General features: G+C 62.3%; 47 protein-coding genes and 1 pseudogene (2 of these 48 only partly in view). 35 read left to right on the top strand and 13 right to left on the bottom strand.

Annotated elements, in window-relative coordinates:
* The 4 genes from AB8B20_RS18225 to AB8B20_RS18210 all read left to right on the top strand — a co-directional run.
* Nucleotides 1–1300, top strand: partial view of a GMC family oxidoreductase gene (locus AB8B20_RS18225; RefSeq protein WP_439074414.1) — the 3' portion only. The gene continues 284 nt to the left of window position 1, outside the view; only the last 1300 of its 1584 coding nucleotides appear in the window; its start codon lies beyond the left edge, outside the window; it ends in the stop codon at nt 1298–1300.
* A 43-nt stretch (nt 1301–1343) separates the two neighbouring features.
* Nucleotides 1344–2507, top strand: coding sequence for a M20 family metallopeptidase (locus tag AB8B20_RS18220; RefSeq protein ID WP_439074415.1), 1164 nt, complete (start codon nt 1344–1346; stop codon nt 2505–2507).
* An 83-nt stretch (nt 2508–2590) separates the two neighbouring features.
* Nucleotides 2591–4312, top strand: coding sequence for an FAD-binding protein (locus AB8B20_RS18215; RefSeq protein WP_439074416.1), 1722 nt, complete (start codon nt 2591–2593; stop codon nt 4310–4312).
* On the top strand, nt 4309–4644 hold the full coding sequence (locus AB8B20_RS18210; protein ID WP_439074417.1) for a 2Fe-2S iron-sulfur cluster-binding protein: 336 nt from the start codon (nt 4309–4311) through the stop codon (nt 4642–4644). Before AB8B20_RS18215 ends, AB8B20_RS18210 begins: the two co-directional genes overlap by 4 nt.
* A gap of 78 nt (nt 4645–4722) precedes the next feature.
* On the opposite strand, the gene AB8B20_RS18205 is transcribed toward AB8B20_RS18210, so the two are convergent.
* The gene (locus tag AB8B20_RS18205) at nt 4723–5217 is read right to left on the bottom strand and encodes a MarR family winged helix-turn-helix transcriptional regulator (RefSeq protein WP_439074418.1); all 495 of its coding nucleotides are present in this window, start codon (nt 5215–5217) and stop codon (nt 4723–4725) included.
* Nucleotides 5218–5378: 161 nt separating this feature from the next.
* On the opposite strand from AB8B20_RS18205, the gene AB8B20_RS18200 reads away from it, so the two are divergent.
* The 11 genes from AB8B20_RS18200 to AB8B20_RS18150 all read left to right on the top strand — a co-directional run bounded on the left by AB8B20_RS18200 (nt 5379) and on the right by AB8B20_RS18150 (nt 17684).
* Nucleotides 5379–6656 carry an amidohydrolase/deacetylase family metallohydrolase gene (locus AB8B20_RS18200; RefSeq protein WP_120287426.1) on the top strand — a complete coding sequence of 426 codons (1278 nt, stop codon included), beginning with the start codon at nt 5379–5381 and terminating at the stop codon, nt 6654–6656.
* Nucleotides 6657–6707: 51 nt separating this feature from the next.
* The gene (locus tag AB8B20_RS18195; RefSeq protein ID WP_439074419.1) at nt 6708–9089 is read left to right on the top strand and encodes a xanthine dehydrogenase family protein molybdopterin-binding subunit; all 2382 of its coding nucleotides are present in this window, start codon (nt 6708–6710) and stop codon (nt 9087–9089) included.
* On the top strand, nt 9086–9919 hold the full coding sequence (locus AB8B20_RS18190; protein WP_439074420.1) for an FAD binding domain-containing protein: 834 nt from the start codon (nt 9086–9088) through the stop codon (nt 9917–9919). The genes AB8B20_RS18195 and AB8B20_RS18190 overlap by 4 nt, the downstream gene beginning before the upstream one ends.
* Complete coding sequence (locus AB8B20_RS18185; protein ID WP_439074421.1) at nt 9916–11118, top strand: xanthine dehydrogenase family Fe-S subunit; 1203 nt, start codon at nt 9916–9918, stop codon at nt 11116–11118. The genes AB8B20_RS18190 and AB8B20_RS18185 overlap by 4 nt, the downstream gene beginning before the upstream one ends.
* Before the next feature lie 79 nt (nt 11119–11197).
* Nucleotides 11198–12352 (top strand): ABC transporter substrate-binding protein, encoded by a 1155-nt coding sequence (locus AB8B20_RS18180; protein WP_439074422.1) that lies wholly within the window; start codon nt 11198–11200, stop codon nt 12350–12352.
* Nucleotides 12353–12554: 202 nt separating this feature from the next.
* The gene (locus AB8B20_RS18175; RefSeq protein ID WP_170849610.1) at nt 12555–13427 is read left to right on the top strand and encodes a branched-chain amino acid ABC transporter permease; all 873 of its coding nucleotides are present in this window, start codon (nt 12555–12557) and stop codon (nt 13425–13427) included.
* A complete protein-coding gene (locus tag AB8B20_RS18170; protein ID WP_439074423.1) occupies nt 13424–14470 on the top strand; it encodes a branched-chain amino acid ABC transporter permease in 1047 nt (348 codons plus the stop codon). The genes AB8B20_RS18175 and AB8B20_RS18170 overlap by 4 nt, the downstream gene beginning before the upstream one ends.
* The gene (locus AB8B20_RS18165; RefSeq protein WP_093757539.1) at nt 14470–15282 is read left to right on the top strand and encodes an ABC transporter ATP-binding protein; all 813 of its coding nucleotides are present in this window, start codon (nt 14470–14472) and stop codon (nt 15280–15282) included. The genes AB8B20_RS18170 and AB8B20_RS18165 overlap by 1 nt, the downstream gene beginning before the upstream one ends.
* Nucleotides 15275–15979: an ABC transporter ATP-binding protein gene (locus tag AB8B20_RS18160; RefSeq protein ID WP_068729545.1), complete on the top strand. Its 705-nt coding sequence runs from the start codon at nt 15275–15277 to the stop codon at nt 15977–15979. The genes AB8B20_RS18165 and AB8B20_RS18160 overlap by 8 nt, the downstream gene beginning before the upstream one ends.
* On the top strand, nt 15969–16313 hold the full coding sequence (locus AB8B20_RS18155; RefSeq protein WP_439074424.1) for a Rieske (2Fe-2S) protein: 345 nt from the start codon (nt 15969–15971) through the stop codon (nt 16311–16313). Before AB8B20_RS18160 ends, AB8B20_RS18155 begins: the two co-directional genes overlap by 11 nt.
* A 228-nt stretch (nt 16314–16541) precedes the next feature.
* Nucleotides 16542–17684 carry an alpha/beta hydrolase family protein gene (locus tag AB8B20_RS18150; protein ID WP_439074425.1) on the top strand — a complete coding sequence of 381 codons (1143 nt, stop codon included), beginning with the start codon at nt 16542–16544 and terminating at the stop codon, nt 17682–17684.
* 45 nt (nt 17685–17729) lie between these two features.
* Here the strand turns inward: AB8B20_RS18150 and AB8B20_RS18145 are convergent, their stop codons facing one another.
* On the bottom strand, nt 17730–18203 hold the full coding sequence (locus AB8B20_RS18145) for a MarR family winged helix-turn-helix transcriptional regulator (RefSeq protein WP_244558562.1): 474 nt from the start codon (nt 18201–18203) through the stop codon (nt 17730–17732).
* A gap of 419 nt (nt 18204–18622) precedes the next feature.
* Between AB8B20_RS18145 and AB8B20_RS18140 the strand changes: the two genes are divergently transcribed.
* Both AB8B20_RS18140 and AB8B20_RS18135 read left to right on the top strand, forming a co-directional pair.
* Nucleotides 18623–20152, top strand: coding sequence for a porin (locus AB8B20_RS18140; RefSeq protein WP_089267788.1), 1530 nt, complete (start codon nt 18623–18625; stop codon nt 20150–20152).
* A gap of 347 nt (nt 20153–20499) precedes the next feature.
* Nucleotides 20500–20811, top strand: a pseudogene (locus tag AB8B20_RS18135) (tetratricopeptide repeat protein); the annotation flags it as partial.
* Nucleotides 20812–20834: 23 nt separating this feature from the next.
* Here AB8B20_RS18135 and AB8B20_RS18130 read toward each other — a convergent pair.
* Entirely contained in the window at nt 20835–21152 is a 318-nt protein-coding gene (locus AB8B20_RS18130; protein ID WP_439075072.1) for a hypothetical protein, read from the bottom strand.
* Here AB8B20_RS18130 and AB8B20_RS18125 point away from each other — a divergent pair.
* The 9 genes from AB8B20_RS18125 to AB8B20_RS18085 all read left to right on the top strand — a co-directional run bounded on the left by AB8B20_RS18125 (nt 21033) and on the right by AB8B20_RS18085 (nt 33324).
* Nucleotides 21033–23102: an O-linked N-acetylglucosamine transferase family protein gene (locus AB8B20_RS18125; protein ID WP_439075025.1), complete on the top strand. Its 2070-nt coding sequence runs from the start codon at nt 21033–21035 to the stop codon at nt 23100–23102. The genes AB8B20_RS18130 and AB8B20_RS18125 overlap by 120 nt on opposite strands.
* A gap of 138 nt (nt 23103–23240) precedes the next feature.
* Nucleotides 23241–25238 carry an O-linked N-acetylglucosamine transferase family protein gene (locus AB8B20_RS18120; RefSeq protein WP_439074426.1) on the top strand — a complete coding sequence of 666 codons (1998 nt, stop codon included), beginning with the start codon at nt 23241–23243 and terminating at the stop codon, nt 25236–25238.
* 471 nt (nt 25239–25709) lie between these two features.
* The gene (locus AB8B20_RS18115) at nt 25710–25916 is read left to right on the top strand and encodes a hypothetical protein (protein WP_068729538.1); all 207 of its coding nucleotides are present in this window, start codon (nt 25710–25712) and stop codon (nt 25914–25916) included.
* Between the two features lie 277 nt (nt 25917–26193).
* Entirely contained in the window at nt 26194–27093 is a 900-nt protein-coding gene (locus tag AB8B20_RS18110; protein WP_068729536.1) for a LysR family transcriptional regulator, read from the top strand.
* A 178-nt stretch (nt 27094–27271) separates the two neighbouring features.
* Entirely contained in the window at nt 27272–27763 is a 492-nt protein-coding gene (locus AB8B20_RS18105) for a formate dehydrogenase subunit gamma (protein ID WP_439074427.1), read from the top strand.
* On the top strand, nt 27760–29331 hold the full coding sequence (locus tag AB8B20_RS18100; RefSeq protein WP_439074428.1) for a formate dehydrogenase beta subunit: 1572 nt from the start codon (nt 27760–27762) through the stop codon (nt 29329–29331). Before AB8B20_RS18105 ends, AB8B20_RS18100 begins: the two co-directional genes overlap by 4 nt.
* Before the next feature lie 11 nt (nt 29332–29342).
* Complete coding sequence (gene fdhF, locus AB8B20_RS18095; protein WP_439074429.1) at nt 29343–32252, top strand: formate dehydrogenase subunit alpha; 2910 nt, start codon at nt 29343–29345, stop codon at nt 32250–32252.
* Between the two features lie 15 nt (nt 32253–32267).
* Nucleotides 32268–33125 (top strand): formate dehydrogenase accessory sulfurtransferase FdhD, encoded by an 858-nt coding sequence (fdhD, locus tag AB8B20_RS18090; RefSeq protein ID WP_439074430.1) that lies wholly within the window; start codon nt 32268–32270, stop codon nt 33123–33125.
* Nucleotides 33097–33324 (top strand): formate dehydrogenase subunit delta, encoded by a 228-nt coding sequence (locus AB8B20_RS18085; protein ID WP_068729526.1) that lies wholly within the window; start codon nt 33097–33099, stop codon nt 33322–33324. Before fdhD ends, AB8B20_RS18085 begins: the two co-directional genes overlap by 29 nt.
* Before the next feature lie 168 nt (nt 33325–33492).
* Here the strand turns inward: AB8B20_RS18085 and AB8B20_RS18080 are convergent, their stop codons facing one another.
* On the bottom strand, nt 33493–33765 hold the full coding sequence (locus tag AB8B20_RS18080) for a BolA family protein (protein WP_439074431.1): 273 nt from the start codon (nt 33763–33765) through the stop codon (nt 33493–33495).
* Between the two features lie 137 nt (nt 33766–33902).
* On the opposite strand from AB8B20_RS18080, the gene AB8B20_RS18075 reads away from it, so the two are divergent.
* Together AB8B20_RS18075 and AB8B20_RS18070 are read left to right on the top strand one after the other, a co-directional pair.
* Nucleotides 33903–34559 carry a J domain-containing protein gene (locus tag AB8B20_RS18075; protein ID WP_089267780.1) on the top strand — a complete coding sequence of 219 codons (657 nt, stop codon included), beginning with the start codon at nt 33903–33905 and terminating at the stop codon, nt 34557–34559.
* Between the two features lie 375 nt (nt 34560–34934).
* Nucleotides 34935–36443, top strand: coding sequence for a L,D-transpeptidase family protein (locus tag AB8B20_RS18070; protein ID WP_439074432.1), 1509 nt, complete (start codon nt 34935–34937; stop codon nt 36441–36443).
* Between the two features lie 29 nt (nt 36444–36472).
* On the opposite strand, the gene AB8B20_RS18065 is transcribed toward AB8B20_RS18070, so the two are convergent.
* Nucleotides 36473–37180: an MgtC/SapB family protein gene (locus AB8B20_RS18065; protein WP_309942303.1), complete on the bottom strand. Its 708-nt coding sequence runs from the start codon at nt 37178–37180 to the stop codon at nt 36473–36475.
* Nucleotides 37181–37381: 201 nt separating this feature from the next.
* The gene (gene secA / locus AB8B20_RS18060; protein WP_439074433.1) at nt 37382–40228 is read right to left on the bottom strand and encodes a preprotein translocase subunit SecA; all 2847 of its coding nucleotides are present in this window, start codon (nt 40226–40228) and stop codon (nt 37382–37384) included.
* Nucleotides 40229–40596: 368 nt separating this feature from the next.
* On the opposite strand from secA, the gene AB8B20_RS18055 reads away from it, so the two are divergent.
* On the top strand, nt 40597–41535 hold the full coding sequence (locus tag AB8B20_RS18055) for a peptidylprolyl isomerase (RefSeq protein WP_439074434.1): 939 nt from the start codon (nt 40597–40599) through the stop codon (nt 41533–41535).
* Between the two features lie 63 nt (nt 41536–41598).
* On the opposite strand, the gene AB8B20_RS18050 is transcribed toward AB8B20_RS18055, so the two are convergent.
* Nucleotides 41599–42426, bottom strand: coding sequence for an SDR family NAD(P)-dependent oxidoreductase (locus tag AB8B20_RS18050; RefSeq protein ID WP_439074435.1), 828 nt, complete (start codon nt 42424–42426; stop codon nt 41599–41601).
* Between the two features lie 122 nt (nt 42427–42548).
* On the opposite strand from AB8B20_RS18050, the gene AB8B20_RS18045 reads away from it, so the two are divergent.
* Nucleotides 42549–43496, top strand: a complete 948-nt coding sequence (locus AB8B20_RS18045) for a GlxA family transcriptional regulator (RefSeq protein ID WP_439074436.1) — start codon at nt 42549–42551, stop codon at nt 43494–43496.
* A gap of 12 nt (nt 43497–43508) precedes the next feature.
* Here AB8B20_RS18045 and AB8B20_RS18040 read toward each other — a convergent pair whose 3' ends face one another.
* Complete coding sequence (locus tag AB8B20_RS18040) at nt 43509–44471, bottom strand: acetyl-CoA carboxylase carboxyltransferase subunit alpha (protein ID WP_093757526.1); 963 nt, start codon at nt 44469–44471, stop codon at nt 43509–43511.
* Nucleotides 44472–44610: 139 nt separating this feature from the next.
* Nucleotides 44611–45261, bottom strand: a complete 651-nt coding sequence (locus AB8B20_RS18035) for a DedA family protein (RefSeq protein ID WP_439074437.1) — start codon at nt 45259–45261, stop codon at nt 44611–44613.
* A 297-nt stretch (nt 45262–45558) separates the two neighbouring features.
* On the opposite strand from AB8B20_RS18035, the gene cobS reads away from it, so the two are divergent.
* From cobS to AB8B20_RS18020, 3 genes are all read left to right on the top strand, one after another.
* On the top strand, nt 45559–46566 hold the full coding sequence (cobS, locus tag AB8B20_RS18030) for a cobaltochelatase subunit CobS (protein WP_068729504.1): 1008 nt from the start codon (nt 45559–45561) through the stop codon (nt 46564–46566).
* A 97-nt stretch (nt 46567–46663) separates the two neighbouring features.
* A complete protein-coding gene (cobT, locus tag AB8B20_RS18025) occupies nt 46664–48565 on the top strand; it encodes a cobaltochelatase subunit CobT (protein ID WP_093758161.1) in 1902 nt (633 codons plus the stop codon).
* A gap of 50 nt (nt 48566–48615) precedes the next feature.
* Nucleotides 48616–49668 (top strand): esterase-like activity of phytase family protein, encoded by a 1053-nt coding sequence (locus tag AB8B20_RS18020; RefSeq protein ID WP_439074438.1) that lies wholly within the window; start codon nt 48616–48618, stop codon nt 49666–49668.
* 68 nt (nt 49669–49736) lie between these two features.
* On the opposite strand, the gene AB8B20_RS18015 is transcribed toward AB8B20_RS18020, so the two are convergent.
* From AB8B20_RS18015 to AB8B20_RS18005, 3 genes are all read right to left on the bottom strand, one after another.
* Nucleotides 49737–52466 carry a bifunctional diguanylate cyclase/phosphodiesterase gene (locus AB8B20_RS18015; protein WP_439074439.1) on the bottom strand — a complete coding sequence of 910 codons (2730 nt, stop codon included), beginning with the start codon at nt 52464–52466 and terminating at the stop codon, nt 49737–49739.
* A 125-nt stretch (nt 52467–52591) separates the two neighbouring features.
* Nucleotides 52592–54082 carry a sensor domain-containing diguanylate cyclase gene (locus AB8B20_RS18010; protein ID WP_231078895.1) on the bottom strand — a complete coding sequence of 497 codons (1491 nt, stop codon included), beginning with the start codon at nt 54080–54082 and terminating at the stop codon, nt 52592–52594.
* A gap of 240 nt (nt 54083–54322) precedes the next feature.
* Nucleotides 54323–55042 (bottom strand): SDR family NAD(P)-dependent oxidoreductase, encoded by a 720-nt coding sequence (locus tag AB8B20_RS18005; protein ID WP_439074440.1) that lies wholly within the window; start codon nt 55040–55042, stop codon nt 54323–54325.
* A 379-nt stretch (nt 55043–55421) separates the two neighbouring features.
* Between AB8B20_RS18005 and AB8B20_RS18000 the strand changes: the two genes are divergently transcribed.
* Nucleotides 55422–56348, top strand: coding sequence for an AraC family transcriptional regulator (locus AB8B20_RS18000; protein ID WP_231078897.1), 927 nt, complete (start codon nt 55422–55424; stop codon nt 56346–56348).
* 280 nt (nt 56349–56628) lie between these two features.
* Nucleotides 56629–57261, top strand: a complete 633-nt coding sequence (locus AB8B20_RS17995; protein ID WP_439074441.1) for an HAD-IA family hydrolase — start codon at nt 56629–56631, stop codon at nt 57259–57261.
* Nucleotides 57262–57506: 245 nt separating this feature from the next.
* On the opposite strand, the gene AB8B20_RS17990 is transcribed toward AB8B20_RS17995, so the two are convergent.
* A protein-coding gene (locus tag AB8B20_RS17990) for a PepSY domain-containing protein (protein ID WP_068729486.1) crosses the window boundary here: on the bottom strand, nt 57507–57671 show its 3' end. 168 nt of this gene lie beyond the right edge of the window; the window shows 165 of its 333 coding nt (coding positions 169–333); its start codon lies beyond the right edge, outside the window; the stop codon is at nt 57507–57509.

The raw sequence follows: 57671 nt of genomic DNA, 5'->3' as shown, positions 1-57671 counted from the left end.
CGGCCAGATCGCGATCCGTGGCGTCGCCGACGCGTTCGACGAATGGGCATCGCTGGGGTGCACCGGCTGGTCGGCCAAGGAGATCATGCCGCTATTCTCGGTGATCGAGGACGATCTGGACTTCGGCGACAGGCCCGGCCACGGCCGCGGCGGTCCGCTGCCGGTCTATCGCGCGCCGCCCGAGACATGGGGGCCGATCGACAAGGGTCTGCGCGATGCAGCGCTGGCCTCGGGCTACGCGTGGTGCGACGACGTCAACGGGCCGGATGGCGAAGGCGTCGCGTGCTATCCGATCAACAGCCGCGATCTGCGCCGCATCTCCACCAATGAGGGCTATCTCGAGCCGGCGCGTGGCCGCGCTAATCTCGACATCCGCGGCCATGCGTTGGTCGATCGCGTCGTGATCAAGGACGGTCAGGCGACCGGTGTGATCGTGCACTTCGAGGGGCAGGGCACGCAGGAAGTCAGCGCGCGCGAGATCGTGCTATGTGGCGGCTCGATCCACAGCCCGGCGATCCTGCTGCGCTCGGGCGTCGGACCGGCAGACGAGCTGAAGGACATGGGCATCGCTGTCGAGTGCGATCTGCCCGTCGGTCAGAATTTCTTCGATCATCCGCTGTTTCGCACCACCATCAAGCTGCAGGATGCCGTCGCGCCAAAGGATCGGGACACCCGCCACACCAATTGCTGTGTAACTTACTCGTCGGGACTTGCTGACGGCGGCAAGCGCGACATGATTCTGATCGCGTTCAATCACCGTGGCATCGGCAATCCCGGCGCCATCGGTGCCGGTCTGTTCAACGCCTTCTCGCGCGGTACGCTGAAGCTTGCCTCCACCGATGCGTCGATCGACCCGATCGTCGAGGAGAACATGCTGGCCGACCCCCGCGACATGCTGCGGATGGTCGATGCCGTGAAGCGGCTTGCCGTGATCACCACGCAGCCGGCGCTGGCCGGCATCGCGGACTGGATCCGCCTCACCGATACCGACATGACGCTGTCGCAGGCGGCGGCGTTGCCGACGCGCGAGCTTGAAGCCGTGCTGCGCCGTGACACCGGCGATATCCAGCACGCCGCCGGCACCTGCCGCATGACCGGCTTCAAGGATACGGGTGGCGTGGTCAATCCGGATGGCACCGTGAAGGGCCTCAAGGGTCTGCGCATTGCCGATGCGTCGATCATGCCGTCGGATTGCCGCGCCAACACTCATTTCACCACGGTGGTGATCGGCGAAGCCATTGCGCGCATGATGATGCGCAGGTCGAATGTAGCGTCGCCCGTCGTGGCGATGGCGAAGTAAGAACGCGCAACGCAAGCGCTCAAGAGTGACCGAAGGACAATTCATGTTGAACACTACCGAAACCCAGATCATCGACTGGCTCGCGTCCCAGAAGCAGCCGATGATCGACCTGCTGCGCGACGTCGTGAACATCGATTCCGGCTCCTTCGACAAGGAAGGTGTCGATGCCGTCGGCGCTCGTTTCGAACAGCACTTCGCCGAATACGGCATCGAAACCTGGCGCGAGCCTCATGATGTCTATGGCGATGCCGTGCATGGGCTGATCACCAAACCCGGCAGCAACGAAAAGCCGATCCTGCTGATGGGCCATCGCGATACCGTGTTTCCCAAGGGCGAAGTCGCCAAGCGCCCCTTCACTATTAAAGGCAATCTGGCCCATGGGCCTGGTGTTGCCGACATGAAGGCCGGCGTCGTCATCAACGTATTTGTGGCCGCCGCGCTAAAGAAGTTCGATGCTGCGCCGTGCCCCATCAAGCTGCTGATCACCGGCGATGAGGAGATCGCGTCGCGCTCGTCGCGGCCGATCATCGAGCGCGAGGGCCGTGCGGCGCGCGCCGTCTATAATTCGGAACCGGGACGTCCGACCGGCAATATCACCACGGGCCGCAAGGGCGGCGTGTTCATGCGCTTCGAGGTATTCGGCAAGGCCGCGCATTCCGGCAACAATTTCTCGGTGGGCATCAGTGCCATCGGCGAACTCGCGCACAAGATCGTGCAGATTCATGCGCTGACCGATATGGACAAGGGCATCACGCTGAATGTCGGCCTGGTGTCCGGCGGACAGTCGGTCAACACCACGGCGCCGCATGCCGAAGGCGAGATCGATTTCCGTTACATCGATCCGGCCGATCGCGCGACCATCATGGCGGCGATCGAGAAGATCATCGCGACGTCGACCGTGCCGGGCACGACGGCGAAGCTGCACATTAACGGCGAATTTTTGCCGCTGGTGCAGGACGCTGCAGCCAAGGCGATGTTCGAAGCCTATCAGGCGGCCGCTGTCGACTCGGGCCTCACTACGTTGACGGGCGAATTTGCCGGCGGCTGCGCAGATTCCGGTTTCACCGCCAGCGTCGGCACGCCGACGCTCTGCGGTCTTGGCCCGGTCGGCGGCAATGTCCATACCGATCTGGAGTGGCTGGACATCGAGAGCATCGTTCCGCGTGCACAGACACTGGCGCGGGCGATCCTGCGCACGGAGATCTGACGACGGGAGATGCCGCATGGCATGGTTCTGGCACGGCGATGGTTGCTGACAACGCCTTTGTTTGAAGAGACGCTCGCCTGATCATGACATCATCTTCTCCCAATACTTCGGTTCCCACCCATCTCGAAGCCGATGTTCTCGTGATCGGCGCCGGTGGTGCCGGCATGTATGCGGCGCTGGAAGCGGCGAAGGGTGGCGCGTCCGTCATTCTTGCCGATCGCAGTTTGATCGGGCGCGGCGGCGCCACTGTCATGGCGCAGATGACGGTCGCAGCCGCTTTGGGCGAGCAGACACCAGATCACTGGGAACATCACTTTGCCGATACGCTCGCGGCCGGCCGCGGGCTGTGCGACGAACGTCTTGCGGCGCTGCTTTGTGAAGATGGCCCGCAGCGGCTGCGCGAAATGGATGCGTGGAAGGTCGGCTGGGCGCGCGAGGACGGCCATATCAAGCAGGCACAGGCGCCGGGCCATGATCGGCCGCGTTGTGCCTATGTGGACTTTCTCTCCACCGGTCCCGCAGTGTCGAAGACGCTGCGCACGCAGCTGAATAATGCGAGCGGCATTCGCCGCATAGGCGATCTCACCATTGTCGATATCGCATTGCGTGATGGCGAAGCCTGCGGCGCGACGGCCCTGCATCTGCCGACCGGGCAGGCGGTGACGCTGGCCGCGAAGGCGGTGGTGATCGCGACAGGCGGGCTTACCGGTCTCTATCGTCGCAACAGCGCGTCGTCGAATATGGGCGGTGACGGCTATGCGCTTGCCTTGCGCGCGGGCGCTGAACTGATCGACATGGAGTTCGTGCAGTTCTTCCCGATCGGCCATCTCGCGCCGCGCCTCGTCGGCATGGATCCGATCATGTGGGACCCGTTTCGTTACAAGCTCGGCGGCAAGCTGCTCAATTCCGAAATGCGCGAATTCGAAGAGGACTATGCAACGCGCGACAAGCGCAGCGACGGCACCTATGTGCTGACGCGCGATCTGGCCACCTATGCGATCACCAAGGAGGTCGAAGCCGGCCGCGGCAGCCCCGCTGGCGGCGCCTATCTGAGCTTCCAGCATGTGCCTGAAGCCGAGATACGCAAGGCATTTGGGCCGGTGGTGGATCGCCTCGCCGAGAACGGCATCGATCTCGCGCAGCGTCCTGTCGAGGTCGCCCCGATCGCGCATTATCATATGGGCGGCATTCGCGTGGACGAGATGATGGCGACCGGCGTACCCGGGCTCTATGCCTGCGGGGAGGCGGTCGGCGGTGCCAATGGCGCCAACCGGTTGTCGGGCAATGCGATCACCGAAGCCTTCGTGTTCGGCGCGCGGGCAGGCCGTAGCGCCGCGGAGCGCGCAAAGCAGAATGCGTCGATGTGGTCAGCCGATGCCGCGAAGCCGGTAATCGATCTGCTGCGCAGTGCCAGCAAACGTGGTGCGCCAAATCCCGCAGCGGTGATCGTGAAGCTGCAGGCCGTGATGGCCGACGACGTCGGTCCGTTCCGCACTGATGCGAAATTGCGGTCGGCGATTTCTCAGATCGCGCAATTGAAGGCCGATATCGGCGATACGCCGTTCGCGTCAGCGGAAAGCTTCGATCCCGTGCTGGCCGACTGGCTCGACCTGCGCAACATGCTCGCTGTCGCGCAATCGGTTGCCATACCGGCGCTGGCGCGTACCGAAAGCCGCGGCGCCCATCAGCGCGACGATCATCTCGGTCTGGATGATGGGTGGAGCGTCAACCAGATTGTTGCGATGTCGGATGGCGACATGACCCTGCGCAAAGTGATGCCCATCACCGGAAAGGCTGCCGCATGAAGGCGACGCTCAGCATTCAGCGCGGCGCACTCGGCGAAGCGCTGCATCAGGACATGTTCGACATTCCCTTCGAACACGGCCAGTCCATTCTCGACGGCTTGCGTGCCATCAGGCGCAGCATGGATCCCTCACTGGCGTTTCGCTTCTCCTGCATCAATGCGAATGCGTGCAAGGAATGCATGATGCTGATCGATGGCAAGGTCGATTACGCCTGCACGGTTCGGCTCAAAGAGGGAATGACGACGCTGGCGCCGCTGCCGAAAAAGGCGCTGATCCGCGATCTCGTCACCGAAATCGCACCGCCTGATGAACGGCTGATGCTGCGGTCCTGAATAATTGTCTGCCTGCGCCGCGATCAGGCTGATTAATTTATAGTCGTTCTAATCTGGGAAGAGCCGCGTCGGCGACCTTCAATCCGATAGATCAGTGGCTCCGTCGCGGCTGCTGTTCGCTGCGACAATGCGCTGCATCATGGCAATAAACGCAGTCTGTTCCGTCTTGGTGAGGTTGCCGAGCGTGGCGCGGTGCGCCTCGCGTGCGGCGGTTTCGATCTTGTCGAGCAGGGCTGCACCGGCCGGTGTGAGCCGGCAGACGCGGGCGCGGCGGTCATCGTCGCTGACCGGACGCTCGACCAGCCTGCGTGCTTCGAGTCGCTTCAGCGCGCCGGTCGTGGTCGTGCGATCCAGAGCAATATCAGCAGCTAAGCTGGTCTGATCGGCAGTTCCGCGCGCCGCCAATGCAGACAGCAGGCTGTATTGGAGTGGCGTCATCTCGAAGGCACTGCAGGCTTCCTGGAACAGCGCGACATGGATCTGGTGTAGCCGTCTGATCAAAAATCCCGGTCGCTGGGCCAGCGGCCAGGGCTTGTGGACGGGCTTGTCACGGCGCGGCTTGGCCTGGGGCAACGCAGTCTCTCCTTGTGTCGGCTACGGCTCGTATGGTGCGAGCGCGTTGAAAAACTACCGCATCGCAATGTTTATGGCACGGACTTTGCTTTTGTAAAATACGAAGTATGCTTCGTATTTTGGTGGATCTCTAATGTCCGCCGGAACGCAAGGAGACCGCCATGTCCGTTACCGCCTCATTTGACCTGCTGCTGCGCGGTGGTCGTGTTATCGATCCCGCCGCCGGTGTTGACGGCATTAAGGATGTCGCCATTCGCAATGGCAAGATCGCCGCCGTGCAGTCCGATATTTTGCCGACCAGCGCGAAGGAAGTGGTGGATGTGACCGGCAAGCTGGTGCTACCGGGCTTGATCGATACCCACGCGCACGTCTTTCAATACGTCAGCGGTCGTTTCGGCATGCAGCCCGACATGGTCGGCGTGCAATCCGGCGTCACCACGCTGATCGACCAGGGCGGCCCGTCCTGCATGACGCTGCCCGGCTTTCGTCACTTCATCGCCGAGCCCGCAAAATCGCGCGTCTATGCGTTTCTGTCGGCTTATCTCGTCGGGGGTCTCGAAGGGCATTTCTATCCCAACCTCTACAGCCCCGATGGCGTCGATATCGACGCGACCGTGAAATCGGCGGTGGCCAATCGCGATCTCGTTCGTGGCATCAAGGCCCATGCGGAAATCGGCGGCTTCGCGCGCTGGGGCATTCGCGTGATGGAAATGGCGGCCGAAATCGGCAAGCGCGCGGAATTGCCGGTTTACGTGCATTTCGGCCAACTCTGGGGTCTGCCGGAGTCAGGCAATAATGGGGAGGACGTCGATACGATTCTGGAGCGCGTGATTCCGCTGCTGAAGGAAGGTGACGTGCTGGCCCATCCGTTCACGCGGCATCCTGGCGGCTTCGTCAATCGCGAAGGCGAGGTGCATCCGGTGATCCAGGCGGCGATCGATCGTGGCCTTAAGATCGATGTCGGCCATGGCAGCCACTTCTCCTATCGCCTCGCCAAGAAGGCGATTGCCGCTGGCATCGTGCCGAACACACTCGGCGCCGACATCCACGGTTACAACACCGAGGTGCCTGCGCCTGCCGGCACGCCGGATGAGCACGAGGATGACGAGAACCATCCGTTCAAGGGCCAGGCCAAGTTCAGCCTGGTGCAGGCGATGAGCTCGATGATTTCGCTCGGCCTAACGCTGGAACAGGTGGTGCCGATGGTGACGTCGAACCCGGCCAAGATGATCGGCCTGTCCGACAAGATCGGCTCGCTCAAGGTCGGCATGGATGCCGACGTTTCGGTGCTCGTCGAAAAGCCCGGTCGTTACATCCTGCGCGACAACGAGAATACCGACGTGATTGCGAACGGCCTGCTGCAGCCGGCCTTCTGCCTGCGCGCGGGCACCCGCTTCGATCCGATCGCTCCGATCCTTCCTCAGGCCGTTGCGGCCTGAGCTTTGCAAGCCAGTTCGCTAGTCAATCCGGAAGACGCCGGGAGTTCGTCGATGCGCAATGAGCGAGATATCTCGCCCGCCGCCCCTGCTTCAAAGCAGGGCGTCGGCGCGCGCGTACCGCGCAAGGAGGACGATCGCCTCATGCGCGGGCGCGGGCAATTCGTCGGCGATATCAGGCTGGCGGGATTGCAGGACGTCGCGTTCGTGCGCAGTCCGCTAGCGCATGCGCGAATCCGGGCGATTCATATTCCCGAGCGTTACCGCGATGTGGTGTTCACGTCTGCCGATCTTGTCGGTATCAAGCCGATCCGCGCGATCACGGGATTGGCCGGCTTCAAGCCGTCCGATCAACCCATTCTGGCCACCGACAAAATTCGTCAGGTCGGCGAACTCGTCGCCATGTGCGTCGCGCCGACGCGTGCCGAGGCTGAAGATATCGCGGCCTCCGTCACGCTCGATCTCGAAGAGCTGCCCGCCGTCTACGATATGCTCAAGGCGCGTGAGGCCGGCTCGCCTCTGGTGCATGAACACTGGGGCGACAACGTCTTTCTCGAAAGCTTCTTCGAACTCGATATTTCCAGCGCTCTCGACGCACCGATCAAGGTGACACGCGAAATCTCGACCGCGCGGCAATGCATGTCGCCGCTCGAAGGTCGGGGTGTCATCGCCACGTTCGATCATCGTCTCGATCAGCTCACGCTCTATACGGGCAGCCAGATGCCGCACATTGTGCGCAACGGTCTGTCCGATTGCCTTGAGATGGATCAAGGACAGATCAGAATCGTCTCGCCGGATGTCGGCGGCGGTTTTGGCCACAAGGGTATCTTGCTGCCGGAGGAAGTCTGCCTGTCATGGCTCACCATGAAGCGCGGCTTCCCGGTGCGCTGGATCGAGGATCGCCGCGAGCATTTGGTCGCCAGTTCCAACTGCCGCGAGCATCATTACAAGATCACCGTCTATGCCGATCGCGACGGCACGCTGCGCGGCATCGACTGCGAAGCAACGGTCGATTCCGGTGCCTATTCGTCCTATCCATTCTCGGCCTGCCTCGAAGCGGCGCAGGTGGTCAGCATTTTGCCCGGCCCCTATCAGATGCCGGCCTATCGCTGCCGCACCTATTCGGTCGCGACCAACAAATGTCCGATCCTGCCCTATCGCGGCGTCGCCCGCACCGGCGTCTGTTTCGCGCTGGAATTGATGCTCGATCTGGTCGCCGCTGAAGCGGGGCTTGAGCCCGGCGACGTCCGTCTGCGCAATCTGGTCCGGCCGGAGCAGATGCCGTTCGACAACATCACCAAGAAGCATTTCGACAGCGGCGATTATCCCGAGGCGCTGCGACGCGCTGTCGCGCAGATCGATATCGATGGCATCCGTGCGCGGCAGCGCAAAGGCGAGGCCGATGGACGCCTGATCGGCGTCGGCCTCTCGATCTATTGCGAGCAGGCTGCGCATGGCACCTCGGTCTATTCCGGCTGGGGCATTCCCATGGTGCCTGGCCATGAACAGGCCACCGCGCGACTGACGCCGGATGGCGGGCTTGAACTGAAAGTCGGCGTGCACTCGCATGGCCAGGGCCTCGAAACCACGCTGTCGCAGGTTGCCTTCGAAATGCTCGGCGTCGATGTCGCAAAAATCCGTGTCGTCCATGGCGACACGGCGATGACGCCGTATTCGACCGGCACTTGGGGCTCGCGCTGCATGGTGATGGCCGGTGGCGCTGTGGCGACGGCGTGTCACGAACTCGGCGAGCGCGCCAAGAAGATCGGCGCCAAGCTGCTGCAGGTCGATGAAGCCAATGTCGTGCTGGTCGACGGCGAAATCCGCGGGCCTAATGGCAGCGTGACGCTGAAGGAAATCGCGCACACCTGGTATCGCCGTCCGCAGGATCTGCCCGGCGATGTCGACCCGGGCGGATTGGAGGCGACCTCCGGTTACAAGCCGCAGCGTGACAGCGGCACGTTCAGCTATGCCGCCCATGCGGTCACCGTCGCCGTCGATCCTGATTTGGGCGATGTGGAAATTCTCGATTACGTCATCGTTGAGGACGGCGGCGTGCTGGTCAATCCGATGATTGTCGACGGCCAGATCTATGGCGGTCTCGCGCAGGGCATCGGCACAGCGCTCTATGAGGAGATGCCGTTTGATCGCGCCGGTCAGCCGCTCAATACGACGCTCGCTGACTATCTGCTGCCCGGTCCGACCGAAGTGCCGATGCCGTGGCTCGACCACATGGAGACGCCGTCGCCTTACACCAAGTTCGGCGTCAAGGGCATCGGCGAAGGCGGGGCCATCGCGCCGCCGGCGGCTATCGGCAATGCGGTGAACGATGCGTTGCGCGGTCTCGGCGTCGAGATGCTGCAGTCGCCGATCACGCCGCGCCGCGTGCTGGAAGGCATTCTGGCCGCCCGCGATGCGAAGAGGACCGCCGCATGAAGCCGGCACCTTTCGCCTATGAACGCCCGCGCGACGTCGCCTCGGCCTTAGCCGCAATGGCTGGCGATGGCGTGGTCAAGGTCATGGCCGGAGGCCAGTCGCTCGGACCGATGCTGAACCTGCGTCTGGTGGCTCCTGACACCATCGTCGATATCACCGGCCTCGCCGAGCTGAAGCATGTGGAAGTCGCCGGCGATGAGCTGGTGATCGGCGCCTGCGTCACCCATGCCGATATCGAGGATGGCCGCATTCCCGACGTCACCCGCGGCGCGATGCAACGCGTGGCCTCCGCCATCGCCTATCGCGCGGTGCGCAACCGCGGCACCGTCGGTGGTTCGCTCAGCCATGCCGATCCGTCCGCGGACTGGGTCTCCACTTTCGCCGCACTTGGCGCGACGCTGTCGCTGCGTAGTGCAAGCGGAGCGCGGCGTGTTGCGATGAAGGATTTCATGCTGGGTGCACTGGAAAGTGTGCTGCAGCCCGGCGAAATGCTGGAAGCCGTACGTGTGCCGGTGATGTCCCCTTCGGCGCGCTGGGGTTATGTGAAGAGCTGCCGTAAGACGGGTGAATTTGCCCATGCCATTGGCGCGGTGCTGATCAATCCAGAAGCTGGCAAGGCACGTATCGTCATTGGCGCAGTCGAAGCCGCGCCGATCATCGTTGAGAATGCCGAAGAACTGTTCGGCGGGCGTATCACCAGCGATTTCAAGTCGCGCTTCGATGGGCGCGTCGCCGACACCCTGCTGTCGAAGGCCGGCATGGCCGATGCCGCCGATCGGCATATTCACGTCACCATTCTGCGCCGCGCTGTTGCGGAGGCCGCGGCATGAACTCTGTCGAACTCACCGTCAACACTCGCGCCGTGAAGAGGGACGTCGAGCCACGTACGAGTCTCGCCGACATGATGCGCGACACGCTCGATCTCACCGGCACGCATCTCGGCTGCGAACATGGCGTCTGTGGTGCCTGCACTATCCTGGTCGATGGCATACCGACGCGCTCCTGCATCACTTATGCGGTGGCATGCGATGGCGCCGATGTCACCACCATCGAAGGTCTTGATGATGACGAGATTGCCACGGAGCTGCGCGCCGCCTTTACCCGCGAACACGCGTTGCAATGCGGCTACTGCACGCCGGGCATGCTGGTCTCGGCGCGCGATCTGGTGAAGCGCCTGCCGGATGCCGACGAGAAGCAGATCCGCATCGGCATGTCAGGCAATCTCTGCCGCTGCACCGGCTATGTGGGCATCGTCCGCGCCGTGCAGTCGGTCATCACAGAGCGCCGCGCGCGCGATATCGCGCCGGAGCCGGATGGCGGGCGCAAGGTGCTGGGACCGGCAGGGTCAGGGCACACAGCCTGTGTCAGCTCCCAGAAGCTGATGCCCGCGCAGCCTGCTGTATCCGAACCGGCTGCCGCCGTCGCACCGCTGGACATTCCAGACTTCACGCCATCGACCACGCTCGAGCAGCAATTCACTGTCGCGCATGCACCTGCAAAAGTCTTTGCACTGTTCGATGACATCGCGGCCGTCGCCTCGTGCCTGCCGGGCGCCACGCTGGTCGGCACGCCCAGACCCGAGCGTGTCGAAGGCGCGATTCGCGTCAAGATCGGGCCGATCTCCGCCAATTTTAACGGCGCCGCCCGCGTCGAGCGCGACGAGGCCGATCTCGCCGGCCGCATTCTCGGCATAGGCAGCGACCAGCGCAGCCGCTCCACCACGCAAGGCGAAATCCGTTACCGGCTGGTGCCGCAGGATGACGGCGCGGCGACGCGTGTGGAGCTTTCCATCGGCTACAGCCTCACCGGCATGCTGGCACAGGTCGGTCGCAGCGGGCTGGTGCGCGATCTCGCGGCGCGGCTGGTCGCGGAATTCGCCGGCAATCTCGATCGCCGCCTGTCGGGCGATGTGACATCGGCGCCGTCAGCGGCAGCCGATCTGAATGGTGTTTCGCTGATCCTCGGTCTCCTGCGTGAGCGCGCGATGCATGTCGTTCGCCGCCTCTCCGGGCGCGGAGGATCAGCGTGAGAGATCGACGTTCGCTTGGACATGCGAACGGCGAGGTTTGGACTGCGCAAGTTTCATCAGCGTAACACTGGAGGACCACATGATACGGATCATCAAGGCAGCTTCGGCGACGGCCCTGGCAATTGCTTTCCTGAGCAGCGCTGCGACTGCGCAAACCATCAAGATCGGCGTAAACGAACCGCTGACCGGCGCCTTTGCCGCGTCGGGCACGTATGTCGTTAACGGCGCCAAGATCGCCGCCGACGAGATCAACGCCAAGGGCGGCCTGCTCGGCAAGAAGATCGAACTCGTCATCGAAGACAACAAGAGCAATCCGACCGAAGCTGCTGCCGTCGCCGAGAAGTTGATCACGCGCGACAAGACGCCAGTCATGCTCGGCGCCTGGGGCTCCAGCCTCACCCTCGCCGTGATGCCGAAGCTCGTCGAATACGAGACCGCGATGGTCGTCGAGACCTCGTCGGCGAGCAAGATCACCACCTCGGGCAATCCTTACGTGTTCCGTATCTCGCCGCCGTCTTTCGTGGAAGCGGCCGCCTTCAAGAACATCGTCGACAAGCTGGCGTTGAAGAAGGTGGATTTTCTTGTGATCAACAATGACTGGGGCCGCGGCACCGCCGAGGACTTCAGCAAGATGATGAAGGAGAAGGGCATCACCATCGGCCTGGTCGAAACCATGGACCAATCGGCGCAGGACATGAGCGCCCAGCTCGCCAAGATCAAGGCGACCGACTCCGAGACCGTGATCATCACGGCTGCGGTCGATCAGTTGACGCTGATCTTCAAGCAGGCGGCGGCGCTCGGCCTGAAGAAGCGGATCATCACCACCGGCGGTTCGCAGAACCCAGACCAGATCATCGCGCAGGCTGGTGCCGCTGCCAACGACACCATGCATCTGACGACCTTCCTGCCCTGGATGCCGGAGAAGACGCCGAACCCGGAAGCCACCACCTATTTCATCAACGAGTGGAAGAAGCGCGGTTTCGATTTCGCCGGCTGCACCGAGAGCTTCCGTGGCTATGACGGCATCCGCACCATCGCGGCGGCCATCGAGAAGGCCGGCAAAGCCGAGCCGGCGGCGATCAAGGACGCGCTCTGGAAGATCGACGTCAAGGGACTGAACGGCGACATCATCTTCAAGAAGTCGGGTCCTGCAGGTCAGGAGAGCGGCCAGAGCTTCCCGAACGTCTATCTGGTCGAAATCTCCGGCGGCAAGATCGTGATGAAGGATCTCTGATCCAGACGAACTCCGGCAGCGAGCTCCCTCTCCCCGCTCTTGCGGGGAGACGGGTGGGGTGAGGGGCACTTGCGAGTGAAACTCTGGCTCCCCTCACCCGAAGCCTCGCTGTCGCTCGGCTCCGACCTCTCCCCGCCCGGCGAAGCAAAGCTTCGCTAGGCGGGGAGAGGTTAGCACCTTACTCGAACCTTTAGGGCCGCTCGTGGACCAGCTCCTGCAACACCTCGTCAATATGCTTGTGCTCGGCGGCACCTATGCGCTGCTCGGCATCGGGTTGACGCTGATCTTCGGCATCATGAACGTGGTGAACTTCACCCACGGCATCCTCTACACATTCGGCGCCTATATGATGTTCATTGTCGTGCACCAGCTCGGGCTTAATTTCTTTGTCGCGCTGCCGGTAGCGATCGTCGCTGGTTGGTTGCTGGGTGCCGTCATCGAGATCACGCTGCTGCGGCCGCTGCGCGGCGCCGATATCGACACTACCATGCTGGTGATGATCGGTGCCTGGATCGCGATGCAGTCCGGCGCGCTGTGGATCTGGGGTGGCGTCGCCAAGTCCATCGACAATCCGTTTCCCGATGCGCCATTGGTGATCGGGCCCGTGTCCGTGTCCTGGCTGCGCCTGTTCGTTCTGTTCGCAGCGGCGCTGCTGATCGTACTGGCTTACTCGCTGATCAATCTCACCAAACTCGGCAAGGCGATGCGCGCGACCTTCCAGGATTCAGACACCGCCGCACTGATGGGGGTCAATGTCAGCCTGATCTACACCTCGACCTTTGCCATTGGCTCGAGCCTTGCGGCCGCTGCTGGCGCGTTGCTCGGTCCGGTCTATGTCGTGTTCCCGCAGATGGGCGATCTCGCCGCGGTGAAGGCCTTCGCCATTGTTATTCTTGGCGGCCTCGGCAATATCACCGGCGCCGTGATCGGCGGCTTCATTCTCGCTTTGGCTGAAGAGCTTGGCGCCGGCTATGTGTCGTCGGGCTATCGCGACGCCATGGGCTTCCTGATCATCATCATGGTGCTGATCTTCAAGCCGACAGGATTGTTCGCACGGGCGGAGCGCGTCGGATGAAGCAGATCGTTGCGCTCCTTTGTCTCGCCTTCTTCGCTTCCGTGCCGATGTGGCTGACGGATCCGTATCTGCTCAACGCGCTGATCACGACTGGCATCTTCATCATCGGCGCCATGAGCCTCAATCTGCTGCTCGGCTTTACTGGACAGCTCAGTCTTGGCCATATCGCCTTCTTCGGCATCGGCGCCTATGTCAGCGCGCTGACATCGCTGGGATTCGATGTGCCGATCTACGGTGATTTCCATATCGTCCACGTGCCGTGGCCGCCGATTGCGGGCTTCTTTCTGGCGATCCTCATTTCGGGCTTCTGCGGCTATCTGGTGGGACGCCTGTCCTTCAGCGTGCGCGGCGCTTACTTCGTCATCGTCACGATCTCGTTCGCCGAAGTTGTCAGGCTGGTGGCGCTGAACTGGGTCGAGCTGACGCAGGGCCCGCTGGCGCTGACCAATATTCCGTCGATCACCATAGGTCTGCCGGGGCTTGGCTATCTCGTGCTGAAGACGAAATTTCACAACTACTATCTGGTATTGGCCGTTGCTGCGATCTCCTACTTTCTGATCTCACGCCTCGTTCATTCGCATTACGGCCGCGCCATGCGCGGGCTGATGGAGAACGAGACGCTGGCTGTCGCCGTCGGCATCGACGTCACCAAGACGCTGACACTGGCCGCCGTGATCTCTGCCGGTATCGCCGGCGCTGCCGGCAGTCTCTACGCGCATTACATCCGCATCATCGATCCCGACGTCTTCGCCTTCATCTCGACGGTGACCATGGTGATCATGGTGGTGTCGGGTGGCAAGGGATCGCTGGCCGGGCCCGTTGTCGGCGGCGTCATCTTCGGTCTGCTGCCGGTGTTCCTGCGGCCGATCATGCCGCCGGAAGCGCAGTGGATCACCTATGGCGTGGTGCTCATCGTCATCCTGTTCGTGATGCCGCGCGGCATCGTGCCGTCGCTCGCCGCTAAACTCGGTTTGGCCCGTGCCGGTGGAACCAGACGGGCGTCCATCGCGGTCTCCGAACGCACCGCCGAGGAGCACGCGTGATGGCCGAGACAGTCCTCAGCATCGAACACGTCGCGGTCCATTTCGGTGGCCTCGTCGCGATCTCGGACATGAACTTCCATGTCAACAAAGGTGAGATCGTCAGCCTGATCGGGCCGAACGGCGCCGGTAAGACCACGGCCTTCAACGTCATGACCGGCTTCCTCACGCCCACGAAGGGCGCGGTGAACTATTGCGGCGCGGACCTCAAGGGCAAGAAACCACATGAAATCGCAGATCTCGGGCTGATCCGCACCTTTCAGCGCACCAGCGTGTTTCCCAACGACACCGTCTACGACAACGTCCTGATCGGCCTGCATCGCCAAGGCGAGCTTAAAGGCAAGCTCGGCCTCGCCGAAGCCATTCTCGGCCTACCGCGCGCCCGCGCATCCGAGAAAGCTCAGCGCGCGCGCGCGGCCGAACTGGTGCGCTGGATCGGCCTCGAAGCCCGCGCTAACGACCTCGCCGGTTCACTCTCCTACGGCGAGCAGCGTCTCGTTGGTGTTGCACTGGCGCTCGCCGCGCAGCCGAAGATGCTGCTGCTGGACGAGCCTGTGTCCGGCATGAACGCGTCGGAGACGCATACTTTCGTACAGCTGATCCGCAATATCCGGGATCGTGGCGTCACGATCCTCTTGGTCGAGCACGACATGCCGATGGTGATGAGCGTATCGGATCGGATCGTCGTGCTGAATTACGGCCGCATCATCGCCGAAGGACCGCCCGACGAAATCCGCAAGAATCCCGCAGTGATCGAAGCCTATCTCGGTCAGAGCGCGAAGGATGTGGTCAAGGAGGTCGCAGTCCATGCTTGAGATCCGTGACATGGTTTGCGCGTATGGCCAGATCTCGGCCCTCAAGGGCATTTCGCTCTCGGTCAAGGCCGGGCAACTTGTGGCGCTGATCGGTGCCAACGGCGCCGGCAAGAGCACAACGTTGCGTGCGATCTCGGGCCTCGTGCCGTCGCGCTCCGGCAGTCTTCATTTCGACGGCGAAGACATCACCGGCATTGGCGCGCAGCGGGTGCTCACAAAGGGCATCGCACATTGTCCGGAAGGACGTCGCGTTTTTCCGCATATGACGGTGGCCGAAAATCTCGACATGGGCGCCTATCTGCGCTCGGACACGAGCGAGGTCGCTGTTGACCGCGACCGCATCTATGGCGAATTCCCACGCCTCGCCGAACGCCGCAAACAGGCGGCGGGCACGCTGTCCGGCGGCGAGCAGCAGATGCTGGCCATCGGCCGTGCATTGATGTCGCGCCCGCGCCTTGTGATGTTCGATGAACCCTCGCTCGGTCTCGCGCCCAACATCGTCGAGCGCACCTTTGCGATCATCCGCGCGATCCGCGATGCCGGCACGACTGTTTTGCTCGTCGAGCAGAATGCCTTCGCCGCGCTCGAGATGTGCGATCATGCCTATCTGCTGGAGTCTGGGCGTGTCGTGCTGTCCGGCGCGGGCGCGGAGCTGATCGAGAACGAGCATGTGCGACGGGCCTATCTTGGCGGATGACGACAATCCCGCCCGATGGGTCGCGGTCTGCTCACGCGAGCGCCTGACCGAACAGACGATCGTCTGCGTCAACGTGGCTGGCCTCGGTGTTCTCATCGTGCGGGATGGCGAGACAATCTACGCCTGCGAGCGCGCCTGTCCGCATGAGCAGGCCGATCTCAGCCTTGGCCGCGTCGCCGATGGCCGGCTGCACTGTCCGCGTCATCTGGCCTGGTTCGATCTGGCAGACGGCAGCATGTCGCCGGGCTGGCCGAGCAGGGGTTTGCGACGCTATCCGGTGCGCGAAAGCGATGCGCAAATCTGGGTCGATGCACAGGCTGTCGTCCCGAAGTAACAAGCCTTCGCGCGAGTTACGCGGCATCGGGCCTGGATGCAGAGTTCGTTGGCGCTGCAGCATTCAATTGGTGCAGTTGCGGTATAATAATCATGCTTGCCCCCTCGTAAAGCGCGGATAATACTGCTGAAAAGTCGGACTCCCGAGTGTGTCTGGCAGTACACAAATGGGCGCAAGACCCATGCTTCTCGTCGATCTTTCAAGCGATCTCCGTCAAGGGCCAGGGATGTGACCATTATCGATTTTGCCAAGGCCATCCCATCGTCGCAGGGGCGCGGCTGGCAGCAATGGCCTGGCCATGAAGACTTTTCGCTGCAGTTCTTGCGCGTGCTGCGCGCGGCGCAGGAAGGCGGAAGTACCGTTTCGGAATGTTTCCTAGCGGCGGAGCGCATCAATCCGCGCGATGACGAGAGCTGGTATCGCGAATGGCACAGCGCGGCTGATATCAACCGTGAGCGCGCCGCGGAGGCGCTGGCCAGCGGCCGCATCCCGACGGCGCTGAGCAATTGGCTGCGCGCAGCCAACTACTATCGCACCGCTCAGGTCATGCTCGCTTGCAGCGATCCGCGGCAAGGCGCCGCCATCGCCCTGATGCAGGATTGTGCCCGACTTTACGTGCAGCATGCAACGCCTGCCGGCGAGGTCGTCGAGATCCCGTGGCGGGACGGTGTGTTGCAGGGATACTTCGTTCCTGCGCCGCGCGCGACGCGGCCGCTGCCGGTCGTTCTCTGCGTCGTCGGGCAGGGCCACTACAAGGAAGAGCATCTGCACAGGGTGCCCAGCTACGCGCTGGAACGCGGTCTCTCGCTGTTGCTCGTCGATTTACCCGGTCAATCCTATAGCCAGGAGATGATCGGGTCGCCTTGTCGGTATGAGGTCGAAACGGCGATCAGCGGCTGGGTCGATTTCCTGGCCGACCGCAGCGATATCGATCAGGAGCGAATTGCGATCTTCGGAGACGGCCTCGGAGCTGCCTTTGCAACGCGCGGCGCCAATCTCGACGACCGCTTTGCAGCAGCTGTTTGCGATGCCGGAATCTGGGAGCTTCACGAGCGCGCATTTATTGCCAGCCGCATTTCAGGCCGGGCTGGTCTGGGCTGTCCGAGTGAAATCGAGGGCTTCAACAGCAGCAGTGTCGCCGCCAATATCAAATGCCCGGTCCTAGTTGCGATGGGCGAGCGCGACTGGCTCGATGTCGATCACGTCACGGAATGTTGTCGCGTCATGAAACAAAACGGCCTCGACATCGAACTGAAGATCTTCCGCGCGTCGGAGACGGTGGCGCCGCCCGCCCAGATCGATATTCCGACCGTGGGCAATGAGTTCATTTTCGACTGGATTGTCGATCGTTTGAACTCAAGGACGAAGTAGGCAGGCGCGGCGCGGTCGATTGATCCGCCACTCACCCGGCGACGTTCAGCTCTCGACTTCCAGCATCAGTGTCGCTTTTTCGAGGCGACTCTTGAGCCGGGACATGTGCTGTCCGATCTCCTTCAAGGCCTGCTCGTCGAAATCGCTGAGAATGAAATCCCCGAGCGACTCCCTACGAGCTGATAGCGCGGAGATCTTCTTGCTGGCCTTTTCGGACAGCGACATCAGTACGACGCGGGCATCCTCGCGGGACGCGACGCGCCGCATGAAGCCATTCTTCTCGAGCATCTTGGATTGGGTGGTGACGAAGGAGGGGTCGACGTGGAGCATGGCGGAAACGTCCTTGACTGGCACGCCGTTGCCGCGATCGAGGTCGCTGACGGCCATCAGGATCATCCATTGCGGTCCGCTGATGCCGAGCTCCTTGGCCCAGAACTGGCGGATTCCCTCAAGATGAACGTTGATCGACGCGATGTCCCAGATGAACTGGCGGATGATCTCCTGATTCTGGCCGGTCACCCAAATCGAAAGCTCATTTTCGTTCCAGCCCGCAGATCCCCCACGCATAGTCACCACTGCCCCGCCGGCCATTCCATCGTCCCACACTTCTCAGAATTCTATAATTGTATCAGTGAATTGTGACGTGCAAACCACGATTTCGTGTGTTGCCGGGAAACCACACTGCATCGCGATAAAGTTACCTGAGTTCATAAAGTATTTTGCTTCTAAGAATTGCGCAGGCATTCTCAGTTCCGGCGATGGGGAAACCCTCAGTCGTCCCGTTGAAGTAGTTCGCTTGAGTGCCTCGCGTTATGCGGGTGTTTCCGAAAGCGCGAAGTATTTGAGCGGTTAGTTTGGGGACTTGGGGGACTAAATCTTCGGGCGTTCGCGCCTGGCAGATCCGGAACCTTCCCTTTTGGACAACTTGGAGGTTTAACATGACGATGATTAAGAGCCTTATCCTCGGCTCGGCGGCGGGTCTGATCGCCATCGGCGGAGCTCAGGCAGCCGATCTTCCGGTGAAGGCCAAGGCAGTGGAATACGTGAAGATCTGCTCGCTCTACGGCGCAGGCTTCTACTACATCCCGGGCACCGACACCTGCATCAAGATCGGCGGCGCGATCCGTTTGGACGTTGCGTTCAACGGCAGCACCTACGACGTTCCGTTCTGGCAGGGTGGTGCCGGCGGCAACAATCTCTGGACCAAGAACTATTTCTCGACCCGTGAACGCGTCAACTTGACGACGGACACCCGCACCGCGACCGAATACGGCGTGGTTCGTACTTACGCGAACATCCAGTTCGACTTCCTCCAGGATCGTGAATCGATCGCTGGCGGTTACACCGAAGTCGACTACGCGTTCATCCAGTTCGCCGGCTTCACCTTCGGTAAGGCCGTCTCGCAGTTCGATCCCCAGTGGGCGCTCGCCAAGCCGTACATCTCGTCGGGCTTCAACGCTGGTTCGAACAACGCGACCGGTATCCCGCAGCTCGCTTACACCGCTTCGTTCGGTAACGGCGTGTCGGGCACGATCTCGATCGAAAACGCATCGCCCTACCGCAACGCCGGTCTCTGGAACACCAACGCGTTCATCGTTGGCCCGGGCGCGGGCACGTTCGCCGGTACGTTCTACGGCACGAACTCGAACACCTTCGTGGGCAATTCCTACGGTGGCAACCACATTCCTGACATCGTTGGCAACATCCGCCTCGACCAGGCTTGGGGCACCCTGCACTTCGGCGCTGCGATGCATGCGATTACCCCCGGTTACTACGGCTCGACCGACGCTACCGGTCATGCTGATGACAGCTACGGCTTCGCAGTTACCGGCGCGGTCGAATTCAAGAACCTACCCACCGGCGCAGGCGACAGCTTGAAGATCGAAGCGTCGTACGGCAAGGGCGCAGCCAAGTACGTCTTCGGTGGCACGACCGACACCACGGGTGGCGGCCGCTACGCGAAGGTTGATGGTAACAGCCTTGGCTTCGGCTACGTGCTCGATGGCGTCTACACCACCAACGGCCAGATCATCCAGAGCTCCGCTTGGGAAGTCAGCGCTTTCTACGAGCATTACTGGACTCCGGCTTGGCGTACCTCGCTGTTCGGTAACTACAGCCATATTTCGTATGGTTCCGGCAACGACCTGATGATGGCCGCCTTCCAGGGCCTGACCACCGGTGGCCCGGGCTTCAGCTCGTCGACGGCTGCTGCTGCTCGTGCAGGCGTGTTCGCCGGCACCGGCAACTTCGACCTGGGTCTCGCCCAGATCGGCACTCGTACAGCCTGGACCCCGGTTCAGAACCTGACCCTGTCGGCTCAGTTCACCTACAGCCGCCTCGATCAGAACCTGAACGGCACCTACACCACCAATACTGGTGGTATGTCGGGCAAGCCGGCTGGTACGGTCTTCAATACCGCCGACCAGAACCTCTACAACGGGTCGGTGCAGATCCTGCGCTCCTTCTAATTCTGATCGTCTCACGACGACCAGTCTTTGAAACAAAGACCCCCGGCAGAAAACTGCCGGGGGTTTTTGCTTGATGAACCTTAACTGTGCTCGACGAACGCGGCAGCCTCACCATCGAGCCAGTCCTCTGCTTCTCACGGTGGTTGCGCTGGAGCGCCGCTTCACCAACACCAGCCGAGCGCGCCTGCGCCTTACCCTCTCTTTCTTTGACTGATATGTGTCTGTACCCTTCGATCCACGTTGCTCGGCTGTTTCTGATGGAATCGTTTGGCCTTTACCGACGAAGGTGATGGCACTACTTAAGGTTCGGGCTGCCTGTCGTGGCAGGTGAGAATGCTTGAGGGGCGATGGCTCAATCGGATACGGGGAAACATTTCTTTTTCGCAGCTTTGGATCAACTTGATGCGAAGAACTTTGCGGAGGCCGAGCGGCTGTTCCGCGCCACACTTGAGGTGGTCCCGAACCACCTCTCCTCGCTTAATAATCTCTCGATTACACAGCTCGAGCAGGACAAATTTTCCGACGCAGCGGCAACGGCTCGGATAATTCTCGGCCTGGACCGGAACAATCTGGCCGCCCTCACGATGCTGTCGACCTGCGAACTGCACGAAGGGCGTGCTGCTGATGCCCTTGCAGCATGCCGGGCGATCGTGGCGATTGATCCGCGGAATGCTGAAGCCCATCACAAGATTGGGCTGATCAAGACAAGCGAAGGCGCATTCAAGCACTCGCGGCTTTCGATAAGGTGCTGGAGATCCAGCCCGGCGCTGCCGAGACCTGGCTGCGGCGCGGACATCTCGCGACGGAACTGGCGCGCTATGGCGATGCCCTCACGTCCTACGACAGCCATCTTGAACTCGTGCCGGATTCGATACCGGCCATGCTCGGCTGCGGCTATGTCCTCAGCGTAGGTGCGCGTTTCGAGGAGGCGCTCGATGCCTTCGACCGTGTGGTTGCGCTGGATGCTGGCCACGCCCCCGCGTGGCTCGGCCGCGGCCATGTTCTCGTGTCGCTGGATCGCCTCCCGGAGGCGGCGGCATCCTATGAAAAGGCCGTTTCGCTGGACGGCAGCGCGGCCGAAGCGTGGATCGCACTAGGCGATGTGATGAACCGACATCATGATTTCCACGCAGCGTTACGCGCCTTTGATGCAGTGATCGCACTGGCGCCGAAGGCCGGTGCGGCGCGCCGCGGCCGCGCTGTCGCGCTGTTTCGTCTCGGTCGCCACGCTGAGGCCGAAGCGGAGTTCCGATCGGCGCTGACGCTTGTGCCCGGCGATAGTAACCTGTGGATCAGCTTCGGCAATCTGCTGACCTCATTGTCACGCTTCGACGACGCGCTTGCTGCGTATGGCGAGGCAAGAAAGATCGATCCAATGCATCCGGGCGCATGGCTTTGCCAGGCGAATGTGCTGGGCCTCGTCAAGCGCTATGACGAAGCGCTCGACTGCTACCGAGAGGCACTGCGTCTCAAACCCGATGATATCGATGTATTCGACAGCCGTGCAAACATGTTCCTGCAGATGAAGCGTTTCGAGGATGCGCTGTCAGACTACGACACCGCCTTTCGCTTGCGTCCGGACGCCTTCCATATCGAAGGTGAACGTTTGCATGCTCAACTGCATATCGCCGACTGGACCGATGTCGAAGTGCGACTTGCCGGTCTGGAGGCTGCTATTCGCGATGGCAGGGAGCTATCGACGCCATTCGTTTCTCTTGGCTTGCTGCCGTCGGGCGAACTGCACAAGCGGCATGCGTCGCTATGGGCTGAGCGCCTGCCACGCGCGTCGACCGAACCATTGTGGAACGGCGAACGCTACAAACATGCGAAGATCCGACTCGCTTATGCATCCGCCGATTTTCACGAGCATGCGACCTCGCAACTGATGGCTGGCCTGTTCGAGCGACACGATCGGTCGAGATTTGAGCTTCTGGCAGTCTCGTTCGGTCCAGACGATCGGTCGGCCATGCGGAAGCGCATCCTCGCCCCCTTCGATCGCGTGATCGATGCGCGCGACCGTACCAACCCGGAGGTGGCGCAGGACATCAGGTCCGCCGAAGTCGACATTCTGGTCGATTTGAAAGGCTATACGGGAGACAGCCGTCCCGGCATTTTCCTTCACCGGCCCGCGCCGATACAGGTGAGCTATCTCGGTTATCCCGGAACGCTCAGCCTGGATGCGATGGATTACATCCTGGCCGACAAAATCGTCATTCCCGAAAGTGCTCACGGACATTACACGGAGAAAATTGCCTATCTCCCGCACAGCTATCAGTCCAATGACGAGAAAAAAGTCATTGGCGCGCGCCATTTAAGTCGGACGGGAGTTGGTCTGCCGGAGGACGGTACCGTATTCTGCTGTTTCAACAGTATTTACAAGATTTTGCCCGATGTCTTCGACTGCTGGATGGCTATCCTCAAGCGTACTCCAAGCAGTGTACTGTGGTTGCTCCGGCCAGATGCGATAGCCGAACGGAACCTGAAGCGCGAGGCCGCAGCGCGCGGCATCGATCCGGTGCGACTGGTCTTCGCTGCGCGCGTTCCTCTGGCGGATCATCTCGCCCGGCATGGTCTCGCCGATTTGTTTCTGGATACCCTCCCTTACAATGCGCACACCACTTCCAGCGATGCGCTCTGGGCCGGCCTCCCCGTGCTGACGCAGCGGGGAGAGACCTTCGCGGGGCGGGTATCCGCCAGCCTGTTACATGCGGTGGACCTCGCCGAACTCGTTGCCAACGATCGTCAGAGCTATGAAGATCTCGCGGTGCTGCTGGCCACCGATTCCACCCGCCTGAATGGCATCAAGGCCAAACTAGCGGCCAGCCGCCTCGCCAGTCCGCTATTCGATAGCGTCCGCTTCACCCGTGATCTTGAGGGGCTGTACGAACAGATGTATCGCCGCTACCTCCACGGCCTGCCGCCCGACCATATTGAGGCCGGCGGCTGTTAGGACCATTGATAGATAGTAAGATAGGCGGGCAATGTAGTTGCGCCGCTCCGGGCGTTCTCGACGCCGCGGAGGCGGGCGTCTATACCGGGCGGCGTGGCCCCGGCCATGCAAGCCGCAAAGCCAGAAGTCCGAAGAACCATGGCGTCTCCAGCTGAACTGTTTCAAAGCGCATTCGCTGCCTTCCAGCAGGGCCACCTCCAGGAGGCCGAGCGCGGGTTCAGCAAGTTCTTGCGCAAGGATCCAAAGCATTTCCCGGCGCTGAACATTCTGGCCATCGTCCTGGTCGCGCTAAAGCGCCATGCGGAGGCCGAGCCGCATCTGAAGGCGGCTCTACGCATCAATGCGACATCGGATGCCACGTTCTACAATTACGGCCTGGTGCTGAAGGCGCTGAACCGGCCGGATGAGGCGCTGCTTCGTTTCACCGAAGCGCTGGCGCTCAATCCCGGCAATGCCGAAACGCTGAATAACCGTGGCACGGTTCTGAACGATCTGCGCGACTACCCCGCCGCGCTGGCTGACTTCGATCGCGCGTTGGCGCTCGACCCGCGCTATGCCGCAGCCTTCTTCAACAAAAGCAAGTCGCTGGCGGAGTTGAAGCGCTATGACGAGGCCCTCGCGGCTTGCGAGTCGGCGCTCGCCTTGCAGCCCGATCTGGCAGAAGCGTGGTTTGGTCGCGGCTACATCTTTGGCCAGATGCGGATGCCGGCAGAAGCGGTGGAGGCCTATGGCCGCGCATGCCAACTCAATCCGGACATGCCGCTGCTGAAAGGCAACTTGCTGCATCAGAAGATGCTGGTCTGCGACTGGCATGACGCGAATGGGCTGATTGCGGAGATCGAGGTTGATCTCATAGCCGGCAAACTGGCCGCCGAGCCGTTTGGCTGGCAAGGCGTTGCGACCTCGGAACGCAGTCTGCAGCGCTGCGCCGAGCTGACCAACGCCTCGCGTTTTCCCATGCAAGCTCTACCGCTGCGTGCTTCCCCGACCGGGCCGAATGCAAAAATTCGCGTCGGCTATCTGTCCGGTGAATTTCGACAGCAGGCGACCTCGCTGCTGCTGGTCGGTGTGCTGGAGCAGCACGACAAAAACGCATTCGAGATTTTCGCCATCGACAACGGGTATGACGACGGCAGCGACATCAGGCGACGCATCGCTGGCGCCGTGGATGGGATCGTCGATATCTCCACACTGAGCGATCCGCAGGCGGTGAACGCCATTCGTGCGCAGCGCATCGACATCCTCGTCAATCTCAACGGCTATTTCGGCGAGCAGCGCACCGGTGTATTCGCGCGCAGGGCCGCGCCGGTGCAGGTCAATTATCTCGGCTTTCCCGGCACGCTCGGCGCGGGTTTCATGGATTACATCCTCGCCGATCAGCACGTCCTGCCGCCCGAGCACCGGCAATTCTATAGCGAGAAGGTGGTCTGGCTGCCGAATTGCTATCAGGCCAATGACGATCGCCGGGAGATATCGGTACGTGCATTCGCGCGCGCGGAGGTCGGTTTGCCTGCGCAGGGCTTCGTGTTCTGTTGCTTCAACAATGCCTACAAGATCACGCCCGATGTCTTCGACAGCTGGATGCGGATCCTCTCAGCCGTTGACGGCAGCGTTCTCTGGCTGCTGGAGGACAGCGCTGCGGCTGTGGCGAATCTGCGCCGCGAAGCGGAATTGCGGGGCATCGACCCCGCGCGTCTGGTGTTTGCCGCGCGCATGCTGCCGGCCGAGCACCTGGCGCGGCATCGTTGTGCGGATCTATTTCTCGATACGTTGCCGTACAATGCGCATACCACAGCGAGCGACGCATTATGGGCTGGATTGCCGTTGCTGACGTGTCGTGGAGAAACCTTTGCAGGGCGGGTTGCCGCGAGTCTTCTGCAGAATCTGGGTGTGCCGGAGTTGATTGCGGCGAAGCGAGATGACTATGAGCGTATGGCGGTCGAGCTGGCGGAAAATCCCGAGCGGTTGTCGTCGATCCGGGAGAAGTTATCGGCCAATCGTCTGAACATGCCGGCCTTCGACACCCGGCGTCTGGCGCGTGATATCGAAACCGCATTTCGCAAAATGGCCGAACGGGCCCGGGCAGGGCTGGCGCCAGCCCACATCATGTTTCCCGCTAACGATAGCGGCCAATAATATATTTGATTGAGCAAATCAGGTATTGCGCTCAACATTCTGGCTCATGTAATATTTTCGTGCGCAGCCGGCAAATTTTTGACGGCCCTAAGTCTTCGAGGAGACTCGCGCACTCTGCTGTAAATCTCCGAAACCACCGGCAATGCCCTGCCGGTGGTTTTTCGGCTTTTTTGGGGCCAGTTTCGAGTGGCCGGCTGGTATTCCAGGATTATTGCTAACGCGGAAAGGGCGCGGGAACTGTGTCATGCCGGCACGCCCTTGAATCAGTCCAACCCCCTCTGAAAACGGCAGAATTGCTGCTGACCAGATCGGCAGCATGAGATGGAATCTGTCGCAGAGACATCCAAATTATGACCTGTTGCCCATCGTTGCATATCAGGACTGACGAGCTATCTGACCGAAATTGCTAGAGATTTCTTGCTTTTTGAGCAAGTTGTGGCTAAAAGCCGCTCATCGTGGAGAGTATGAATAATGGCGCATAACTACGCAATTAATGAGGACGTTCACCACCAGCTGCAGGGGCCGCAGGGCCGTTCCACCATCAAGGAACGCAGCATCTACACCATCACCTCTCGCCTTCCGATCGAAGCCGATGGTCGCCCGCGTTACCGGATCAAGAGCAAGTCCGAGAACATCGAGCGTGTCGTGACCGAAGAGCAGATCAGCCGCCTGGGTTGATCTCGGATCAGCCTTCTGGCTGATCGTACTTGCCGTTTGCTGTCGTCGCCGGGGCCTTGGACCCCGCGACGAAGCAGACCGCCCCAAAGACCCCAACCAGATTCTATCTTGAAGCGGGAAGCTTGGCCGGGGCTGATCTCTGTCTGCGTTGCTGCGATGGTTGCGGCAAGGCGGCTCCGCACCATATGCTTTGCCCCGAGGGCGGACACCGAAGGCCACACACGCGATCGTCGCGCCGCACCTCGGCAAAAATGATGTGGTCGGAGCGGGGCGTCCCTTGATCGAAAAACTTGAACTGCTGTTGTCGCTGGCGAAGGAACGGCATTTCGGCCGCGCCGCGGAAGCTTGCGGCGTGACGCAGCCCACCATGTCCACCAGCCTCAAGCAGCTCGAGGACATGCTCGGCGTGATGCTGGTGCAGCGCGGCTCGCGCTTCCAGGGGTTTACGCCGGAAGGCGAACGCGCGCTCGATTGGGCACGCCGCATCGTCGGCGATGCTCGCGCGATGAAGCAGGAAATCAACGGCCTCAAGGACAGTCTATCCGGCGAGATCCGCATCGCCGCAATTCCTACGGTGCTCGGCATGGTCGCCTCACTGACGACGCCGTTTCGTGCGCGGCATCCCGATGTGCGGTTTCGCATCGTGTCCTGCACCTCCACGGCCGTGCTCGGTCTGCTTGAAAATCTCGAAGTCGATGCGGGCCTCACCTACATCGAGAACGAACCGCTCGGCAAAGTGCGTTCGATCCCGCTTTATAAAGAAAGCTACCGGCTGCTGACCTCGCCGGACAGCATGTTCGGCGATCGCAAGAGTGTCACCTGGTCCGAAGTCGGCCAGGTGCCGCTATGCCTGCTGACCCCCGACATGCAGAACCGGCGCATCATCGATCGTGCCCTGAAGTCGGTCGGCGCCGAGGCGATGCCGATGCTGACGTCGAACTCGATTATCGTGCTCTATACCCATGTGAAGACCGGCCGCTGGGCCAGCGTGATGCCGGCCAAGTTGGCGGAGACGCTGGGTTTGACCGCCAACGACTCGGTGCGCATGATCCCGATCGTCGATCCTGTGGTGAATTATGGCGTCGGCCTTGTGGTGCCCCAGCGCGATCCCATGACCCCGCTGGTGGCGACTCTGGTCCAGATCGCCCGGGAGGTTGCGCCGTCGCTGGAGGCGTAAGACCTTCGTTTCGGGTGCTGCAATTGCTGCGCTGCAACCAAGCTAACCATTTCAAATTCATCGATTTCGCCGGGTGTCGATACCGTTTCCGTATCGCAGCATGAGACAGCTTTATTGATCTTTGGATCGATTCCAATTTTGATTGGTTTTCCAGTCATAAGATCAATCGAGTACCGGGATGAACGCAGCCTACGAGCCGAATGCTTATGAGCCTTGGAGTGCCGACCGAGGCACCGAGATCATCGAGAGCCTGTCCCATGTGGAAGGCGGCGTGATCGTAATTCTGCATGCGATGCAGGAAGCCTTTGGTTATGTGCCAGAGGCGGCAATCCCGATGATCGCGCTAGCGCGTAACCTGTCGCGTGCCGAGGTCCATGGCGTGTTCACCTTCTATCACGACTTCCGGCATGAACCCGCTGGCAAACATGTGCTGAAGATCTGCCGCGCGGAGGCTTGCCAGGCGGCTGGCGGCGATGCACTTGCGGCGCGCGCGGAAGCGAAATTGGGTGTAAAGTTTGGAAACACGACGGCGGATCAGCGTGTTACGTTGGAGCCGATCTATTGCCTCGGGCTCTGCGCCACGGCGCCATCGGCGATGCTCGATGGCCGTCTGATTGGCCGCCTCGATGAGAAGCGCATCGATGCGCTGGTCGCGGAGGCACAGCGATGACATCGTCTGATAAAACTCTGAAGATCTACATTCCGCGCGATGCGGCCGCCGTTTCCGTCGGCGCCGATGAACTCGTCAGTGCCTTCGAAGCGGAGGCTCAAAAGCGCAAGCTTGCAATCGAGATCATTCGCCCCGGTTCCCGCGGATTGCTGTGGCTGGAGCCGATGATCGAAGTCGCGACGCCGGAAGGCCGTGTCGCCTTCGGGCCGGTCGAAGAGAAAGACGTTGCGTCGGTGCTCGATGCGATGGTCGCAAACGGCTCTCACGCGCTGCGTCTTGGTGTCGCGGAGGAGATTCCGTGGCTCAAGAAGCAGACGCGTCTGACCTTTGTGCGCTGCGGCGTCGTCGATCCCCGGTCGGTCGAGGATTACATCGCGCATGGCGGCTACAAGGGCCTCGCGCGCGCGCTGACGCTGGATAGCGCCGGCATCATTGCCGACGTCACCACATCCGGCCTGCGTGGCCGCGGTGGCGCTGGCTTCCCGACCGGTATCAAGTGGAAGACCGTTGCCGATACCAAAGCCGATCGTAAATTCATCGTCTGCAATGCGGACGAGGGCGACAGCGGCACCTTCGCCGACCGCATGATCATGGAAGGCGATCCCTTCGTGGTGATCGAAGGCATGACCATTGCCGGCATCGCGGTGGGCGCCACCAAGGGCTACATCTATATCCGTTCGGAATATCCGCATGCCGTCGAGGCGATGAATGAGGGTATCGCTGCCGCCAAGCGCGCCGGTTATCTCGGCGACAAGATCCGCGGCTCGGCGCACGCATTCGATCTCGAAGTCCGCGTCGGCGCCGGCGCCTATGTCTGCGGCGAGGAGACCTCGCTGCTGGAGTCGCTCGAAGGTCGCCGTGGCATCGTCCGCGCCAAGCCGCCGCTGCCGGCCCATAAAGGCCTGTTCGGCAAGCCGACGGTCATCAACAACGTCCTCTCGTTTGCGGCGATACCGTTCATCCTCGACAACGGCGCCAAAGCCTATGCGGATTACGGCATGGGCCGCTCGCGCGGTACGATGCCGATCCAGCTCGCGGGTAACATCAAGTTCGGCGGCCTCTTCGAAGTCGCTTTCGGCATCACGCTGGGTGAGCTGATTGATGATATCGGCGGCGGCACCTTCACCGGCAAGCCGGTCCGCGCGGTGCAGGTCGGCGGTCCGCTCGGTGCCTACTTCCCGCGCGAATTGTTCGACACGCCGTTCGACTACGAGGCTTTCGCCAAGCGTGACGGCCTGATCGGCCACGGCGGCATCGTGGTGTTCGACGACACCGTCGATATGTCGAAGCAGGCGCGCTTTGCGATGGAATTCTGCGCCATCGAATCCTGCGGCAAGTGCACGCCGTGCCGCATCGGCTCCACCCGTGGCGTTGAGACCATCGACAAGATCCGCCGCGGCGAACGCGTCGCCGAGAACATCGCCGTGCTGCAGGACCTCAGCAACACCATGAAGTTCGGTTCGCTCTGTGCGCTGGGCGGCTTCACGCCGTATCCGGTGATGAGTGCGCTGAAACATTTCCCCGGAGATTTCGGCCCGGCGCCATCGCGCCTTCAGGCCGCAGAGTAAAGGAGCAACACATGTCGCTCGTTCACGAGATCGATTTTGGTACGCCGCGTTCGAAGTCCGAAAAGATGGTCACGCTGACCATTGACGGGCAGAGTGTCTCGGTGCCCGAGGGCACCTCCATCATGCGCGCCGCCATGGAGATGGGCACGCAGATTCCGAAACTCTGCGCCACCGACATGGTGGATGCCTTCGGCTCCTGTCGTCTCTGTCTCGTCGAGATCGAAGGCCGCGCGGGCACGCCTGCCTCCTGCACCACGCCGGCCATGGAAGGCCTCGTGGTTCATACCCAGAATGCGCGGCTCGCGGCGCTGCGCAAGGGCGTGATGGAGCTCTATATCTCCGACCATCCGCTCGACTGTCTCACCTGCGCCGCCAATGGTGATTGCGAATTGCAGGATATGGCCGGTGCCGTCGGCCTGCGCGACGTGCGCTACGGCTATGACGGCGAGAACCATGTCTTCGCCAAGTCTGGCCCGAAGCACGATCACAATTCGCCGGAAGCCTGCGAAAACGATCACTGGATGGCGAAGGACGAGTCGAATCCGTACTTCACATACGATCCCTCCAAGTGCATCGTCTGCTCGCGCTGCGTTCGCGCCTGTGAAGAAGTTCAGGGCACTTTCGCGCTGACGATCTCCGGCCGCGGTTTCGAGAGCCGGGTCTCGCCGGGCATGAGCGAGAGCTTCCTGGGTTCGGAATGCGTGTCCTGCGGCGCCTGCGTACAGGCCTGCCCGACCGCGACGCTGACCGAGAAGGCCGTGATCGAGATCGGTCAGCCTGAGCACTCGGCTGTGACCACCTGCGCCTATTGTGGCGTCGGCTGTACCTTCAAGGCGGAAATGCGCGGCGAGGAACTGGTGCGCATGGTGCCGTACAAGGACGGCAAGGCCAATCGCGGCCATTCCTGCGTCAAGGGCCGTTTCGCCTGGGGTTATGCGAACCACAAGGAGCGCATCCTCAATCCGATGATTCGCGAGAAGATCACCGATCCATGGCAGGAAGTGTCATGGGATGAGGCCTTCAATTTCGCGGCCAAGAAGTTCAAGGGCATCCAGGCCAAACACGGCAAAGATTCCATCGGCGGCATCACCTCGTCGCGCTGCACTAATGAAGAAGTATTCGTGGTGCAGAAGCTGATCCGCGCCGGCTTCGGCAACAACAATGTCGATACCTGCGCGCGCGTCTGCCATTCGCCGACCGGCTACGGCCTGTCCTCGACCTTCGGCACCTCGGCCGGCACGCAGGATTTCGACTCGGTGGAAGACACCGATGTCGTGATGATCATTGGTGCGAACCCGACCGATGGCCATCCGGTGTTCGCATCGCGCCTGAAGAAGCGTTTGCGCGCCGGCGCCAAGCTGATCGTGGTCGATCCGCGCCAAACCGATATCGTGCGCTCGGCCCATATCGAGGCACAGCACCATCTGCCCCTGATGCCCGGCACCAATGTCGCCGTGCTCACCGCGCTGGCCCATGTCATCGTCACCGAAGGCCTCGCCGACGAGACATTCATCCGCGAGCGCTGTGACTGGAGCGAGTTTGAGGACTGGGCGGCCTTCGTCGCGCAGCCGAACCACAGCCCCGAAGCCACCGCCATCATGACCGGCGTCGATCCGAAGGAGCTGCGCGCCGCGGCCCGTTTGTTCGCCACCGGTGGCAACGGTGCGATCTATTACGGTCTCGGCGTCACCGAGCACAGCCAGGGTTCGACCACCGTGATCGCGATCGCGAACCTCGCGATGGCGACCGGCAATATCGGCCGTCCCGGCGTCGGCGTGAATCCGCTGCGCGGCCAGAACAACGTGCAGGGCTCCTGCGACATGGGCTCGTTCCCGCACGAGCTGCCGGGCTATCGCCACATTTCTGGCGATGCGGTGCGCGAGCAGTTCGAAGCGATGTGGAACGTCAAGCTCAACAGTGAGCCGGGCCTGCGCATCCCCAACATGTTCGATGCCGCCACCGAAGGCACTTTCATGGGCCTCTACGTGCAGGGCGAAGACATCCTGCAGTCCGATCCCAACACCAAGCATGTGGTCGCGGCGCTGTCGGCGATGGAATGCGTCATCGTCCACGACCTGTTCCTGAACGAGACCGCCAACTACGCCCACGTGTTCTTCCCGGGCTCCACCTTCCTGGAGAAGAACGGCACTTTCACCAATGCCGAACGTCGCATTCAGCGCGTCCGCAAGGTGATGTCGCCGAAGAATGGTCTTGAGGATTGGGAAGTGACCTTGGGATTCGCCAAGGCACTCGGCTATGAGATGAAATATAACCACCCCTCGGAGATCATGGACGAAATCGCGGCGCTGACGCCGACTTTCGCCGGCGTCTCCTATGCGAAGCTGGAGGAGGTTGGTTCGGTGCAGTGGCCGTGTAACGAGAAGCAGCCTCTGGGCACGCCGATTATGCATATGGACGGCTTCGTGCGCGGCAAGGGCAAGTTTATGCTCACCGAATACATTGCCACCGACGAGCGTACCGGGCCGCGCTTCCCGCTGCTGCTCACCACCGGCCGTATTCTCAGCCAGTACAATGTCGGCGCGCAGACACGGCGCACCGAGAATGTGGTCTGGCATGAAGAGGATCGTCTGGAGCTGCATCCGCATGACGCCGAACTACGTGGCATCCGCGACGGCGACTGGGTGAAGCTGCAGAGCCGCGCCGGCGAGACGACGTTGCGTGCGCTGCTAACCGAGCGTATGGCGCCGGGCGTGGTCTATACGACCTTCCATCACCCGACCACGCAGGCCAACGTCATCACCACCGAGTTCTCGGACTGGGCGACCAATTGCCCGGAATACAAGGTGACGGCGGTGCAGATCTCGCCCTCGAACGGTCCGTCCGAGTGGCAGAAGGAATATGACGAGCAGGCTCGCCAGTCGCGCCGGATCGCCATGCCTGTCGTGGAAGCAGCGGAGTAGGTCTGGAGACCAGACATGCACGAGCCGGTTCGCTCAGTCCCCCGCAAGATCTGGCGCCAGTCCGGCGTCAGCGAGGGGTTGCGCGCGGTGCCGGAAGAGACCGCGCTGGCGATCACCTATAATGGTGGCACCTATGCCGTCATGATGGGGACGCCGCAGGACTATCGCGACTTCGCCTATGGCTTCAGCCTGAGCGAAGGCGTGGTCACCTCGATCAACGAGATCGAGAGTTTCGAGGCCGTTGAATTCGACGATGGCGTTGAGCTGCGCATGTGGCTCGCAGGCGAGAAGGCCGAGAGCATCAGCGCGCGGCGCCGGCAGATTGCAGGGCCGACGGGCTGCGGTCTGTGCGGCATCGACTCGATCTCGGAAGCCGTTAAGCCGGCGGCCATCGTCGCGCCCGGCGGCGTGTTCTCCTTCGACCAGATCATGGCGGCGATGGAGACGCTGTCGCCGCTGCAGAAGGTCAACATCCAGACCCGCGCCGTGCACGCCGCGGCGTTCTGGACGCCGGCCGACGGCATCGTCGCGTTGCGTGAGGATGTCGGCCGTCACAATGCGCTCGACAAGCTGGCCGGCGCGCTGGCGCAGGCCAAGGTCGATGCAGGGCAGGGCATGGTGCTGCTCACCAGCCGCGTCTCCGTCGAGATGGTGCAAAAGACGGCTGCTATCGGCGCGCCGCTCATGGTGTCGGTCTCGGCGCCCACCGCACTGGCCATCCGCATGGCGGAAGCCGCAGGCATTACGTTGGCGGCGATCGCGCGCAGCGACGGGTTCGAAGTTTTCACACATCAGCACCGCGTGCGTCAGCACGGCGCCACCGCGGATGCATCAGGGCAAGAGCATGGACACCCACACATCGACGTCGCCTGACCGGCTGATCTACATGGCCAACCAGATCGGCGACTTCTTCAACAGCCAGGGTCACGATCATGCCGTGGCCGGCATTGCCGAGCACATCAAGAAGTTCTGGGATCCGCGCATGCGGAAGAAGATCTTCGAACATCTGGATGCGGGCGGCGCCGGGCTGAAGCCGAACGTCCTCGAGGCGATCGCTTCGCTGAAGAAGTAGCTCAACCCACACTCGTCATTCCGGGCGCGGGCGCGTCTTCTCGCACGCGAACCCGGAATCTGGACATGGCATGGCGCTGTCGGAGACTCCCATGCTGAGATTCCGGGTTCGCGATCGCCAAGTGGCGCTCGCGCCCCGGAATGAGGGTGTAGGGTGCCGCGACGAAACCTAGCCCGCTTCCTTCGGCGTCTGCGGTTTCAGCGCCAGCGCATGTACCGTTCCCGCGAGTTCCGCCGCCAGCAGTTCGTTGATCATGCGATGGCGGTCGATCCGGCTCTTCCCTTCGAAGGCCTCCGACACAATATTGACCCTGAAGTGGGTTTCACCCTCCGGGCGGTGGCCCATGTGACCGGCATGCAGATGCGATTCATCTGAAACGTCGAGGCTGAGGGGCGCGAAAGCCTCTGTCAGCTTCTTTGTGATGTTATCTTTCATGCTCATGATGGCCGGCTTAGCGGTTCGCCCCACTCATGGTCAATCATGATGTGGCGACCATATTGGTGCGGCGCAGGGCGCCGAATGAGGTAATCGGAATGTCAAGACTTGAAGCTTTTTGCATTGCGTTGTCATAGTCAGCCATGCCCATCGACTCATCCAAATTCTTCGACAGCATCCGTATCAAGCCGAACAAGCTGAGCGCGAAGCAGCAGGCCGCTGCGCGCGAAGAAGCTATTATGTGCGAGTGGCCCGAGTGCAAGAACAAGGGTCCGCACCGCGCGCCCAAGGGCCGCGCGCAGGACAAGGAATACTGGCACTTCTGCCTGAACCATGTCCGCGAATACAATCAGGGCTACAACTTCTTCCAGGGCATGGCCCCAGACGCGGTCGCCAAGTACCAGAAGGATGCGCTGACCGGCCATCGTCCGACCTGGAAGATGGGCGCCAACGGCTCTGCGGACAAAACCAAGGCCGGGCAGCCCGACCTCGACGGCGCGATCGATCCGTTTGCCATGTTCAACGAGATGAACGGCATGGGGATGGGGCGCGGCCGGGCCCGCAAGCCGCAGCAGCCGATCAAGGAAGAAACCCGCAAGATCTTCAATGCCGAGCGCAAGGCGCTACAGGTTATGGGTCTGGGCCCCAGTGCGACGCTGGACGACGTCAAGGCGCAGTACAAGGCGCTGGTGAAGCAGCATCACCCCGACGCCAATGGCGGCGACCGCTCAACCGAGGACCGGTTGATCGAAATCATCAAGGCTTACAACTACTTGAAGACTGTGGTCCGGGGCTCCTGAGGCGCTCCGAGATTGTCCACGCCCTTGCCAATGTTCGTCGCGTCCGGCCAGCGTGAAGCGAGCTTCGCTGGATGTGCCGGGCATTCACGTCTTTGGCGGCGAGTGAACAAAGAGGTAGGTGGCCGAGAGCGCTGCCAAACTATTAAGCATAACCCACCGCCGCCTGCTTAATTCGCCTTCCCGCCAGATACCGCCGCAATTCCGCCCGGCCTGAGATCTTCAATCTCTGTTGACCATCGCCGGAACGGAACCTGCTGCTCACGGCCAGTTGCCTTGCGAGCAAGGGGCCTTAAGGCTAATATTTGCGTACGAATAAGGGCTCATTTGTCTTTATTCCTTGGGGTGTCGACGTCCCGTCGGCTGCGGAGCTTGGCTTTGAAACATCGCTCGCTTGTTCGCGCGCTGCTGACGTCGGTCGTACTTGCGACAGGCGTGGTGCTGGCCGGCTGCAACGGCGAAGACATGTCGCTCGCCAGCAACGCGAAGGCCAACCAGCCCGTTCCGCCCAAACTCGTCGCCGAGATGACTGAAAAGGACATGGACCTGCAGTCGCCGATGCTGGTTCGTGTGTTCAAGCAGGAAGCCGAACTCGAAGTCTGGAAGCAGAACCGCTCCGGCCAGTTTGCGCTGCTGAAGACCTATCCGATCTGCCGCTGGTCCGGCGACCTCGGTCCGAAGGTCAAAGAAGGCGATCGCCAGGCACCGGAAGGTTTCTATGCGATCACGCCGGCGCAGATGAATCCGCGCTCGTCCTATTATCTCTCGTTCAATACCGGTTTCCCCAACGCCTTTGACAAGTCGCTGGGACGCACCGGTTCGCAGCTGATGGTGCACGGCGATTGCTCGTCGCGGGGCTGTTTCGCCATGACCGACGAACAGATCGCCGAGATCTATTCGCTGGGCCGTGAATCCTTCTTCGGCGGACAGCGCTCGTTCCAGTTCGCGGCGTTTCCGTTCAAGATGACGCCGGTCAACATGGCCAAGCATCGCAATAACCCGAACATGCCGTTCTGGAAGATGATCAAGCAGGGCTATGATCATTTCGAAGTGACGCGGCAGGAGCCGAAGGTCGAGTTCTGCGAGAACAAGTATGTGTTCGATCCGGCCGCGCCTGCGGGATCGACCAAGCCGCTGGTGTTCAATGCCTCGGCCAAGTGCCCGGTCTACCAGATCCCGTCCGAGATCGCCGATGCCGTCAGCGCCAAGCAGGCGCAGGATGATGCGAAGATTGCCGAACTGGTTGCCAAGGGCACGCCGGTAGCGCAGCGCCGTCCCGATATCGACGGCGGCATGAACCGCGTCTTCGCCTCCAAACTGCCCGATGGCGCCACCGGCCTGTCGGATCCGGAGCCGCCGGGCGTGCAGACCGCCGCCTATTCGCGCGCACCGGGCACTATCCCGCCGCACGTCAATCCGCCGAAGGCCACTGCTGCGGCCTCGACGTCCTATTCGGCCTCGCTTTTCGCAGCGTCGGAAGAACCCGTCGTCGCCGCGCCCTCCACGCGTGTCGCGTCGGCCTCGTCGGACGGCGGCTTCTTCAGCAATCTCGCCAAGAAGGTCGGCATCGGCGGCTCGGAAACGACCGCGACCGCAACTACGGCGCCAGCGGCTCCCGTGCCGACACCGGCCGCGAAGCCGAAGGCCGTCGCCAGCAAGGCCGGTCCGTCGGCTGCTCCTGCGACGCCTGCTTCTGTAGCTGCAGCGAAGCCGGCCGCCGCACCCGCACCGCTCGTGGCCACCGCGCGCCCGCCGCTCAAGCCGACGCTGTCGGCCGAACCATCCACGCCAGCCTCCGGCGGCGGCACCGGCACAGCCGCGCTGTCAGGCGCAGCCCCGGTCGTGTCCGCGAATTCGTTCACGGACCGCTTCTCGGCGATGCGCTAGGCGCGTCGCTCTTCCTGCAGACATATCGCTCACGTGTGATTGGCGCCGTGGTCGCTGACGCGTTTGACAATACTCACCTGACGCACGCCGTCGAGCTCCTGCAGCTTCGAAGGATAGCTCGCGATATCCTGTGACGACACCTTGCTGAGCAGGATCGAGAGCTGGTCGGTGCCTTGGGGATCGCGGCTTTCCACGAGGAAGCGCTTCACCTGGCCGGCGCGCAGCGACAATGTCTCGCGCAGCAATTCCGGCGTCAGGCCGTTGTTCTCGACTTCCACCTTCAGCATGCAGGTCTGGTTGCGCGAACGATAGGCCTCCTCGAGCGGCTTGATACCGACGAGGATGATCAGGATGATCACCGTCGATGCGCCGGCCGCGAGATACAATCCGCCGCCGACTGCGAGCCCGATCGCCGCCACCGTCCAGATGCTTGCCGCCGTGGTCAGTCCCTTGACGATCTCGCCGCGCGCCAGGATCGATCCCGCACCGAGAAAGCCGATGCCGGACACCACCTGCGCTGCGATACGCGATGGATCGAGCACGACATTGGATTGCGTGAGCAGGATGTTGGAGAAGCCGTATTGCGAGACCAGCATGATCAGGCAGGAGCCGACGCAGACCAGCATATGCGTGCGGATGCCCGCGGCCCAGAGCAGCCGCTCCCGCTCGAAACCGATCAGACTGCCGAGCGCCGCGGCGGAGATCAGGCGGATCAGCATTTCGGAATTGGACATCATCGGCACGCCCCTCATTCCTGCGGCCGCTCGTGTCGGCACGATGGAACAGGCTAGTCCTCTGCGACGCGTTGTCCAATCGTCGTCAGCGGCGTCCAGCGCAGTGCTTGGCTGCGTGAATGCGTGGAACCAACAGCCCAAAGAAAAATCCCTCCCGAACGGGGAGGGATTTCAGATGGCTTCGCGATCGACCCGGTGGTCAGCTTACGCATACCGCCCGTGGCAGTGCTTGAACTTCTTGCCGGAGCCGCAGGGACAATCTTCGTTGCGGCCGACCTTGCCCCAGGTGTCCTGGTTGTTCGGATCGCGGGCGACGGCGGGCTGCTGCTGGCCCATCGGCGCGAGCGCCGCATTGGCGAAAGCCATTTCGTCTTCGCCAGTGTTGTAGTCGAGCTTGTGGGCTTCCATGACAGGCAGTTCGGGCTGCACGTCCGGCGGCACGATTTCGACGCGCATCAATTGTGCGGTGACGGCTTCGCGCAGATTGGCGATCATCGCCTCGAACAGGTTGAAGGCTTCCGCCTTGTATTCCTGCAGCGGATCGCGCTGGCCGTAGCCGCGCAGGCCGATGACCTGACGCAGGTGATCCAGCATCACCAGATGTTCGCGCCACAGATGATCCAGCGTCTGCAGCAGGATCGTCTTCTCGACGTAACGCATCACGTCGGGGCCCCACTGGGCGACCTTCGCGGCCATGTGCTCGTCGGCCTTCTGCTCGATACGGTTGAGCAGCTCCTCGTCAGCGATGCCTTCTTCCTTGGCCCATTCGTCCACCGGAAGATCGAGGTCGAGCACGCGCTTGAGCTCTTCCTTCAGGCCGGCCACGTCCCACTGCTCGGCATACTGGTTTTCCGGCACGTGTTTGGTGACGAGATCCTCGACGAAGGCGCGGCGCATGTCGTTGACGGTCTCGGCGACGCTATCGTTCTGCATCAGGTCGACGCGCTGTTCGAAGATCACCTTGCGCTGGTCGTTCTGCACGTCGTCGTATTTCAGCAGGTTCTTGCGGATGTCGAAGTTGCGCGCTTCGACCTTCTGCTGGGCCTTCTCGAGTGCCTTGTTGATCCACGGATGGATGATCGCTTCGCCTTCCTTGAGGCCGAGGCGCGTCAGCATCGTATCGAGACGATCCGAGCCGAAGATGCGCATCAGGTCGTCTTCCAGCGACAGGAAGAACTTGGACCGGCCAGGGTCGCCCTGACGGCCGGAGCGGCCGCGGAGCTGGTTGTCGATGCGGCGTGACTCGTGGCGCTCGGAGCCCATGATGTAGAGGCCGCCGGGCTTCTCAACGGTCTTGGCCGGCTTGCTGCCCTTGGCGGGCTCGATCTCGACCACTTCCTTGGCGTTCAGCACGATCTCGCGGAAACGCTCGATCTCGGCCTTGATCTCGGCGATCTTGGCGGCCTTCTCGGCCTCGTCGGCGATATCGGCCGTTTCGATCTGCGCGCGCATCTCGACCGAGCCGCCGAGTTTGATGTCGGTGCCGCGGCCGGCCATGTTGGTGGCGATGGTGATGGCGCCGGGGACGCCGGCTTCGGCGACGATATAGGCTTCCTGCTCGTGGAAGCGCGCATTCAGAACCGCGAACAGTTTCGCCGGCTTGCCGGAACGCGCGGCCGCATAGAGCTTGTCCATCGCCTTCGGCTTGGTGAAGTCGATCAGCTTGTAGCCGTTCTTGAGCAGATACTCGCCAAGCACTTCCGATTTTTCGATCGACGCGGTGCCGACCAGCACCGGCTGCATCCGCGCATTGGCGCGCTCGATCTCGGCGAGGATGGCGGCGTGCTTCTCGTCCTGGGTGCGATAGACCTCGTCGTCCTCGTCCATGCGGCCGATGCCGACATTGGTGGGCACTTCGACGACTTCGAGCTTGTAGATGTCGAACAGCTCATCCGCTTCGGTCAGAGCCGTACCGGTCATGCCGGCCAGTTTCTTGTACATGCGGAAGTAGTTCTGGAACGTGATCGAGGCCAGCGTCTGGTTTTCCGGCTGGACCGTCACATGTTCCTTGGCCTCCAGCGCCTGGTGCAGGCCCTCCGAATAACGGCGACCCTGCATCATGCGGCCGGTGAACTCGTCGATGATGATCACTTCGTCGTCGCGGACGATGTAGTCCTTGTCGCGGTTGAACAGCGAGTGGGCGCGCAGCGCCTGATTGATGTGATGCACGACGGAGACGTTCTCGACGTCATACAGCGTCTCGCCCTTGAGCTGGCCGGCATCGCGTAGCAGGGTTTCGATCTTCTCCATGCCTGCTTCGGTCAGCGTCACGGTGCGCTGCTTCTCGTCGACTTCGAAGTCGATGACCTTTTCGAGCTTGGGCAGGAAGGTGTCGATCGTGTTGTAGAATTCCGAGCGGTCGTCGAGCGGGCCGGAGATGATCAGCGGCGTACGCGCTTCGTCGATCAGGATCGAGTCGACTTCGTCGACGATGGCATAGAAGTGCTTGCGCTGGACCATATCCTCCAGCCGGTACTTCATGTTGTCACGCAGATAGTCGAAGCCGTATTCGTTGTTGGTGCCGTAGGTGATGTCGCAGGCATAGGCCGCCTGGCGCTCGGCATCGTCGAGGCCGTGAACGATCACGCCGGTGGTGAGGCCAAGGAAGCTGTAGATCTGGCCCATCCAGCCGCTGTCGCGCTTGGCCAGGTAGTCGTTGACGGTGACGACATGCACGCCCTGGCCGGCGAGCGCGTTCAGATAGACGGCGAGGGTGGCGACCAGCGTCTTGCCTTCGCCGGTCTTCATCTCGGCGATGTCGCCCTCATGCAGCACCATGCCGCCGATCAACTGCACGTCGAAGTGACGCTGGCCGAGGGTGCGCTTGGCGGCTTCGCGGACGGTGGCGAAAGCGGGAACGAGGAGATCGTCGAGAGTCTTGCCGGCTTCGAGTTGCGCCTTGAACTCGGCGGTGCGCGCTTTGAGCGCATCGTCCGACAGCGCTGCGACCTCAGGTTCCAGCGCGTTGATCGCGGCAACACGCGATTGATATCCCTTGACGCGGCGGTCGTTGGCAGAGCCGAAGAACTTGCGGGCGAGCGCGCCGATCATCACGAAATCCTGTCTTTAGCAATGCGGCCCGAAGGCCGTGGAATGGTGCAGCGGTCGCCCAGCCTCGTCATATCCAAAGTCTGTGGCGGATTGCTGTCTGGACCCCGGTGCGGAGCGCCAAAAAAGCAAGACCCCGGGAGATGAGTGGGAGCAGGGCAATCAGGGGTTCAATGACCACGGCGCGGCCGAAATCGCGCCTTCGCCACCGGCCCGGTCGGGGAGAGATATGGCCCGTATGGGGGGTTGTCAACGGCGCGAACCTCTCAAGGATTTCATCATTTTGACAGAGTTTTCGCGTTGCCAAGACGGTACGTTTGGGAGAGTGTCCGCCGTCCCCAACAGGCTCTTATCCGAGATAAGGATTTTCCATGACCTTCGTATCGCTCGCCCTGACGCCGGGCCTGCGCCCGGGCCGCACCCTGGCTGCCCTGACCGGCGCCGTTGCGGTGGCCTTTCTCACCAGTTTCCCGGTTTACGCGCAGGACGCCAATCCGGTCCTCGCCAAGGTCAATGGCCAGGAAATCCGCCAGAGCGACGTCACCATTGCCGAGGAGGAGCTCGGCCCGAGCCTCGCCCAGATGGATCCCGCGACCCGGAAGGACAATGTGCTGTCGTTCCTGATCGATATGAAGATCGTCGCCAAGGCCGCCGAGGACAAGAAGATCGCCGATCGTGAGGACTTCAAGTCCAAGCTGGCCTTCGCCCGTAACCGCCTGCTCATGGACAACCTGTTGGCCGTCGAAGGCAAGGAAGCCCTGACCGACGACAACATGAAGAAGGTCTATGAGGACGCGGCCAAGCAGATCACCGGCGAAGCCGAAGTCCATGCCCGCCACATCCTGGTAGAGAGCGAGGCCGAGGCCAAGACGGTCGCCGACGAGCTGAAGAAGGGCGCCGATTTCGCCGAACTCGCCAAGAAGAAGTCGAAGGATCCGGGCGCGGCCGATGGCGGCGATCTGGGTTTCTTCACCAAGGACCAGATGGTGCCGGAATTCTCCGCCGTCGCTTTCGCGCTCGAGCCGGGCAAGATCTCGGACCCCGTGAAGTCGCAGTTCGGCTGGCACATCATCAAGGTCGAGGAAAAGCGCAACCGCAAGGCGCCGGAATTCGAGCAGGTGAAGCCGCAGATCGAACAGTATGTGGTGCGCAAGGCGCAGGCCGACTACGTCACCAAGTTGCGTGAAGGTGCCAAGGTCGAACGCATGGATCAGGCTGCTGCAACGCCTGCTCCGGCGGCACCCGCCGCGCCTGCCGCCAAGGACGCGCCGAAGCCGGCTGACAGCAAGATGGCTCCGGCAAAGAAGTAATTCTGGACTCGAAAAGCCCGCCCTCTGTCGAGAGGGCGGGCTTTTTGCTGCCTGTGCGTGGCTTCAGGCCTGCGTTTCGGTGACACGCTGCCGCTGCGTCACGTGGTAGCGCGGCGCTGGCGTCGCATGACCGAATTTGGTCGAGAGGGCGCGGCGATCTGCTTCGAAGCGGGTCCAGTTCGCGCCGTCCTGCAGGCCCGGAATGGTGACGCGTTCACCCTGGTCGAGGCCAGCCAATGCAGCATCGACCATGTCGTCGGCGCGCATCACGATGGCCTGATCCATATTCTGGTGTGGGAAGCCCGCGATGTCCCAGAATTCGGTGGCCGTCGCGCCCGGCAACACCGCCTGCACGCGGATGCCCTTATCGGCGAGTTCATGCACCAGCGAATGGCTGAAGCTGAGCACATAGGCCTTGCTGGCTCCGTAGACGCCGTTGAGGATTTCTGCACCGATACCGACGATCGACGAGATGTTGATGATCGTGCCTTTGTTGCGCGCGACGAAGCCGGGCACGGCGGCATAGGTCAGCCGTGTCAGCGCGGTCACGTTCAGTGTGATCATGTCTTCCATTTTGTCGACATCGGCATTGAGCAACGGTGCCACCGCGCCGACGCCGGCATTGTTGACCAGCATCGTAATGCTCGCATCGTCGCGCAGCACAGCTTCGACCTTTGCCAGATCGGCCTTGTTGCCGAGATCGGCGGCCAGCGTGCGGACCGATCGTCCGGTCTCGCTGGTCAGTCGCTTGGCGAGGGCCGCCAGGCGGTCCTGGTTCCGCGCCACCAGAATGAGATCGTAGCCGCGCTTGGCCAGCCGGTCCGCATAAACGGCGCCAATGCCCGTCGAGGCGCCCGTAATTAGTGCCGTGCCCTGATGTGAATTCGTCATTGTCGTTCTCCTGAATGCTCTCGGCCGTAGCGGCCGTGTCAAGAAACCTAGTCTTGCGCGGACGTGTCTTAAATGTCATATAAACGGCGTTTTAGGACGTCTTGTCCTGGGGGAGCGAACACATGCAGCGCATCGGCCTTGTTGTTTCCCAGGGGTGCTCGCCCATCAGCCTTGCGGCGATGTCGGTCTTTGAACTGGCCAATATGCTGACCGATCCGCCCACCTATGATCTGCATGTGTTGTCGGAGCGGGGCGGTCAGGTCGGCACCTCGCTGGGCATGAGTTTGACCACCGAACCGTTCAATGCGTCTGATGCCTATGACACGCTGATCATTGCCGGCGGTCTGACGGTCGAATCCGCGACGCCCGGCCTGATCGATTTCGTGCGACAGGCGCCCAAACATGCGCGGCGTGTTGCGTCCATCTGTATCGGCGCCTTCGTGCTCGCCGAAGCCGGCATTCTCGATCAACGGCGCGCGACCACGCACTGGTTCTATGCGCGCGACATGCAGAAGCAATTTCCGAAAGTGAGGGTCGATGAAGACCGCATCTTCGTGAATGACGGTTCGATCTGGACCTCGGCCGGCATGACCGCGGGCATCGATCTCGCACTGGCGATGGTGGAGGCCGATCTCGGCGAGGACGTCGCGCGCAACATCGCGAAAAAGATGGTCGTGTATCACCGTCGCGCGGGCGGTCAGTCGCAGTTCTCGGCGTTGCTGGAATTGGCGCCGAAATCGGATCGCATCCAGAACGCGCTTGCCTTTGCGCGGGACAATCTGCAGAAGCCGCTGACGGTGAATGATCTCGCCGATGCCGCAAATCTCAGCCCGCGGCAGTTCAGCCGCGCCTTTCACGCCGAGACAGGCCAATCGCCCGCCAAGGCCGTCGAGCATCTGCGGCTGGAGGCCGCGCGGTTGATGATGGAGCAGAGCCGGCATCCCATCGACACCGTCGCGCAGCAGACGGGGTTTGCCGATCGTGACCGCATGCGCCGCGCATTTCTGCGCGCCTATGGCCAGCCGCCGCAGGTGATCCGCCGAAATGCGCGGTCTCAGATGGACGCGTGAGAGAACGTCAGCTCAGCCGATCTTGCGGCCGATATCCAGAAACTTCTGCCGGCGCTGCTGACGAATAGTCGCCGCGTCCATGCCGCGCATGTCGTTGAAGGCCTGGGCGATGGCGTCGCCGGTGATGGCAATCATGGCGGCGGGGTCGCGGTGTGCGCCGCCCGGCGGCTCTTTCAGGATGGAATCGATCACACCGAAGCGCAGCAAATCCTGCGCCGTGATCTTCATATTGGTCGCGGCTTCCTGCGCCTTGGATGAGTCGCGCCACAGGATCGACGATGCCGCTTCCGGCGAGATCACGCTGTAGATGGCGTGTTCCAGCATCAGCACCTTGTTGGCGGTGGCAATGGCGATGGCGCCGCCCGAGCCGCCTTCGCCGATGATCACAGCGACATTGGCAACGCCAAGGCCGAGGCAGGCATCGGTGGAGCGTGCGATGGCTTCAGCCTGGCCGCGCTCTTCCGCGCCGATGCCGGGATAGGCGCCGGCGGTGTCGACCAGCGACAGCACGGGAATGTTGAAACGGTCGGCCATCTCCATCAGGCGAACTGCCTTGCGGTAGCCTTCGGGGCGGGCCATGCCGAAATTATGCTTGAGCCGGCTTTCGGTGGTGTTGCCCTTTTCCTGGCCGAGCACGCAAACGCTCTCGCCGCGGAAACGGCCGAAGCCGGCCACCAGCGCTTCATCCTCGCCGAACTTGCGGTCGCCGGCGAGCGGCGTGAATTCGGTGATCAGCGCTTCCACGTAATTCATGCAATGCGGGCGCTGCGGATGCCGCGCGACCTGGGTCTTCTGCCACGGCGTCAGGTTCGCATAGAGCTCGTGCAGCGCGGCGACGGCCTTGTCCTCGATGCGCACGATCTCTTCGCCGATGTCGCTGCCGCTGGCGGCCAGCGTGCGCAATTCATCGATCTTGGAATCCAGCTCGGCGACGGGCTTTTCAAAGTCGAGATAGCTGCGCATGGGTTCGGACATTCACTGGATATGGGAAGGACGGACGGCGGGCGAAACTGCCGGTGCAGGCTTTTCAAGTCAATCGGGGCTGCAAGTCAAGCCGCGAAGGTGTCATTTACTTTGAAAAATCAAAGAGATATTTCAACGTTCAAGCGCCTTTTTATGACGTTTCCATTGCTGTGTTGCGCTTGCGGCGATGCCACCACCAGATGGTGGCGCCGGCCAGCACGGCCGCCACGATCACGGCCTGAATCCAGTAGTGTTTGGCTTGGCCTTCGAGGCCGGCGATGCCGCCATAGCGGTCCAGCACCGACACTGCGAGCACGCCGGGCAACACATGCGCCGGCGCCCAGAGCAATGCTGCGGGGATGTTCACGGCATAGAATTTCGCCGGTGCGGTCCCCAATGCTCCGGCCGTGACCGGCACGAAAGCGCGGATGGGCGGAACGAAGCGGCCGAGGAACACGGCCAGCGTGCCGAAGCGATGGAAGAAGGCCTCGCTCTGCGCCACCACGCCCGGATAATTCGAAAGCGGCCACGCGTCGAGCAGTTGTCGTTGCCGGACATGCCCGATCCAGAATGCGCTCCCGTCGCCGAGCACGGCGCCCGCCACGGCGGCCGCCAGCACCGCCATGAGATCGAGGTCGCCTGCCGGAATCAGGGCGCTCAGCGCCAGAATGACCGTGGTGCCTGGGATGAATGTTCCGAGCACCGGCACGGCTTCCAGCAAGGCAGTGAGGAAAATAGTGAGGTAGCCCAGCCAGGCATGCGCGGCGACAAAATGGGTCAGGGAATCGATGAAGGACGTCACGAAATTCCGATCCAGCGCGGGGTGCCTCGGCCAACTGACAGCATATATGATTGAAATGGCCGGCCGCGCCGTTCGATCCCCAAATACCGCTGCAAATTGATCGACCCGGAGCATCGGCTGATTCGCAGGGCAGACTTCCAAAAATTGCCGTTAGAACCTATCTCGATGATAACATTCGGGAACTTTGATGAAGAGCTGGGCTTTGTCCAGCCGCGGCTCTCTGATACGTTCCACAAAGCACCCCATCCGCAGCCATTACTAGACTGGTTTCGGGATATCCGGGACCACGGAGGATTGATGACCGCCGCCTCGACCAAACTGCAAGAAAAGACCGACGCGTTGATTGGCATTCCCGACAAGATGGTGTCGGTGCGCAAATTGTTCGGCATCGATTCCGACCTCGAAGTGCCTGCCTTCTCCGAATCCGATCCGCATGTGCCGGACACCGATCCCGATTACCGGTTCGATCGCGCCACCACGCTTGCCATTCTCGCCGGCTTCTCGCGCAACCGTCGCGTGATGGTCACGGGCTTCCACGGCACCGGCAAATCGACCCATATCGAGCAGGTCGCTGCCCGCCTCAACTGGCCCTGCGTGCGCGTCAATCTCGACAGCCACATCAGCCGTATCGACCTCGTCGGCAAGGACTCCATCGTGGTCCGCGACGGCAAGCAGGTCACCGAATTCCGTGACGGCATTCTGCCCTGGGCGCTGCAGCACAATGTCGCGCTGGTGTTCGACGAATACGATGCCGGCCGTCCGGACGTGATGTTCGTCATTCAGCGCGTGCTGGAAGTCTCCGGCCGCCTGACGCTGCTCGACCAGAACAAGGTGATCAAGCCGCATCCGGCGTTCCGTCTGTTTGCGACCGCGAACACCATCGGTCTCGGTGACACGTCGGGTCTCTATCACGGCACGCAGCAGATCAACCAGGGCCAGATGGACCGCTGGTCGATCGTCACCACGCTGAACTATCTGGCGCATGACGAGGAAGTCGAGATCGTGCTGGCGAAGGCCAAGCACTATCAGAACCCCGAGGGCCGCGACATCGTCAACAAGATGGTGCGCCTTGCGGATCTCACGCGTAACGCCTTCGCCAATGGCGATCTGTCGACGGTAATGAGCCCGCGTACGGTGATCACCTGGGCCGAGAATGCCGACATCTTCAACGATATCGGCTTCGCGTTCCGCGTGACCTTCCTGAACAAGTGCGACGAACTCGAGCGTCCGCTGGTCGCCGAATTCTATCAGCGCTGCTTCAATGCAGAGCTGGCGGAAAGCTCGGTGAATGTGGCGCTGAGCTAAGACGTCTTCTTCCCCTCTCTTCCAAGAGAGGGGAATGCACCTCCGCATTCAATCGGTTGCTCCCGCACGCGCGGTGACGACCCGCGCAAAGGCTGCGATGAGCACGACGACGACCAACAAATTCCGCCCCGGCTCCAAGGAAGCGCCGACCGAGCCGTTCAAGCGCGCGGTGACGTCGTGTTTGCGCGCCATCGCCAAAGCGCCGGAGCTTGAAGTGACTTTCGCGGCCGAGCGGCCGGGTCTCTCACCGGGCAAAGCCCGTCTTCCTGAACCCGCGCGAAAAATGAGCAAGCGCGACGCCGCCATCGTGCGCGGCCACGCGGATTCGATCGCGCTCAAACTCGCCTGTCACGATCCCAAGGTTCACCGCAAGCTGATGCCGGGGAATCCGCAGGCGCGCGGTGTGTTCGAAGCCGTCGAGCAGGCCCGCGTGGAAGCGCTCGGGTCGCGCCGCATGGCCGGCGTGGCCAAGAACCTCACGGCGATGCTCGACGATCATTTCCATCGCGGCAAGTTCGACGAAATCACCGACCGCGCCGATGCGCCGCTGGCCGATGCGCTGGCGATGCTGGTGCGCGAGCGCCTGACCGGCATGGCGCCGCCGGCCGCCGCGAAGAAGATGGTCGACCTCTGGCGGCCGGTCCTCGAAGACAAGATCAGCGATCGCCTCGACCAGCTCGATCGGTTCGCGGAGAACCAGGCCAAGTTCGGCGATGCCGTGCATGACCTGCTGTCGGCGCTGGAGCTCGGCGACGATCGCAATGCCGAGCCGGATGACGAGGAGAGCGAGGACGACGAGCGCCAGGGCGAGAACGATCAGGCCGGTGCCGAAGGCTCGCCCGAGAGCGACGCCTCGCAGGAAATGAGCGCCGATCAGGCGCAGCAGTCGTCCGACGAAATGTCCGACAGTTCGATGGAGAGCGCGCAGGCCTCCGCATCGGACACGTTCGACGAAGACGGCGAGATGGGCGACGACGAAACGCCCGGGGAAGCCACGCGTCCGAATTCGCGCGGCGCGAACGAGCCGCGCGGTCCCGAATATCACGCCTTCGCGCCGAAATTCGACGAAGTCATCGCAGCCGAAGACCTCTGCGATCACGACGAGCTCGAACGGCTGCGCTCCTATCTCGACAAGCAGCTCGCACATCTGCAGGGCGTCGTCGCGCGCCTCGCCAACCGCCTGCAGCGCAAGCTGATGGCGCAGCAGAACCGCGCCTGGGACTTCGACCTCGAGGAAGGCATCCTCGATCCCGCGCGTCTGTCACGCGTGGTGACCGACCCGCATCATCCGCTGTCCTTCATGCATGAGAAGGAAGCGACGTTCCGCGATACGGTGGTGACGCTGCTGTTGGACAATTCCGGTTCGATGCGCGGTCGCCCTATCACGGTCGCTGCGACCTGCGCCGACATTCTCGCGCGCACGCTGGAGCGTTGCGGCGTCAAGGTGGAAATCCTCGGCTTCACGACGCGCGCCTGGAAGGGCGGGCAGTCGCGTGAAGCGTGGCTCGGCGCCGGCAAGCCGGCCAATCCCGGCCGCCTCAACGATCTCCGTCACATCATCTACAAGTCGGCGGACGCGCCGTGGCGCCGCGCGCGCAAGAATCTCGGCCTGATGATGCGCGAAGGTCTGCTCAAGGAGAACATCGACGGCGAGGCGCTCGACTGGGCGCACAAGCGCCTGCTCGGTCGTCCCGAGCAGCGCAAGATCCTGATGATGATCTCCGACGGCGCGCCGGTGGATGACAGCACGTTGTCGGTCAATCCCGGCAACTATCTGGAGCGCCATCTGCGCCACATCATCGAGGAGATCGAGACCCGCTCGCCGGTCGAACTGATCGCCATCGGCATCGGCCATGACGTGACGCGCTACTACCGCCGCGCTGTGACCATCGTCGACGCCGAAGAACTCGGCGGCGCCATTACCGAGAAGCTGGCCGAATTGTTCAGCGAAACGGCAGGGCCTGCACCGACCCATGGTCGGCGACGCAGAACGCATTAGGCTTATAGGATGGGTTTTGCTTTGCTCTACCCATCCTCCAGGGCCATCGCTTGACCACTGATCTCACCCGTCGTCATTTTCTTGCAGTCGCGGCTTCAGCAGCCGCGCTGCCGTCGCTTGCCCGTGCGCAGCCCGTGCCGGTGCCGGCAACGCCATCGGCCCGTGCGCCGGTGTCGATCGAGATCGAAGCGCGGCCGATCCCGGCTTTCGATACGCGTGATCGCGCGCATACAAGGTTCGGGTCGCTGCAATATCGCAGCGGATTGGTCCTGACGTCGCGCTACAAGGACTTCGGCGGCATCTCCGGTCTTCGCCTGGATGACAAGGGTGAGGGTTTCATCGCCATCAGCGACAAGGGCAACTGGTTCACCGGCAAGATCGTCTATAGCGGCGATGCCATGGTCGGCATTGTCGATGTCGAGGCGGCGCCGATGCTGGGCGCCGACGGCAGGCCGATCACCGCGCGCGGCTGGTACGATACCGAGTCCATCGCGGTGGACGGGCCGACGGTCTATATCGGCCTCGAACGCGTGCATCAGATCCTGAAATTCGACTTCGGCCGCGATGGCGTGCGCGCCCGGGGCGAACCGATCCCGCAGCCGCCGGGCATGCGCAAGCTGCCCAGCAATGGCAGTCTCGAAGCGCTGGTGATGGTGCGCAAGGACAGGTTCAAGTCTTCACCGCTGGCCGGCATGCTGCTGGCGATCTCGGAGCGCGGGCTCGACAGCGCCGGGAATATCTCGGCCTGGATCATCGGCGGCAAGGCGCCGGCGAATTTCTCGGTCCGCCGCACCAAAAATTACGACATCAGCGATGCGGCGCTGCTGCCATCCGGCGATCTGCTGCTGCTGGAACGTAAGTTCTCGCTGTTCGGCGACACCGGCGTCCGCATCCGCCGCATTCCCCTCGCATCGATCGTGCCGGAGGCCGTCATCGACGGTCCCACCATCTTCGATGCGGATCTCGGCTACGAGATCGACAATTTCGAGGGGCTCGATGTCCATGTCACGCCGGAGGGCGACACGGTGCTGACGCTGATCTCGGACGACAATTTCTCGATGCTGCAGCGAACCCTGCTGATGCAGTTCACGCTGCTGGAATAGAGTCTTGGTTCTGACGCGTTTTCTTAATGCGAACCGGCATCCACTTCGCTCGAAAACGCTATGGGAGGTCAGGCCGCAGCCTCGGACTGCTTGGCCTGATGGGCGATCAGCAAGTCGCGCAGTTCGCTTGCGGGCTTGGCGGGGCTGAACAGATAGCCCTGCATCTCGGTGCAGCCGAGCGCGCGCAGCAGCTCCTTCTGCCGGGGCGTTTCGACGCCTTCGGCCGTCGTCGTCATGTTGCGCGAACTCGCGATATTGACCACGGCCTGCACGATCGAGGACGAGCCCTGTGCATCGGCGATATCGGTCACGAAACAACGGTCGATCTTGATCTTGTCGAACGGGAAGCGCTGCAGATAGCTCAGGCTGGAATAGCCGGTGCCGAAATCGTCCAGCGCAATGCGCACGCCGATCTCGCGCAACCCGTGCAGGATTTCCAGCGCAGTCTCGTCGTCGCGGATCAGCACGGCCTCGGTGATTTCGAGCTCCAGCCGCCGTGCCGGCAGGCCGGAAGCGGCGAGGGCGGTGGTCACCTTCAGGGCGAGCGACGCGCAGCGGAACTGGACCGGCGAGACATTGACCGCCACCCGGATGTCGCAGGGCCAGCTGGCGGCCTCGGCGCAGGCGGTGTTCATTACCCATTCGCCGAGTTCATTGATGATGCCGATATCTTCGGCGACCGGAATGAACTCTGCCGGGGAGATCATGCCGCGTTCGGGGTGGCGCCAGCGCAGCAGGGCCTCGCAGCCTACGATGGTGTCGTCGCGCAGGGTCAGCAGCGGTTGATAATAGACTTCGAAGCCGCCTTTGGCGAACCCGCCATCACCCGCCGCGTGACGCAGTTCAAGCTCCAGCGAGCGACGGGCCTGCACCCGCGCATCCATTTCGGGCTCGAAGAAGCGGAAAGTACGGCGGCCGTCGGCTTTGGCGCCATACATCGCAAGGTCGGCGTTCTTCAGCAGCGTATCGAGATCTGCGCCGTCGCGCGGCGCCAGCGCGATGCCGATCGACGCGTCGGTAAGCAGGCTGTGGCCGAGACAATCGAATGGCTGGCGGATCGCATCATAGATGCGGCCGACAAGATCGGTGATGTCGGCATGGCTCTCGACGCCAGTCTGCACGATGGCGAATTCGTCGCCGCCGAGCCGCGCCACCACGTCGGAGCCGCGCACGCAGCCGCGCAGCCGCAGCGCGATGCCCTTGAGCAGTTCGTCGCCGACGGGATGGCCGAGCGAGTCGTTGATACCCTTGAATTCGTCGATGTCGATATAGAGCACCGCGCATTGCGCGCCGCGCGCGACGCGCTTCAATTCGTGTTCGAGTTCGTTGCGGAACAGCGTGCGGTTCGGCAGGTCGGTCAGCGCATCGTAATGCGCCAGATGCGCGATCTTCTCCTCGGCATTGCGCCGCTCGGTGATGTCTTCATGGGTCGCGACCCAGCCGCCATCGGCCACCGGTCGCGACGAAATCTGGATCGCCCGACCGTCCGCGGTGTGCATGACATTGATGCTCGAACGTCCCACGTCGCGCATCACCTCCGCGACATAGGCGTCGACGTCTCCCTCAAACGAGCCGGTCTCCTTGCGATGCGCGATCACGTCACGGAACGGACGGCCCGGTGTGATGACCTCGCGCGATAGCCCGTACATGTCGAGATAGCGCTGGTTGCACACCACCACGCGCGCCTGCGCATCGAACAACAACAGGCCTTGCGTCATGTTGTTGATGGCGGTGTCGAGGCGGTTCTTCTCCAGGGTCATCTGCAACTGCGCTGCACGGCTCTGCCGCTGGATGTGACGGATCATCAGATACAGCAGACCTGCTAGGATCAGGGCCGACAGCGTCGCGAGGGTCACGAGAAATTTGGTCTGGTCGCGCCAGTCGGCCAGCGCGCCATCCACGGATGTGGTGGCGATCAGCGCGACCGGGAAGTTTTGCAGCAGGCGTATGGAGCCGAGCCGATCGACATTGTCGATGGGGCTGACGGTGCGGATGGTCGCGGGCGCGTCGCTGAAGCGCAGGTGCTGCAACAGCGGGCCGCTATTGATGACCTTGCCGATCGATGCGTTCATCTGCGGATAGCGCGCCAGCAACGTGCCATCGCGGTGGAACATCGCGATGGTCGCGTTCTCGCCGAGCGAGACGGAGGCAAAGAATTTTTCGAATTGCTGCGGTTCGACGCTGCGCGTCACGATGCCGAAGAATTCACCCTTGGGCCCTGTAATGCGACGTGCGAACAGCGTCTTCCACCGGCCGGTGATGCGGCTCAGGACCGGCTGCACGATCTCGTCGTCCTGGCTGAAGCCCTGCGATTTGAGTTTCTTGAAATATTCGCGGTCGGCCAGCACCAGATCCGGTCCGGGCCAGGCTCCTGTCCAGTTGACCAGACGGCCTTCGGCATCGAGAACGGTGATGTCGTTGGCGAATTCGTCATCCACCTTCGACTTCAGCATCATGTGGGACTCGTAGCTCGACATGCTGCTGGCAAAGCTGTGGACCGACATCACGCCGTTGGCGAGAAGATGAGCCGTGAGGCTCTTCTGGATGCGCTGCAGATCCTGGAACTGCTGATCGAAATGCCGGCTGAGCAGCAGCACGGTGTTTTCAAGTTCGCGGTTGGAATTATCGATCGTGCGCTGACGGAAATTGTTCACGGTCATCGCCGTGCCGGCGGCAATGGTGATGATCAGCACGGCGCCAACGAGCACGAGCCAGCGCACCGGCGCGCGGCGTGTCGTCGAGCGCCCATCGCCATGCTCGGCGGAGCCCGGCGCTGAAACGCGCACGTCGTTCGTCATTCGCCTCCCCAGCAGCCGCATGAATTCCTACCCCTCGTGCATAGGAATACCCGGGCAAGGGTGGAAGACGCGTTAGGAAGTCAGGTGAACCGCGGGTTAATTACAACCGTACAAATGGTATCTGCTTACGCCGCAAGGCTTTTCTGCTGCGGTGCGACCGGCCATGTCTGGTTGCGACCGTGCGCTTTTGCGGCATAGAGCGCACTGTCGGCATTGCTGATCAGGTCGTTCGACGTGGTCAGCGATGACGGCACGAGACACGCTGCACCGACGCTGATCGTCGTCGTGGTCATGCCGTCGCGCTCGAGATGGCCCACCTCGACGCGGATCCGTTCGCCGAGTTCGATGGCGTCGGCCAGGGAGAGGCCCGGCAGGATCAGCGCGAATTCCTCGCCGCCATAGCGCGCGGCGCAATCGCTGGCGCGTTTGGCATGCCGGGCGATGCTCCAGGCGATCCCGCACAGAACGAGGTCGCCGGCTTGATGGCCGAAATTGTCGTTGAACACCTTGAAGTGGTCGGCGTCGATCATCAGCAGCGAGATCGGCGCACGCGCGCGCTGGGCGCGCTGCCATTCCTTATCCATCACCACGTCGAAATGACGTCGGTTGGCGAGACCGGTGAGGCCGTCGGTCATGGCGAGGCGCGCCATCCTGTCTTCCATTTCGCCGCGCTTGCCCATCTCGCGCGCCAGGATCAGCATCAGCGCGCAGGCGATCAGGCCGAGCGCGGCCATGGCGCCGCCGATCTGCAGCGCTTCCTTGCGCCACTGGCCGAAGATCACGTCGGTGGACCGCCCCACCATCACGATCAGCGGATGCGAGCCCTCGCGCCAGACAAAAAGACGCCGCACGCCGTCAGTCGCGGAATCGCCGATATGGAAGCCGGAGAAATAGGCCAGCGCTTTCTGTACGCCCGGGACCCGGCTGAGATCGCGGCCGATGATCTCCATGTCGAACGGTGCACGCATGATCAACACGCCGTCCTGCCGGATGACGGAAATCACGTCGTTCGGCTCGAGCTGCAGGCGATCGGCGATCTCGTGGAAATAGCTGTAGCGGATGAAGCCGGCGACGATGCCCAGAAAAGTTCCGTCGCGCGCGGCAATACGGCGGCTCAGCACGATGCCGTAACTGCCCTGATGCAGCATCGGCTTGGAGATATAGAGGCCGAACAGCGGATCGCGCTTGTGGACCTTGAAGAATTCCTCATCGGCGAAATTCTGCGGCTTCGGATCCAGCGTCGACGAATCCAGCGTCACGTTGCCGGCGACGTCCGTGACCTGGATGGCGCCGAAGTGGCGCGCGGTGGCGGCATGGTCGAACAGGATCAGTTGCCGCATCGGCCGCGAGATCTCGACCAGTTCCGGCTCGGTCATGTTGCCGACCACGTTGCGCAGCGAGAGGTCGTAGAGTTCCACATTGCGGGCGACATCGGCATCGATGCTGGAGGCGAGGTTGCCGAGCGTCTGGTGCGCCAGCTTCTCGTCGCCGCGCCGCATGCTCATCAGCACGCTGCCGCAGATGACTGTGAATCCGACAACGACGATCGCCGCAGCGGCCAGCAGCCAGCGCGGGGAGATCCGGCGGGTCGTCTCGGATGTATTACGGGCCAGCATTGGCTTTCGTCGATCAAAAAGGACTGCGTTACAATCACCGACGCATAGCATCAGAACCGGTAATTCTTTGACAGCTACGCGGTGATCAACAGTTTCGTTTCGCCGTTTTGTGACGGGCGGTTAATAGGATGTGAAAGAAATCGAGACGCTTTGGTCGGCGAGTGCGCAAAAAGAAATATGGGCGTGCCGCGCAGGCACGCCCACAAACGTCGGGAGGAACCCGGAAAGCGGGTTCCCGCATCACCGCATGGCGCCGGCCACCATGATGTCGCGGCCGGAACGATCAGCGCTGTCGTCGCAGGTCAGCGCCACGGCGATGTCCGCGATGCCTTCGGTTGTATGGTTGCGCGCAGCGGGCAAAGCGATGAACTGCCGGTTCCGCACGCTGCCGTCGAGCACGTCGATGGCGGCGGGTTCCTCCGCGCCGAGCATCCCGGGCGCGATGGTGCTGACGCGGACGTTGCGCGTGCCATAGGCGCGCGACAATCCGCGCGTCATGGCATCGATGGCGGCGTCCGCGCCGGGATCCGGCATCGATGCGGGCGCTGTAGGAATCCCGTCGAGCGCGGTGAGATTGACGATGCTGCCGCCGGCGACGCCGAACATCCGCACCGCCTCCTGGCACAGCAGCATGGCGCCGAACACCTTCAGCTCGCGCTGCCGGTGCAACTCGTCCTCGGACACCACGTCCGCCACCTCGCTGCGCGCGAGGGCGCCGTTGTTGACGAGAATATCGAGCCGGCCGAAGGTCGCCGTGATTTCCTCATAGAGCCGCCGCACGTCCGGCCAGCGGGCGATGTCGCCCTGGACGGCGATGGCCCGGCCGCCGCGCCATACGATTTCGGCGACCACGCGCGCCGCGCCGCGGGGATCGTCCGCGTGATGCACGATCACCGCCGCGCCTTCTGCGCCGAAGCGCCGCGCAATGCCCGCGCCGATGCCGTCCGCGGCGCCGGTCACGAGCGCAACTTTTCCTGCCAGTCTTGTCATGGCATGTCCTTGGATCTGGATGATGTCTGTCTTGATCGTCAGTTGTGTGCGTAGATTTTGAGGCGGAATCGATCCGGGCGTGATCGCGCCCCGACAACAGTCTGGACGCGCAAGGCGGGGAGTTCGACCCGATACCCGTATGGCCTGGCAGATCCGAGGCCCGCGGGCGGCTCGCCGATCTGCTCTGTGGCTGACGCTGTTATCGCAAATGCAGCCGCGTCGGTGTTAGCGCGATCCTGCATCTGTTTTGCACGATCCTGCAAAAGTGATCCCGCAGCCATTTCCCCGCCACGGCACTGCACCTAGATACACCTCGGCATAAAAGGCCTGCCGCTTGAGGGGTTTGCGTGTGACCGAGACGATTCGTGAGATTGCCGACATCATTGCCCGTTACGCCGCCAATGGCAGCGACCATCCGACCGGCCTCGCCAGCCTCTATCTGAAGCGGCAGACCGAGCCGACGCAGCTCGTGCATACCGCGCAGTGGCCGTGTTTCGGCCTCGTGGCGCAGGGCGCCAAGCGGCTGCAACTGGGCACCGAGACCTACACCTATGCCGCCGGCGATTATGTGCTGGTGTCGCTCGATCTGCCGATGTCGTCCTGCATCGTCGAGGCCTCGGAAGCGCAGCCGCATCTCGGCATGGGCTTTGCGATCGATCCGCAATTGTTGAAGGAGGTGCTTGGCCGGTTCGGCAACGGTCATGCCGATGCGCCCGCGCATCCGCAGCTCCCCGAGCGCGGCGTCGTCGTCGCCAAGGCCTCCGCCGATCTGCTCGACGCCACGCTGCGGCTGCTGCGCCTGCTCGACCGGCCGCAGGACATTCCGGTGATGGCGCCGCTGCTCGAACAGGAAGTGCTGTATCGCCTGCTGGTCGGCCCTTACGGCGCGCGTCTGCGGCAGATCGCGCTGGCCGAAAGCCCGAGCAACAAGGTCGCCAAGGCCATCTCCTGGCTGCGCAGCAATTATGCCAGCCCGCTCCGCATCGAGGATCTCGCCGACCGCGTCGGCATGAGCGAGAGTTCGCTGCATCACAATTTCAAAACCGTCACCGCGATGACGCCGATGCAGTATCAGAAGCAACTTCGTTTGCACGAGGCGCGCCGCCTGATGCTGGTCGAGCGCCTCGATGTCGGCAGCGCCGGCTATGCGGTCGGCTATCAGAGCCCGTCGCAATTCTCCCGCGAATATGCCCGGCTCTACGGCCAGCCCCCGATCCGCGACGTCGGCAGTGCGCGCGGCCCGGTGCTCGGAGGCGAGGCCCGCGTCGCGGGGTGACGGCCTTCTTTACCTCGCCCCGCTTGCGGGGAGAGGTCGGCGCGAAGCGCCGGGTGAGGGGGACTTTCCGCAAGCTCCGCTGCCCTCGATTCGGCGACGCTGCCAACTCTCCCCACGTCATTGCCGGGCAGCGCGAAGCGAGCTTCGCTAGATGACCCGGCAATCCACCTTGATGGTCAAGCTCAGTAAAGATGGATACGCGGGTCAAGCCCGCGTATGACGTCGGAGTGTGAAGCGCGCGCGGCCACGCACGACAACGAAGCAACAACAAGGGAAACACATGATCTCTGCGGTGATCTTTGATTTCGGCGGGGTGATCACCTCCTCGCCCTTCGAGGCCTTTGCGCATTACGAGCAGAGCCATGGCCTGCCGAAGGACATCATCCGCCGCACCAATGCGGACAACCATTTCGAGAATGCCTGGGCGAAATTCGAGCGCGCCGAAATCGATCTCGCCACTTTCGATGCGCTGTTCGCCGCCGAGTCCAAAGCGCTCGGCGCCGAAGTGCCCGGCCGCGATGTGGTCAAGCTGCTGAAAGGCGAGATCCGCCCCGAAATGGTCGAGGCGCTGCGCCGCATCAAGCAAACATTCAAGACCGGCTGCATCACCAACAACCTGCCGGCCAATGCCATGGGCTCGACCGACGGCCGCGCGCTCTATGTGGCCGAGGTGATGGTGCTGTTCGATCACGTCATCGAATCCGCCAAGATCGGCCTGCGCAAGCCCGATCCGCGCATCTACACGATGATGACCGACAAACTGTCAGTCGATCCGAAACATTGCGTCTATCTCGATGACCTCGGCGTCAACCTCAAGCCCGCGCGCGAACTGGGGATGACCACGATCAAGGTGACGAGTGGTGCGCAGGCGATCGCAGAGCTCGAAGCCGCGACGGGATTGAAGCTGACCTGAAGCCGCGAAGCGACGCGCGGACAGCAGTGCTCCCTCCCCCCTTGCGGGGGAGGGTCGGGGAGGGGGGTAGCCACGGACTCGGTAGCTTGTGGCAACCCCTCTCCCGGCGCTTCGCGCCACCCTCTCCCGCAAGGGGAGAGGGGACGATGAACACGCGCAGCCGCGCTTCAATCGCAACCTCGCACTACACTACACAAAAACAAACGGCGCGCTCATCGCGCGCCGCTTGCTCACTTCCCACCCGATCAGATAATCGAACGGTCCACATGGCGCACTTCGCCGGTGCGCGCATCGATGTCGACCTGAATCCACTTGCCGTATTGATCGCGGCCCTCGATCTCCCATTCGTTGTCGTCGAAATGGGTGTTCTGCACCGTCACCACGCCGATCCCCGACGCGATCGCCAGCGC

The sequence above is a fragment of the Tardiphaga sp. 866_E4_N1_4 genome, from assembly GCF_052076075.1.
Classification (GTDB): domain Bacteria; phylum Pseudomonadota; class Alphaproteobacteria; order Rhizobiales; family Xanthobacteraceae; genus Tardiphaga; species Tardiphaga robiniae.
Note: the sequence above shows the minus strand (reverse complement) of the source record. Positions and strands in the feature narration are given on the sequence as shown.

Excerpts from the sequence above, each read along its gene's own strand:
- fdhF (WP_439074429.1), top strand. The coding sequence starts at position 29,343 with ATGTCGCTCGTTCACGAGATCGATTTTGGTACGCCGCGTTCGAAGTCC.
- AB8B20_RS18120 (WP_439074426.1), top strand. The coding sequence starts at position 23,241 with ATGGCGTCTCCAGCTGAACTGTTTCAAAGCGCATTCGCTGCCTTCCAG.
- AB8B20_RS18045 (WP_439074436.1), top strand. The coding sequence starts at position 42,549 with ATGCAGCGCATCGGCCTTGTTGTTTCCCAGGGGTGCTCGCCCATCAGC.
- AB8B20_RS18050 (WP_439074435.1), bottom strand. The coding sequence starts at position 42,426 with ATGACGAATTCACATCAGGGCACGGCACTAATTACGGGCGCCTCGACG.
- AB8B20_RS18215 (WP_439074416.1), top strand. The coding sequence starts at position 2,591 with ATGACATCATCTTCTCCCAATACTTCGGTTCCCACCCATCTCGAAGCC.
- cobS (WP_068729504.1), top strand. The coding sequence starts at position 45,559 with ATGACCGCCGCCTCGACCAAACTGCAAGAAAAGACCGACGCGTTGATT.
- AB8B20_RS18080 (WP_439074431.1), bottom strand. The coding sequence starts at position 33,765 with ATGAGCATGAAAGATAACATCACAAAGAAGCTGACAGAGGCTTTCGCG.
- AB8B20_RS18055 (WP_439074434.1), top strand. The coding sequence starts at position 40,597 with ATGACCTTCGTATCGCTCGCCCTGACGCCGGGCCTGCGCCCGGGCCGC.
- secA (WP_439074433.1), bottom strand. The coding sequence starts at position 40,228 with ATGATCGGCGCGCTCGCCCGCAAGTTCTTCGGCTCTGCCAACGACCGC.
- AB8B20_RS18180 (WP_439074422.1), top strand. The coding sequence starts at position 11,198 with ATGATACGGATCATCAAGGCAGCTTCGGCGACGGCCCTGGCAATTGCT.
- AB8B20_RS18185 (WP_439074421.1), top strand. The coding sequence starts at position 9,916 with ATGAACTCTGTCGAACTCACCGTCAACACTCGCGCCGTGAAGAGGGAC.
- AB8B20_RS18170 (WP_439074423.1), top strand. The coding sequence starts at position 13,424 with ATGAAGCAGATCGTTGCGCTCCTTTGTCTCGCCTTCTTCGCTTCCGTG.
- AB8B20_RS18105 (WP_439074427.1), top strand. The coding sequence starts at position 27,272 with ATGAACGCAGCCTACGAGCCGAATGCTTATGAGCCTTGGAGTGCCGAC.
- AB8B20_RS18075 (WP_089267780.1), top strand. The coding sequence starts at position 33,903 with ATGCCCATCGACTCATCCAAATTCTTCGACAGCATCCGTATCAAGCCG.
- AB8B20_RS18115 (WP_068729538.1), top strand. The coding sequence starts at position 25,710 with ATGGCGCATAACTACGCAATTAATGAGGACGTTCACCACCAGCTGCAG.
- AB8B20_RS18160 (WP_068729545.1), top strand. The coding sequence starts at position 15,275 with ATGCTTGAGATCCGTGACATGGTTTGCGCGTATGGCCAGATCTCGGCC.
- AB8B20_RS18210 (WP_439074417.1), top strand. The coding sequence starts at position 4,309 with ATGAAGGCGACGCTCAGCATTCAGCGCGGCGCACTCGGCGAAGCGCTG.
- AB8B20_RS18100 (WP_439074428.1), top strand. The coding sequence starts at position 27,760 with ATGACATCGTCTGATAAAACTCTGAAGATCTACATTCCGCGCGATGCG.
- AB8B20_RS18010 (WP_231078895.1), bottom strand. The coding sequence starts at position 54,082 with ATGCTGGCCCGTAATACATCCGAGACGACCCGCCGGATCTCCCCGCGC.
- AB8B20_RS18140 (WP_089267788.1), top strand. The coding sequence starts at position 18,623 with ATGACGATGATTAAGAGCCTTATCCTCGGCTCGGCGGCGGGTCTGATC.
- AB8B20_RS18125 (WP_439075025.1), top strand. The coding sequence starts at position 21,033 with ATGCTCGGCTGCGGCTATGTCCTCAGCGTAGGTGCGCGTTTCGAGGAG.
- AB8B20_RS18220 (WP_439074415.1), top strand. The coding sequence starts at position 1,344 with ATGTTGAACACTACCGAAACCCAGATCATCGACTGGCTCGCGTCCCAG.
- AB8B20_RS18015 (WP_439074439.1), bottom strand. The coding sequence starts at position 52,466 with ATGACGAACGACGTGCGCGTTTCAGCGCCGGGCTCCGCCGAGCATGGC.
- AB8B20_RS18065 (WP_309942303.1), bottom strand. The coding sequence starts at position 37,180 with ATGATGTCCAATTCCGAAATGCTGATCCGCCTGATCTCCGCCGCGGCG.
- AB8B20_RS18195 (WP_439074419.1), top strand. The coding sequence starts at position 6,708 with ATGCGCAATGAGCGAGATATCTCGCCCGCCGCCCCTGCTTCAAAGCAG.
- AB8B20_RS18190 (WP_439074420.1), top strand. The coding sequence starts at position 9,086 with ATGAAGCCGGCACCTTTCGCCTATGAACGCCCGCGCGACGTCGCCTCG.
- AB8B20_RS18085 (WP_068729526.1), top strand. The coding sequence starts at position 33,097 with ATGGACACCCACACATCGACGTCGCCTGACCGGCTGATCTACATGGCC.
- AB8B20_RS17995 (WP_439074441.1), top strand. The coding sequence starts at position 56,629 with ATGATCTCTGCGGTGATCTTTGATTTCGGCGGGGTGATCACCTCCTCG.
- cobT (WP_093758161.1), top strand. The coding sequence starts at position 46,664 with ATGAGCACGACGACGACCAACAAATTCCGCCCCGGCTCCAAGGAAGCG.
- AB8B20_RS18130 (WP_439075072.1), bottom strand. The coding sequence starts at position 21,152 with ATGGCCGCGGCCGAGCCACGCGGGGGCGTGGCCAGCATCCAGCGCAAC.
- AB8B20_RS18040 (WP_093757526.1), bottom strand. The coding sequence starts at position 44,471 with ATGTCCGAACCCATGCGCAGCTATCTCGACTTTGAAAAGCCCGTCGCC.
- AB8B20_RS18165 (WP_093757539.1), top strand. The coding sequence starts at position 14,470 with ATGGCCGAGACAGTCCTCAGCATCGAACACGTCGCGGTCCATTTCGGT.
- AB8B20_RS18200 (WP_120287426.1), top strand. The coding sequence starts at position 5,379 with ATGTCCGTTACCGCCTCATTTGACCTGCTGCTGCGCGGTGGTCGTGTT.
- fdhD (WP_439074430.1), top strand. The coding sequence starts at position 32,268 with ATGCACGAGCCGGTTCGCTCAGTCCCCCGCAAGATCTGGCGCCAGTCC.